This window comes from Dactylosporangium sp. NPDC049140 (assembly GCF_040648435.1).
Genome location: NZ_JBEZDS010000029.1, coordinates 1 through 54,407, shown reverse-complemented (window position 1 = coordinate 54,407; position 54,407 = coordinate 1). Strand labels below are relative to the sequence as shown.

Annotated in this window: 57 protein-coding genes (1 of these 57 running past the window's edge); 33 read left to right on the top strand and 24 right to left on the bottom strand. The window is 75.1% G+C overall.

Going from position 1 to position 54,407, the window contains the following annotated elements; translation table 11 throughout:
• The 10 genes from AB0B76_RS35890 to AB0B76_RS35845 form a co-directional block, all read left to right on the top strand.
• Positions 1 to 495, top strand: the 3' portion of a protein-coding gene (locus AB0B76_RS35890; RefSeq protein ID WP_360383889.1) for a universal stress protein. It extends 351 nt beyond the left edge of the window; the window shows 495 of its 846 coding nt (coding positions 352-846); the start codon falls outside the window, past its left edge; the stop codon is at positions 493 to 495.
• Between the two features lie 471 nt (positions 496 to 966).
• Positions 967 to 3,102, top strand: a complete 2,136-nt coding sequence (locus AB0B76_RS35885) for a hypothetical protein (RefSeq protein ID WP_360383886.1) — start codon at positions 967 to 969, stop codon at positions 3,100 to 3,102.
• Positions 3,103 to 3,113: 11 nt separating this feature from the next.
• Complete coding sequence (pelF, locus tag AB0B76_RS35880; RefSeq protein ID WP_360383883.1) at positions 3,114 to 4,565, top strand: GT4 family glycosyltransferase PelF; 1,452 nt, start codon at positions 3,114 to 3,116, stop codon at positions 4,563 to 4,565.
• Positions 4,562 to 6,010 (top strand): hypothetical protein, encoded by a 1,449-nt coding sequence (locus tag AB0B76_RS35875; RefSeq protein ID WP_360383880.1) that lies wholly within the window; start codon positions 4,562 to 4,564, stop codon positions 6,008 to 6,010. Before pelF ends, AB0B76_RS35875 begins: the two co-directional genes overlap by 4 nt.
• Positions 6,011 to 6,084: 74 nt before the next feature.
• On the top strand, positions 6,085 to 6,813 hold the full coding sequence (locus tag AB0B76_RS35870) for a sugar phosphate nucleotidyltransferase (RefSeq protein WP_360383877.1): 729 nt from the start codon (positions 6,085 to 6,087) through the stop codon (positions 6,811 to 6,813).
• A gap of 82 nt (positions 6,814 to 6,895) precedes the next feature.
• Positions 6,896 to 7,804 carry an NAD(P)-dependent oxidoreductase gene (locus tag AB0B76_RS35865; RefSeq protein WP_360383874.1) on the top strand — a complete coding sequence of 303 codons (909 nt, stop codon included), beginning with the start codon at positions 6,896 to 6,898 and terminating at the stop codon, positions 7,802 to 7,804.
• Positions 7,801 to 8,706 (top strand): endo alpha-1,4 polygalactosaminidase, encoded by a 906-nt coding sequence (locus AB0B76_RS35860; RefSeq protein WP_360383872.1) that lies wholly within the window; start codon positions 7,801 to 7,803, stop codon positions 8,704 to 8,706. Before AB0B76_RS35865 ends, AB0B76_RS35860 begins: the two co-directional genes overlap by 4 nt.
• Before the next feature lie 102 nt (positions 8,707 to 8,808).
• Positions 8,809 to 10,113 carry a nucleotide sugar dehydrogenase gene (locus AB0B76_RS35855; protein ID WP_360383869.1) on the top strand — a complete coding sequence of 435 codons (1,305 nt, stop codon included), beginning with the start codon at positions 8,809 to 8,811 and terminating at the stop codon, positions 10,111 to 10,113.
• Complete coding sequence (locus AB0B76_RS35850; RefSeq protein WP_360383867.1) at positions 10,110 to 11,063, top strand: NAD-dependent epimerase/dehydratase family protein; 954 nt, start codon at positions 10,110 to 10,112, stop codon at positions 11,061 to 11,063. Before AB0B76_RS35855 ends, AB0B76_RS35850 begins: the two co-directional genes overlap by 4 nt.
• Positions 11,060 to 11,755 (top strand): hypothetical protein, encoded by a 696-nt coding sequence (locus AB0B76_RS35845; protein ID WP_360383865.1) that lies wholly within the window; start codon positions 11,060 to 11,062, stop codon positions 11,753 to 11,755. Before AB0B76_RS35850 ends, AB0B76_RS35845 begins: the two co-directional genes overlap by 4 nt.
• Positions 11,756 to 11,779: 24 nt before the next feature.
• Here the strand turns inward: AB0B76_RS35845 and AB0B76_RS35840 are convergent, their stop codons facing one another.
• Together AB0B76_RS35840 and AB0B76_RS35835 are read right to left on the bottom strand one after the other, a co-directional pair.
• Positions 11,780 to 12,454 (bottom strand): aquaporin, encoded by a 675-nt coding sequence (locus AB0B76_RS35840; RefSeq protein WP_360383863.1) that lies wholly within the window; start codon positions 12,452 to 12,454, stop codon positions 11,780 to 11,782.
• Between the two features lie 28 nt (positions 12,455 to 12,482).
• Complete coding sequence (locus tag AB0B76_RS35835) at positions 12,483 to 12,686, bottom strand: DUF1918 domain-containing protein (RefSeq protein WP_360383860.1); 204 nt, start codon at positions 12,684 to 12,686, stop codon at positions 12,483 to 12,485.
• A 149-nt stretch (positions 12,687 to 12,835) separates the two neighbouring features.
• On the opposite strand from AB0B76_RS35835, the gene AB0B76_RS35830 reads away from it, so the two are divergent.
• On the top strand, positions 12,836 to 13,900 hold the full coding sequence (locus AB0B76_RS35830; RefSeq protein WP_360383857.1) for a hypothetical protein: 1,065 nt from the start codon (positions 12,836 to 12,838) through the stop codon (positions 13,898 to 13,900).
• On the opposite strand, the gene AB0B76_RS35825 is transcribed toward AB0B76_RS35830, so the two are convergent.
• Positions 13,887 to 14,255, bottom strand: coding sequence for a nuclear transport factor 2 family protein (locus AB0B76_RS35825; RefSeq protein ID WP_360383855.1), 369 nt, complete (start codon positions 14,253 to 14,255; stop codon positions 13,887 to 13,889). The two genes, AB0B76_RS35830 and AB0B76_RS35825, sit on opposite strands and share 14 nt — an antisense overlap.
• Before the next feature lie 38 nt (positions 14,256 to 14,293).
• Between AB0B76_RS35825 and AB0B76_RS35820 the strand changes: the two genes are divergently transcribed.
• Positions 14,294 to 15,301, top strand: a complete 1,008-nt coding sequence (locus tag AB0B76_RS35820; protein WP_360383852.1) for a zinc-binding alcohol dehydrogenase family protein — start codon at positions 14,294 to 14,296, stop codon at positions 15,299 to 15,301.
• 4 nt (positions 15,302 to 15,305) lie between these two features.
• Here the strand turns inward: AB0B76_RS35820 and AB0B76_RS35815 are convergent, their stop codons facing one another.
• The 8 genes from AB0B76_RS35815 to AB0B76_RS35780 all read right to left on the bottom strand — a co-directional run bounded on the left by AB0B76_RS35815 (position 15,306) and on the right by AB0B76_RS35780 (position 22,179).
• Positions 15,306 to 16,199 (bottom strand): universal stress protein, encoded by an 894-nt coding sequence (locus AB0B76_RS35815; protein ID WP_360383849.1) that lies wholly within the window; start codon positions 16,197 to 16,199, stop codon positions 15,306 to 15,308.
• Between the two features lie 100 nt (positions 16,200 to 16,299).
• On the bottom strand, positions 16,300 to 16,941 hold the full coding sequence (locus AB0B76_RS35810; protein WP_360383847.1) for an exonuclease domain-containing protein: 642 nt from the start codon (positions 16,939 to 16,941) through the stop codon (positions 16,300 to 16,302).
• 10 nt (positions 16,942 to 16,951) lie between these two features.
• Complete coding sequence (locus AB0B76_RS35805; protein ID WP_360383844.1) at positions 16,952 to 18,766, bottom strand: putative nucleotidyltransferase substrate binding domain-containing protein; 1,815 nt, start codon at positions 18,764 to 18,766, stop codon at positions 16,952 to 16,954.
• A 90-nt stretch (positions 18,767 to 18,856) separates the two neighbouring features.
• On the bottom strand, positions 18,857 to 19,126 hold the full coding sequence (locus AB0B76_RS35800; protein WP_360383841.1) for a DUF1876 domain-containing protein: 270 nt from the start codon (positions 19,124 to 19,126) through the stop codon (positions 18,857 to 18,859).
• 51 nt (positions 19,127 to 19,177) lie between these two features.
• Positions 19,178 to 19,381, bottom strand: coding sequence for a DUF1918 domain-containing protein (locus AB0B76_RS35795; protein ID WP_360383838.1), 204 nt, complete (start codon positions 19,379 to 19,381; stop codon positions 19,178 to 19,180).
• A gap of 92 nt (positions 19,382 to 19,473) precedes the next feature.
• Positions 19,474 to 20,301, bottom strand: coding sequence for a universal stress protein (locus AB0B76_RS35790; RefSeq protein ID WP_360383836.1), 828 nt, complete (start codon positions 20,299 to 20,301; stop codon positions 19,474 to 19,476).
• Between the two features lie 16 nt (positions 20,302 to 20,317).
• The gene (locus AB0B76_RS35785; protein WP_360383833.1) at positions 20,318 to 21,229 is read right to left on the bottom strand and encodes a universal stress protein; all 912 of its coding nucleotides are present in this window, start codon (positions 21,227 to 21,229) and stop codon (positions 20,318 to 20,320) included.
• A 101-nt stretch (positions 21,230 to 21,330) separates the two neighbouring features.
• Complete coding sequence (locus AB0B76_RS35780) at positions 21,331 to 22,179, bottom strand: universal stress protein (protein WP_360383831.1); 849 nt, start codon at positions 22,177 to 22,179, stop codon at positions 21,331 to 21,333.
• 192 nt (positions 22,180 to 22,371) lie between these two features.
• On the opposite strand from AB0B76_RS35780, the gene AB0B76_RS35775 reads away from it, so the two are divergent.
• Positions 22,372 to 22,632, top strand: coding sequence for a hypothetical protein (locus AB0B76_RS35775; protein WP_360383829.1), 261 nt, complete (start codon positions 22,372 to 22,374; stop codon positions 22,630 to 22,632).
• A 76-nt stretch (positions 22,633 to 22,708) separates the two neighbouring features.
• Complete coding sequence (locus AB0B76_RS35770) at positions 22,709 to 23,719, top strand: zinc-dependent alcohol dehydrogenase (protein ID WP_360383826.1); 1,011 nt, start codon at positions 22,709 to 22,711, stop codon at positions 23,717 to 23,719.
• Between the two features lie 42 nt (positions 23,720 to 23,761).
• Here the strand turns inward: AB0B76_RS35770 and AB0B76_RS35765 are convergent, their stop codons facing one another.
• Genes AB0B76_RS35765 through AB0B76_RS35725 form a run of 9 tightly spaced genes read right to left on the bottom strand, consistent with a single transcriptional unit; the run spans position 23,762 to position 31,482 of the window.
• Entirely contained in the window at positions 23,762 to 24,817 is a 1,056-nt protein-coding gene (locus tag AB0B76_RS35765; protein ID WP_360383823.1) for a nitroreductase, read from the bottom strand.
• 57 nt (positions 24,818 to 24,874) lie between these two features.
• A complete protein-coding gene (locus tag AB0B76_RS35760; RefSeq protein WP_360383821.1) occupies positions 24,875 to 25,483 on the bottom strand; it encodes a V-type ATP synthase subunit D in 609 nt (202 codons plus the stop codon).
• Complete coding sequence (locus AB0B76_RS35755) at positions 25,480 to 26,865, bottom strand: V-type ATP synthase subunit B (RefSeq protein ID WP_360383818.1); 1,386 nt, start codon at positions 26,863 to 26,865, stop codon at positions 25,480 to 25,482. Before AB0B76_RS35755 ends, AB0B76_RS35760 begins: the two co-directional genes overlap by 4 nt.
• Positions 26,862 to 28,595 (bottom strand): V-type ATP synthase subunit A, encoded by a 1,734-nt coding sequence (locus AB0B76_RS35750; protein WP_360383816.1) that lies wholly within the window; start codon positions 28,593 to 28,595, stop codon positions 26,862 to 26,864. Before AB0B76_RS35750 ends, AB0B76_RS35755 begins: the two co-directional genes overlap by 4 nt.
• The gene (locus tag AB0B76_RS35745) at positions 28,592 to 29,086 is read right to left on the bottom strand and encodes a hypothetical protein (RefSeq protein ID WP_360383814.1); all 495 of its coding nucleotides are present in this window, start codon (positions 29,084 to 29,086) and stop codon (positions 28,592 to 28,594) included. The genes AB0B76_RS35750 and AB0B76_RS35745 overlap by 4 nt, the downstream gene beginning before the upstream one ends.
• Positions 29,083 to 29,319 (bottom strand): hypothetical protein, encoded by a 237-nt coding sequence (locus AB0B76_RS35740; protein WP_360383812.1) that lies wholly within the window; start codon positions 29,317 to 29,319, stop codon positions 29,083 to 29,085. Before AB0B76_RS35740 ends, AB0B76_RS35745 begins: the two co-directional genes overlap by 4 nt.
• A 2-nt stretch (positions 29,320 to 29,321) precedes the next feature.
• On the bottom strand, positions 29,322 to 29,753 hold the full coding sequence (locus AB0B76_RS35735; protein WP_360383810.1) for an ATP synthase subunit C: 432 nt from the start codon (positions 29,751 to 29,753) through the stop codon (positions 29,322 to 29,324).
• Complete coding sequence (locus AB0B76_RS35730) at positions 29,750 to 31,030, bottom strand: V-type ATPase 116kDa subunit family protein (protein WP_360383808.1); 1,281 nt, start codon at positions 31,028 to 31,030, stop codon at positions 29,750 to 29,752. Before AB0B76_RS35730 ends, AB0B76_RS35735 begins: the two co-directional genes overlap by 4 nt.
• A complete protein-coding gene (locus tag AB0B76_RS35725) occupies positions 31,027 to 31,482 on the bottom strand; it encodes a hypothetical protein (RefSeq protein ID WP_360383805.1) in 456 nt (151 codons plus the stop codon). The genes AB0B76_RS35730 and AB0B76_RS35725 overlap by 4 nt, the downstream gene beginning before the upstream one ends.
• 246 nt (positions 31,483 to 31,728) lie before the next feature.
• Between AB0B76_RS35725 and AB0B76_RS35720 the strand changes: the two genes are divergently transcribed.
• From AB0B76_RS35720 to AB0B76_RS35705, 4 genes are all read left to right on the top strand, one after another.
• Positions 31,729 to 32,727, top strand: coding sequence for a hypothetical protein (locus AB0B76_RS35720; RefSeq protein ID WP_360383803.1), 999 nt, complete (start codon positions 31,729 to 31,731; stop codon positions 32,725 to 32,727).
• Entirely contained in the window at positions 32,724 to 33,185 is a 462-nt protein-coding gene (locus tag AB0B76_RS35715) for a cyclic nucleotide-binding domain-containing protein (protein ID WP_360383802.1), read from the top strand. Before AB0B76_RS35720 ends, AB0B76_RS35715 begins: the two co-directional genes overlap by 4 nt.
• Before the next feature lie 83 nt (positions 33,186 to 33,268).
• On the top strand, positions 33,269 to 34,030 hold the full coding sequence (locus AB0B76_RS35710; protein ID WP_360383800.1) for a hypothetical protein: 762 nt from the start codon (positions 33,269 to 33,271) through the stop codon (positions 34,028 to 34,030).
• 88 nt (positions 34,031 to 34,118) lie between these two features.
• Entirely contained in the window at positions 34,119 to 35,087 is a 969-nt protein-coding gene (locus tag AB0B76_RS35705) for a nitroreductase (RefSeq protein ID WP_360383798.1), read from the top strand.
• Between the two features lie 14 nt (positions 35,088 to 35,101).
• Here AB0B76_RS35705 and AB0B76_RS35700 read toward each other — a convergent pair whose 3' ends face one another.
• Positions 35,102 to 37,729 (bottom strand): GNAT family N-acetyltransferase, encoded by a 2,628-nt coding sequence (locus AB0B76_RS35700; RefSeq protein ID WP_360383795.1) that lies wholly within the window; start codon positions 37,727 to 37,729, stop codon positions 35,102 to 35,104.
• Positions 37,730 to 37,921: 192 nt separating this feature from the next.
• Here AB0B76_RS35700 and hypF point away from each other — a divergent pair, with 192 nt between their 5' ends.
• From hypF to AB0B76_RS35650, 10 genes are all read left to right on the top strand, one after another.
• Positions 37,922 to 40,282: a carbamoyltransferase HypF gene (gene hypF / locus AB0B76_RS35695; RefSeq protein ID WP_360383793.1), complete on the top strand. Its 2,361-nt coding sequence runs from the start codon at positions 37,922 to 37,924 to the stop codon at positions 40,280 to 40,282.
• A 5-nt stretch (positions 40,283 to 40,287) separates the two neighbouring features.
• Complete coding sequence (locus AB0B76_RS35690; protein WP_360383790.1) at positions 40,288 to 40,548, top strand: HypC/HybG/HupF family hydrogenase formation chaperone; 261 nt, start codon at positions 40,288 to 40,290, stop codon at positions 40,546 to 40,548.
• Positions 40,545 to 41,654, top strand: coding sequence for a hydrogenase formation protein HypD (hypD, locus tag AB0B76_RS35685; protein ID WP_360383788.1), 1,110 nt, complete (start codon positions 40,545 to 40,547; stop codon positions 41,652 to 41,654). The genes AB0B76_RS35690 and hypD overlap by 4 nt, the downstream gene beginning before the upstream one ends.
• A complete protein-coding gene (hypE, locus tag AB0B76_RS35680) occupies positions 41,651 to 42,706 on the top strand; it encodes a hydrogenase expression/formation protein HypE (protein WP_360383785.1) in 1,056 nt (351 codons plus the stop codon). The genes hypD and hypE overlap by 4 nt, the downstream gene beginning before the upstream one ends.
• Positions 42,707 to 42,802: 96 nt before the next feature.
• The gene (locus tag AB0B76_RS35675; RefSeq protein ID WP_360383783.1) at positions 42,803 to 43,924 is read left to right on the top strand and encodes a 4Fe-4S dicluster domain-containing protein; all 1,122 of its coding nucleotides are present in this window, start codon (positions 42,803 to 42,805) and stop codon (positions 43,922 to 43,924) included.
• A complete protein-coding gene (locus AB0B76_RS35670) occupies positions 43,912 to 44,727 on the top strand; it encodes an FAD/NAD(P)-binding protein (RefSeq protein WP_360383780.1) in 816 nt (271 codons plus the stop codon). The genes AB0B76_RS35675 and AB0B76_RS35670 overlap by 13 nt, the downstream gene beginning before the upstream one ends.
• Complete coding sequence (locus AB0B76_RS35665) at positions 44,727 to 45,512, top strand: oxidoreductase (protein WP_360383777.1); 786 nt, start codon at positions 44,727 to 44,729, stop codon at positions 45,510 to 45,512. The genes AB0B76_RS35670 and AB0B76_RS35665 overlap by 1 nt, the downstream gene beginning before the upstream one ends.
• Positions 45,496 to 46,803, top strand: a complete 1,308-nt coding sequence (locus AB0B76_RS35660) for a Ni/Fe hydrogenase subunit alpha (protein ID WP_360383774.1) — start codon at positions 45,496 to 45,498, stop codon at positions 46,801 to 46,803. Before AB0B76_RS35665 ends, AB0B76_RS35660 begins: the two co-directional genes overlap by 17 nt.
• The gene (locus AB0B76_RS35655; RefSeq protein ID WP_360383772.1) at positions 46,800 to 47,297 is read left to right on the top strand and encodes a hydrogenase maturation protease; all 498 of its coding nucleotides are present in this window, start codon (positions 46,800 to 46,802) and stop codon (positions 47,295 to 47,297) included. The genes AB0B76_RS35660 and AB0B76_RS35655 overlap by 4 nt, the downstream gene beginning before the upstream one ends.
• A 74-nt stretch (positions 47,298 to 47,371) precedes the next feature.
• A complete protein-coding gene (locus AB0B76_RS35650) occupies positions 47,372 to 47,950 on the top strand; it encodes a CBS domain-containing protein (RefSeq protein ID WP_360383770.1) in 579 nt (192 codons plus the stop codon).
• A 26-nt stretch (positions 47,951 to 47,976) separates the two neighbouring features.
• On the opposite strand, the gene AB0B76_RS35645 is transcribed toward AB0B76_RS35650, so the two are convergent.
• Positions 47,977 to 48,861, bottom strand: coding sequence for a universal stress protein (locus AB0B76_RS35645; RefSeq protein ID WP_360383768.1), 885 nt, complete (start codon positions 48,859 to 48,861; stop codon positions 47,977 to 47,979).
• A 158-nt stretch (positions 48,862 to 49,019) separates the two neighbouring features.
• Here AB0B76_RS35645 and AB0B76_RS35640 point away from each other — a divergent pair, with 158 nt between their 5' ends.
• Positions 49,020 to 49,901: a universal stress protein gene (locus AB0B76_RS35640; RefSeq protein WP_360383765.1), complete on the top strand. Its 882-nt coding sequence runs from the start codon at positions 49,020 to 49,022 to the stop codon at positions 49,899 to 49,901.
• Between the two features lie 170 nt (positions 49,902 to 50,071).
• On the opposite strand, the gene AB0B76_RS35635 is transcribed toward AB0B76_RS35640, so the two are convergent.
• Complete coding sequence (locus tag AB0B76_RS35635) at positions 50,072 to 50,950, bottom strand: universal stress protein (protein WP_360383762.1); 879 nt, start codon at positions 50,948 to 50,950, stop codon at positions 50,072 to 50,074.
• Between the two features lie 342 nt (positions 50,951 to 51,292).
• Between AB0B76_RS35635 and AB0B76_RS35630 the strand changes: the two genes are divergently transcribed.
• From AB0B76_RS35630 to AB0B76_RS35615, 4 genes are read left to right on the top strand one after another with little or no spacing between them, the layout of a single operon-like run.
• The gene (locus tag AB0B76_RS35630) at positions 51,293 to 52,534 is read left to right on the top strand and encodes an FAD/NAD(P)-binding oxidoreductase (protein ID WP_360383760.1); all 1,242 of its coding nucleotides are present in this window, start codon (positions 51,293 to 51,295) and stop codon (positions 52,532 to 52,534) included.
• Between the two features lie 5 nt (positions 52,535 to 52,539).
• The gene (locus AB0B76_RS35625; RefSeq protein ID WP_360383757.1) at positions 52,540 to 52,854 is read left to right on the top strand and encodes a TusE/DsrC/DsvC family sulfur relay protein; all 315 of its coding nucleotides are present in this window, start codon (positions 52,540 to 52,542) and stop codon (positions 52,852 to 52,854) included.
• Between the two features lie 13 nt (positions 52,855 to 52,867).
• Positions 52,868 to 53,380 (top strand): DsrE/DsrF/DrsH-like family protein, encoded by a 513-nt coding sequence (locus AB0B76_RS35620; RefSeq protein ID WP_360383754.1) that lies wholly within the window; start codon positions 52,868 to 52,870, stop codon positions 53,378 to 53,380.
• A gap of 20 nt (positions 53,381 to 53,400) precedes the next feature.
• Entirely contained in the window at positions 53,401 to 53,622 is a 222-nt protein-coding gene (locus tag AB0B76_RS35615; protein WP_360383752.1) for a hypothetical protein, read from the top strand.
• Positions 53,623 to 53,679: 57 nt separating this feature from the next.
• On the opposite strand, the gene AB0B76_RS35610 is transcribed toward AB0B76_RS35615, so the two are convergent.
• The gene (locus AB0B76_RS35610) at positions 53,680 to 54,150 is read right to left on the bottom strand and encodes a CoA-binding protein (protein WP_360383749.1); all 471 of its coding nucleotides are present in this window, start codon (positions 54,148 to 54,150) and stop codon (positions 53,680 to 53,682) included.
• Positions 54,151 to 54,407 lie beyond the last annotated feature (257 nt).

Genomic DNA, 54,407 nt, shown 5'->3' with positions numbered 1-54,407 from the left:
GCCGCCCACGCCGACGCTCCGGTCCTCGTCGCCCGGACCGCGCGCCGCCCCGGCGGCCCGGTGGTCCTCGGCGTCGACGGCTGGCTGCTGGCACCCGAAGCGGCGGCGTTCGCCTTCGAGGAGGCGACGATGCGCGGCGTCCCGCTGGTGGGGGTGTACGTCTGGCCCGTTGTGGCCGATGTCGCGCTGTCGGGTGTCGACCCGTTCGACTACGACATCGTCACCGCGCGTGACGAGGCCTACCGCGTGCTGGCCGAGGCGTTGGCCGGGTGGTCGGTGAAGTACCCGGACGTGCCGGTCGAGCACCGCACGGTGCTCGCCGCCCACGCCGGCGAGCAGCTCATCCAGGCGACTGCGGACGCGTCGATGCTCGTGCTCGGCGCCCGGTCGCACATCGGCGCCGGCGAGCTGATTCTGGGCTCGGTCACCCGGTTCGCCCTGCAGCTGGGGCGGTGCCCGGTCGCCGTGCTCCGACCGCAGCGGCGTCTCGCCTGATCCGGCGGGACGCGCAACGGTGCGGCGCCGTCCATACGGGTCGAGCCCGGATGGCGGCGTGCCGGGGCTGATCGGGTCGCCGCGGCGGCAGCCGTGCTGCGGAGGGCGATGGCGTCCGGTTGGCGCCACCTGCTGCCACGACGACCCCAGCCCATTGAACGCGCCCCGCACCGGCGGCCGGCATCCGTCGAGTGGCTGCATCCGGACGATCCCCGGCCTGGCCGTCCGGACGACCGCTTTCCGGTCACCCGAGGCGTGGGCGGGGCCACCCCGGGGCGCGGGCGAGCGCCACCCGCAGGGGGGCGAAGGCCACCCCCGAAGTCATGCTGTGTCCGGCTCTGCGCAGAGTTTCGCGCTCGTAACATCGGCACGTTCCACAAAACCTCGCCGCCGGCACGCCGTCGCGCTGTCCGGCCTTGGCCTCGTGCGCCCTTTTTTTCGCCCGCACGGCCAGTTCGAACCGGAGTTTCCATGGGCCTGCTCAAGTTGTTCACCGCCGCCGCCGTCAGCACCGTACTCATGCTCGGCACCGTCCAGGGGGCCGCCGCCGCACCGCCGCGCGCTCCCACCAAGGCCGGTCAAGATCACGCCGTCATCCTCGGCGACCCGGGAACCCGCAAGGCCGCGCAGCCCGGCGCGCCGCTGCCCAAGGTCAAGGGTTCGGTACCGCTGAAGCGTGACCTCTCCGTGCGCCCGAAGGCTCAGGCCACCTTGGCCGGACCGTCGACGCTCGCGGCGCCGGCGGCCGCCAAGGTCGGGCTGCGCGCGCTCGTCGTCGGCGTCGACGCGGCCGACTGGGGCATCGACACCTGGCGCTCGACCCTCGATCGCGTCGGCGCCGCGTACGACGTGCTGCTGACCAGGAACCAGCCGCTCACCGCGGCCACCCTGACCAGGCCCGACGGCGCCGGCAAGTACAACGCGATCCTGCTCACGAGCAGCATGCTGCTGTACGACAGCGGCGGCGCCTACGTCAGCGGACTCGACGGCACCGAGTGGAACACCCTGTGGGCCTACGAGCGCGACTACGCCGTGCGCCAGGCCACGCTTTACACCAGCTACGGCACCTACCCCGAGGACTACTGCCTGTCCGCGTCCAGTGAGGCCTCCATCGGCGACGCGATCCTGCCGGCGTCGCTGACCACGGCCGGCGCGGGCGTGTTCGATGCGCTCAAGTCGACCGCCAAGGTCCCGATCCTGCAGTCGTACGTGTACCGCACCCGCGTCACCGCCGGTTGCGCCGCCGACCCGGTGCTCGTCAACGGCGCCGACGTGCTCGGCGTGCGGACCACGTCCACGGACGGGCGGGAGCGCCTCGCCCTCACCTTCACCTCCAACCAGTACCTCACGCAGTCATACCTGCTCACGTACGGGATGTTCCGCTGGGCCAGCCGCGGGCTGTTCCTCGGCGAGCAGCGGCACTTCCTCGATGTCGACGTCGACGACTGGTTCAACACCGCGGACCACTACTACCCGGACGGGCACGTCGAATCCGACCCGGGCTGGGCGATGACCGGCCACGAGGCGTACAACGCCAACCAGCGCCAGGTCGCGCTGCGCGCCGCCTACCCGCTCGCCTCGGGTCTCACCCTGAACCTCGCCTACAACGGCGGCGACGCGAACCTCAACGCCGGCACGACGTGCAGCCCCAACGGCAACGCGAGCACGCTCACCGCGACGAGCCGGTGCCTGGCCACGAAGTTCCGCTGGATCAACCACACGCTGACCCACCCGGAGCTCAACACCACCGACTACGCGACCACGACCAACGAGATCGCCGGGAACCGCACCGTCGCCACCCAGCTCGGCCTGCCGCAGCCCAACACGATCCTCAAGACGGGGGAGTACTCCGGCCTCGGCGTCTACAACGACAACCCGGACGACGACGTCGACCCGCCGACCGACCACGGGCTCGCCGCCTCCAACCCGCAGTTCCTCGCCGCGGCGAAGGACCTCGGCGTGAAGTACGTGCACGGCAACATGTCGTTCCCGAGCCACGTGCCCGACTGCTTCAACTGCGCCCGGGTGCACCCGCTGGAGCCCAGCATCACCGTGGTGCCGGACTGGCCGACGAACATCGCGTACCACACCACGACCCCGGCCGAGGAGACCGCGTTCTACAACTCGTTCTACGGGCCCGCGGGGAAGTTCCCGTTCTGGCCGACGAACCTGACCTACGCGCAGCTGCTCGACGCCGAGGCCGAGGTCGCGCTGGCCCACCTCGCCACCGGATCGCTGTACACGCACACCTTCCACATCGCGAACCTGCACGACTACGGCTCGGGCAAGACGCTGCTGACCGACTGGCTCGACCGGGTACTGGCCAAGTACAGCGCCTACTACAACGTGCCGGTGCTCAGCCCGGACTGGCCGACCCTGGCCGCGTACGCGACCCAGCGCAACGCGCACTTCGCGGAGCTGCGCGGCGGCGCCGACGCCGTCTACGACCCGGCGGCGCGCACCATCACGGTCACCGCTCCGCTGGCCGGCTCGCTGACCGTGAGCGGCGCCTCGGGGACCGGCTCGACCGCGTACGGCCCGGAGGTCTCCTCGCGGCTGACGCTGGGCAGCACCGCGGTGACCGTCCCGGCGAGCCCGCGCTCATGAGGGTGGCGCTGGTGTCGGAGGGCACCTACCCGCAGGCGCTCGGCGGGGTGAGCGTCTGGTGCGACCAGCTCGTGCACGGCCTGCCCGAGCACCGGTGGGAGGCGATCGCGCTCACCATCGACGGCAACGAGACGGTGCGGTGGGAGCTGCCGGCGAACCTCGAGCGGGTGATCGCGATTCCACTGTGGAGCGCCGAGCCCCGCCGGCCCCGGGTGCGGCGCCCGGGCCGGGCCACGCGCACGATGTTCCACGCGGCGCTGGACGCGTTCCTGGCCGCGCTCGTCACGGTGCCGGAGCCGGATCCCCAGCGGGGGGCCGTCCAGCGCAGCCGGTTCCTGACGGCGCTGCGGGGGCTGTACGAGTACGCGGCCGACGGCGGCGACGTGGCGGGCGCGCTGCGCTCCAACGCGGCGCTGGGCCGGCTGCAGGACCGGTGGGGCGAGGCCGACAAGGGGCGGCTCACGCTCGCCGACGCGGCCCACGCGACCGGGCTGATCGGCAACATGCTGCGGCCGCTGAGCGTGCCGCCGCCGCGGGCCGACGTGGTGCACTGCGCGATGAACGGGCTCTCGACGCTCGTGGCGATGGCGGCGAAGTGGGAGTACGAGACGCCCATGCTCATCTCCGAGCACGGCGTCTACCTGCGGGAGCGCTACCTGGAGCAGGTCGGCGGGGAGCTGCCGCACGCCGTCGCCGCGCTGCTGCTGGCCTTCCAGCGCGGCCTGGCCGGGGCCGCGTACCAGTTCGCCGACGCCCTGGCGCCGCATTCGGCGTACAACCGGCGCTGGCAGCTGCAGAACGGCGCCGACCCCGACCGGATGTGGACGATGTACAACGGGATCTCGCCGGAGCTGTTCCCGAGCGCCCGCACCGAGCCGGACGAGCCGACGATCGTCTACGTGGGACGGATCGACCCGCTCAAGGACCTGCACACGCTGATCCGGGCCTTCGCCCGGGTCCGTGCGCGGGTGCCCGACGCACGGCTGCGCATCTACGGGGCGGCGATCGATCTGCGGTACCGCGACAGCTGCCGCGCCCTCATCGAGGGCCTGGGCCTGGCGAACTCGGCCCGGATGGAGGGCAGCGCGCCCGACGCCGTCGCGGCGTACCACAGTGGCAACGTCGTGGCGCTCACGAGCATCTCGGAGGGGTTCCCGTACTCGGTCATCGAGGCGATGGCGTGCGGCCGGACCATGGTGTGCACGAACGTCGGCGGGGTCTCGGAGGCGGTCGGCGACACCGGGTTCGTGGTCGCGCCGCGCGACCCGGCGGCTGTCGCCGACGCGTGCGTGACGCTGCTGCTGGATCCGGCGCTGCGCCGGGACATGGCGGCCCGGGCCCGGCAGCGGGTGCTCGACCGGTTCACCCTCGCGCAGTCGCTGGACGCGTACCGCAGCCTGTACGAGCGGCTGATCGTGCCGACCGCGCTGGGTGCACGGGGGCCAGCGGCGGCGCTGCGATGACGGCCGTCGGGGCGCGCCCGGGCTCGATGGCCCTGGCCGCCCGCGGCTGGGCGGCGGCGGCCACGGTCGCGCTGCCGATCGTGTCCCTCGCGCCGCGGCCGGAGCGGCCCGGGACCGGCGTGGACCCTGTCGACGCGCTCGCCGCGGAGCTGCACGACCGCGCCGTCGGCGGGTTCGTGGACGGATTACAGGTGGCCGCGCTCCTGGAGGCCCAGGGCGTCACCGACCGCGACGCCCGGGTGGGCTACGGCTACGCCGACGTGTTCGCGCTCGCCGGTGCGGTACACCGGCGGCTGTCCGGTCGTGAGGAGCCCCCGGCTCGCCGCCGGGCCCGGCGCCGCGGGTGGCGGGAGCTGCTGCACGGCGGGCTCTACCTGCTGCCGAGCGTGCTGTTCCCGGCGGTCATCACGGCCGCGCCGCGCCCACCGGTGGTCGCGATCGTCGCCGCCGGCCTGCTCGGCTGGGTGTGGTCAGGTGGCCTGACCTGGCTGGCGCACCAGCACGTCAACGCCGGCGACGAGTCCGCCGCGGGCCGGCTGCTGGCCCGCGGCAGCGTGCTCGGGGTCGCGGCGGCGGGGGCGCTCGGTGCGGCGATCACGGCGGTGAGCGGCGACCCGATCGCCGCGGTGCTCGTGCCGGCCGTGACGGTGTACCAGCTCGCCGCGACCATCCTGCTGTTCTTCCGCGACGAGGCCTGGCTGGTGACCCTGATGGCGCCGGCGGTCGTGGCCGGCGGCGGGTTCGTGCTCGCCGGGGACTGGCCGCCGGTGGCCGCGATCGTGCCCGCGGTGGTCAGCATCGCGGTCACCTTCGGCGTCGCGCTGAGCCGGGCGCTGCAGGTGCCCGGCGCGGCCGGCGCCGGCGCGTCGGGGTCCGGCCGGTTGCGCACGGTGATGCGCGGCCGGTGGGGCACCTTCGCGCTGGTCGTGCTCTCCACCGCGCTGCTGGCCACGCTGGTCCTGCTGCCCCAGGCACCGCTGCTCGCGCACCACTTCGACGTGCTGCTGGCCACGGTGCCGCTGGTGGTGTCGATGGGCTTCGTCGAGTGGCGGGCCCGCCGGTTCGGCGAGCGGGCCCGGGAGCTGCTGCACGACCCCTGGGCGCCGGCGGGCTTCCGGTGGCGGCTGTGGTGGCGGCTGGCGCTGGACCTCGGCGCGTGTGCGCTCGTCGCCGGGGCCGGCGCGGCGGTCGTGCTGGCCGCCCTGGGCGGGGCCGGGCGCCTCACCCCGGCCGTGGCGGCGATGGCCGCGGCGAGCGTGCTGCTGGCCGGCGCCGTCCTGCTCGTGTTCGTCCTGGCGGCGCACGGCGGCTACCTGCGGCTCTGTGTCGCGCTGGCCGCCGCGCTGCTGGCGCACACCGCCTTCCTCGGCAGCGTCGCGCTGCTGCTCGGGCTGCTCGTGGCGGCCCTCCTCCCGTCGCTGGGCCGCGTGCGGCAGTACCGGTGACGGCTTCCACCAAGACGACGCCTTAGGGCGGTGCCTGGGCACCGTCGGACTTCAATTCGAAAGCGGGAAACCATATGCACGCGGTCATCATGGCCGGTGGCAAGGGCGTGAGGCTGCGCCCCTTCACCACCGCCCTGCCCAAGCCCCTGATGCCGATCGGCGAGCGGCGAGCGATCCTGGACATCCTCCTGGAGCAGCTGGCGGCCCGGGGCTTCGCCTCGGTCACGCTCGCCATCAACCACCTCGGCCCGCTCATCCACGCGTTCGTCGGCGACGGCTCGCGCTGGGGCCTCGACGTCAGCTACGCCGAGGAGCGGGTGCCACTGTCCACCGCCGGTCCGCTGTTCCTCGTCAAGGACGAGCTGCCCGAGCACTTCCTGGTCATGAACGGCGACCTGCTCACCGACCTCGACTTCGCCGACCTCCTGGCCCGGCACCGCCGCGGCGGGGCGCCGCTGACGATCGCGACCGCGGCCCAGACGACCCGGATGGAGTTCGGCGTCCTCGACGTCGTCGAGGACCGGGTCGTCGGCTTCACCGAGAAGCCGTCGTACCGCCACCGCGTCTCGATGGGCATCTACGGGATGGCCCGCAAGACGCTGGAGCCGTACCCGCCGGGCCTGGCCCTCGGCTTCGACCGGCTGATCCAGGACCTGTTGCGGCAGGGGGAGTTCCCGGACAGCTACGACTTCGAGGGGGTGTGGCTCGACATCGGGCGGCCCGAGGAGTACGACGAGGCCAACCGCCGCTTCGGCGAGCTCGAGCCGGCCCTGCTTCCCGTGCGCAGCGAGGTGGCGGCGTGAGCGGTCCGGAGCGGAGTGGAGGGGCCGCTCACCAGCGGCACAGTTTGTTCGCGCCGGCGCCGGAGCTTGCGGAGGTGGCGGCGTGAAGCGACTGCGGATCCTCCTGTTCGGCGCGTCCGGCTTCGTCGGCTCCAGCGTCGCCGCCACGCTCGCCGCCGACCCGCGGGTCACGAGCCTCACCAGTCCGGGCCGCGCGCAACACGACCTCGTCACCGGCGGCATCGCCGCCCTGACCGCGCTGGTGCGCCAGGCGAGCCCCGACGTGGTCGTCAACTGCACCGGCCGGCTCGGCGGCACCGCCCTGGACCTGCTCGAGGCCAACACGGTGGCGACCGTCCGGCTCATCGACGCGGTCGCGGCCGCGGCCCCGGGCGCGCGGCTGGTCCGGCTCGGCTCGGCGGGGGAGTACGGCCCGGTCGCGCACGGCGTCAGCGTCGCCGAGGACCACCCGTGCGCGCCGGTCGGCGAGTACGGCACGACCCACCTCGCCGGCACCCGCCTGCTGCAGCTGGCCACCGCGGCCGGGCAGGTCGACGGGGTGACGCTGCGCTTGTTCAACCCGATCGGGCCCAACCTCAACCGCGACAACCTGCTCGGCCGGGCCGCGGTGCTCATCCGCGACGCGCTGGCCGGGGCGGCCGGACAGGTGCTGCTCGGGCCGCTCGGCGCGTACCGCGACTTCGTCGACGTGCGCGACGTGGCCGCGGCGGTCACGGCCGCGGCCACCGCGTCCGAGCCCGGCGCCGGCGTCGTCAACATCGGCAGCGGGCGCGCCGTGACCGCGCGCGAGGCCGTACGGCGGCTGGCGGAGACGGCCGGGTACAGCGGCGCGATCATGGAGCAGGGGGCCGGTCCGGCCCGGTCGGCCGGGGTCGACTGGATCCGCGCCGACATCACCCGGGCCGAGGCGGTGCTCGGCTGGGTGCCGACCCACACCCTCGCCGAGTCGGTGAAGCAGATCTGGGCCACGCTCGACGGCGCGGGGCGGTGAACGGCTCGCTGGCGCGCGGGGCCGCGCTCGCCGCGACCGTCGCGCTCGCCGTCCCGGGCTGCTCGGGCGGTGGTCAGGACGGCTCGCCGGTGGCCGGGGACGGTTGGGTGTACCAGCTGCAGGGCTACGACGACGACGGGCTCGCGGCGATCGCGCGGGCCCCGCAGCGCCTCGCCGTCATCGACCTGGCCCGGGACGCGGGCTCGAACTGGTTCCGGCCGGACGAGATCGCCGCGCTGCGGGCGTCGGGCAAGCGCGTCCTGGCGTACTTCGAGATCGGCAGCGTCGAGAAGTTCCGGCCGGAGTACCCGGCGCTGGCCCGCGAGGCCGGCGACCTCGTGCTCAACCGCTGGGAGGACTGGCCGGACGAGTACTTCGTGCGGTACTGGGACGAGCGGTGGTGGGACCGGGTCGTGCGGCCGCGCCTCGACCGGGCCCTGGCCGCCGGCTTCGACGGCGTGTACCTCGACACCCCGCTCGCCTACGAGGAGCTCGACCTGGGCCTGGCCCCCGGCTGGACCCGCGAGCGTCTCGCGCTGGCGATGGTCGGGCTCGTCGACCGGATCGGCCGGTACGCCCGCGAGCGGCGGCCCGGCTTCTGGGTGGTACCGCAGAACTCGCCCGAGCTGCGCCGCTACCCCGGCTACACCGACGCGATCGACGGCATCGGCATGGAGGAGCTGTTCTTCCGCGCCACCGACCGGCCCTGCACCGAGGACTACTGCGCCGAGAACCTCGCCGACGCCCGCGCCCTGCGCGACGCCGGCAAGCTGGTGCTCGCCGTCGACTACGCCCGGCGCCCCGCCGCCGTGCGCGACGCCTGCACCCGCTACCGCACCGAGGGCTTCCTGGGCACCGTCACCACCCGGGAGCTCGACCGCGTCGCCGCGCCCTGCGGCTGACCGGCAACCAGCACCGGACATACAGCACCGTACGACCAGCACCGGACGACCAGCACCGGACAACCAGCACCGGGGCAATCAACACCGAGAGGAACACCGCACATGGCACGCAGCATCGGCGTGATCGGGATGGGCTACGTCGGCCTGACCCTCACCGCCGCCCTGGCCCGCAAAGGCTTCACCGTCCACGGCGTGGACGTGCAGCCGGCCGTCGTCGACTCGCTCAACCGCGGCCATCCGCACATCTACGAGCCCGGCGTCGCCGAGGCGTTCGCCGAGCACGTCGGGCGGAACATCTTCGTCGACACGGCCCTGCCCAACGGCGCGGTCGACGCCGCCGTGATCTGCGTGTCCACGCCGGTCGACGAGCGTACCCGCCGGCCCGACCTGACCAGCCTCGCCGCCGCCGCCCGCCACGTCGCCGAGGCGTGCACGCCCGGCACGCTCGTCGTGGTGCGCAGCACCGTGCCGGTCGGCGCGAGCCGGCGCATCGTCCTGCCGCCGCTGCGCGCCGCGTGGGGCGAGGCCCGGCTCGTGATGGCGCCCGAGCGCACCATCCAGGGCCAGGCGCTGCGCGAGCTCGTGGAGCTGCCGCAGGTGGTCGGGGGCCTCGACGAGGAGAGCCTGCTCGACGGGCTCGACCTGTTCGGCGGGCTCGCCGAGCGGCTCGTGCCCGTCTCCGGCCTGGAGACCGCGGAGCTGGTGAAGCTGTCGAACAACTGCCACACCGACGTCATCTACGCGTACGGCAACGAGGTCGCGCTCATCGCCGAGCGGCACGGCCTCGACCCGCTCGAGGTGATCGGCGCGGCCAACCTCGACTATCCGCGGCCCGATCTCGCCCGGCCCGGGTACGTCGGCGGCGGCTGCCTGTCCAAGGACCCGTACATCATGCTCAGCGAGAGCGGCGACCGGCAGCCGTTCCTGATCGAGCCGGCCCGCCGGCTCAACGAGTTCATGCCGGTGCACGTGGCGCGGACCGTCGTGGAGCTCATCCGGCAGGAGTGCGGCGGCACGGAGGGCATGACGCTGGCGGTGCTGGGCTGGGCCTACAAGGGCTGGCCGGCCACCGACGACATGCGCGGCACCCCGATCGCGACGATGATGCCGGTCTTCTCCGCGGCGGGCCTCACCGTGCTCGGCCACGACCCGCTCGTCTCCGACGCGGTCATGCGGCAGTACGGCGGGGAGCCGATCAGCATCGACAAGGCCTTCAGCGAGGCCGACGCCGTGCTCTTGGTCAACGACCACCCCGACTACCGCGCGATCGAGCCCGACTCCGTGCTCGGCGTGGGGCACCCGGCCGTCGTCTTCGACTCCTGGCGCATCCTCGACGAGGAGGCGCTGCGGGCCGCCGGCGTTCGCTACGCCGGCATCGGCTACCAGCCGCAGGGGGTGCTCGCATGAGGGCGCTGCTGCTCGGCGGGGCGGGCTTCATCGGCCTGCACCTGGCCCGCCGCCTGCTCGACGACGGTTGCGAGGTGTCCATCGTGGACGACTTCTCCCGCGGCCGCAACGACCTGGACCTCGGCGAGCTGGCCCGCGGGCCGCGCCTCGGCGTCCAGCACGGCGACCTCACCGACCCGGCCACGTGGCGGGTGCTGCCGCACGGCTGGGACCAGATCTACCTGCTGGCCGCCGTCGTCGGGGTGCGCAACGTCGAGGCCGACCCGGCCCGGGTGGTGCGCGTCAACAGCCTCGCCGTGCTGCACCTGCTGGACTGGGTCGCGGCCGGGGAGCACGTCTTCTTCGCCTCGACCAGCGAGGTCTATGCGGGCGCCGTCGACGCCGGGATCGCCCCCGTGCCGACCGGCGAGTCGGTACCGGTCACCGTCGGCGACGTCACCGCCCCGCGCTACGCCTACGCGGTGAGCAAGCTGCTCGGCGAGGCGGCCGTCGTCCACGGCGCGCGGGCCAAGGGCTTCCGGGCCGTGGTGGGCCGGTTCCACAACGTGTACGGGCCCCGGATGGGCACCGACCACGCCATCCCGGAGCTCACCCTGCGCGCGCTGCGGGGCGAGCGGCCGCTGCGGGTGCCGGGGGCCGACCAGACCCGGGCCTTCTGCTACGTCGACGACGCCGTCGAGGCGATGGTCCGCCTCATGGCCAGCCCGCGGGCGGACGGCCGGATCGTGCACATCGGCGACGACACCGCCGAGACCGGCATCGCCGACCTGGCCAAGCTCGTCCTGCGGCTCACCGGCGCCGACGCCGAGATCGAGCCGGCCGCGGGCGCGCCCGGCGCGGTCACCCGGCGCTGCCCGGACCTGACGCTGCTGCGGGACCTGACCGGGTACCAGCCGACCGTGCCGCTGGAGGAAGGCGTGCGGCGCACCGTCGAGTGGTACCGCCGATGAGCGACGCGCCGCCGATCGTGTTCTACTACGGGACCGGCCGGGTCGCCGAGCTGGCCGACTACCCGCGGGCGGTCCTGCAGCCGGAGTTCTACCGGCCGCCGGAGCTGCACCGGCTGCGCGCGGCGGGCACCGAACCGCTGGCGTACCTGTCGCTGTCGGAGGACCAGGGCCCACCGGCGCCGTGGCAGCGCGCGGAGCGCAACCCGGACTGGGGCGGCGCGTTCGTGCACGTCGGGCACCCCGGCTGGCGCGAGCACGTGCTGGGCCAGGCCCGCGACGCCGTGGATGCGGGCTTCGCCGGGCTGTTCCTGGACACGCTCAACGTCGAGCTGACGTTCCCGGAGGACCTACCGGCGCTGATGGAGCTCGTCGCCGCGATCCGCGCGGTGCCCGGCTCCGGCTACGTGCTGGCCAACCGGGGCTTCGGGCTGCTGCCGGAGCTGGCCGGGCACGTCGACGGCATCCTCTTCGAGTCGTTCTCGGCCCGCTGGACCGCGGACGGGTACGCGCCGTGGCCGCCGGACATCCTCGAGGGCCACGCCCGGGTCGCCGAGGAGCTGCCGCGCTACGGCGTCGACCTGTACGCGCTGGACTACGCCGACTCGCCCGGCCTGGCCGACTTCGCCCGCCGCCGCGCCGCGCTCTTCGGCATGCAGTGCGTCATCAGCGACCGGGCGCTGTCGCTCGTGTGAACCGTTGGTCGGGGCCGTGCGCTTTCATCGCTCGGCCCCGACCGGCTCCTCGTGCACCGCGCGGGCCTCGTCCGGGTTCAGGATCAGGAAGACGCGGCCCGCGGCCACGCCGGCGAGCAGCTGGACGAGCAGGTACAGCAGCGCGAGGTACCACGGCAGCAGCCCCATCGCGGTGAGCCCCAGGGTGACCGCCGGGTTGAACGCCGCCCCGGACACGCGGCCGACCGCGATCGCGCCGGCCACGACGGTGAAGCCGATCGCGAGGCCGTAGAACGAGTTGTTCGGGTTGCTGCGGCTCGTGGCCACGTTGAGCATCACGTAGGCCAGCGCGAACGTGAACAGGAACTCGGCCAGCAGCGCCGCGGCGAGCTGCCGTCCGTCCGGGTTGAGCTGGCCCACGGCCGCGGGGTTGACGACCCAGAGCGCGAACGCCGCGCCGATGACGCCGCCGAGCACCTGGGCCGCCCAGTAGGCGATGGCGTCGGGCCGCGCCATGCGCCGCCGCACGAGCACGGCGAGGGTGAGCGACGGGTTGTAGTGCCCGCCGGACACGTGCGCGCCCGCGTAGACCATCACCATGAGCACGGCCCCGATCGCCAGCGGCGCGAGGGGCGCGTTCGACAGCACGCTCGTGCCGACGGTGAACAGCAGGAAGAAGGCTCCGACGAACTCGGTCGCATAGGCTCCATACCGATGCATGGGGCGTTTCTTCCCCGCGGCGGCCGACTTAGGCCGACCGGTGCCCGACGGTCGCGGTACCGATCCGGGCGTCCGGCCCCGGGAAGACGACGGTACGCCGGCCGTCCTCCCACTCCACCGTGTACGGCGGCGTCCCGTCGCCGTGCCCGATCTCGACGATCACACCCACGCGGCGGGCGTCGCCGACGTGGTTGCCTTCCAGCACGATCTGGTCACCGACATTTGCGTTCATGGCTACCTCGCCACCTCCAGAGACGTCACGTCCGGACTCGACTACCCGCGCCGCGCCGCCGCACACAGGACCGGCCGCGGGACTTGCCGGGATAACTCTTGCTATATAGAGTTATCCCGCGGCCCTTCAACTCGGGTTCGGAGCGTGTGATGCCGGTCTTCGTCGTGCTCGTGGTTCTCATCGTGGTCGCCGCGGTCTGGTTGCTGTCCGGCCGGGACCGCGGCGACCTGCCGGCGCGGGTCGCCGCCTTTGCGGTCCGCCGGCTGCCGTCGCACCGCCGCGAGTGGGGCCGAGCCATGCTCGCCGAGCTCGGCCACATCGACGGCCCCGGCGCCCGCCGGCGCTTCGCCGCCGGGGTGCTGTGGGTCGGGCTGTTCCCGCCGCCCGAGCGCCGCGCCCGGGTCGCCCTCGTCGCCGGGGCGGGGCTGGCCGGTGCGGCGACGGGCAGCCTGGCCGCCGCGCGGGCGGTGCCGAGCCTGTGGCTGTTCATCACCGTGCTCGGCGGGCTCCTCGGCGGGTACGCCACCCTCGCGGCCGCCCGGCATCCGCGCCCGGCCCGCACGGCGCACGAGCGGGTCGTGGCCGGCACGGCGCTGGCCGGCGTCGCCGCCGCGGTCGCCGTCGTGGTCGCCATCGCCGCGGTCCACCCGGCGGCGACGGCCGACGACGCCCACGTCCTGACGGTGATCTTCGCGCTCGTGCTGACCGCGTACCTCGTCGTCGCGCTGGCCCGGCCCCGGGGCGGCGCGGACACGCCCGCGGTGCTGTGGTGGGGGCTGGGCGGCGCCGTCGCGGCGGCCGTCGCCTGGACCGCGCCGGGCCTGACGGGCGGGGTCGCGCCGCTGGTGCCGCCCGTTGCCGCGGCCGTGGTGCTGTTCGTGGCGGTCGGCGCCGCGCTCCGTGCGGACGACCGCGCGGCGGGCGTGCGGGCCGGGTGGCTGGCCGTGGTGCTGGCCGCGCCGCTGCACTTCGCGCTCGGCGTGGGCGTCGTGCTCGGGCAGGGGCGGTTCGCGCTCGGCACCGCGTACGACGTCGCGGCGTTCCCGCACAGCGGCTACCCCGACGTCGCCAGCTACGTGCTCGGCGACGCGATCGGCGGCAACCTGATCGCCGGCCTCGTGCTCACGCCGCTGCTGCTCGGCGGCCTCGCCCTGCTCGGCGCCGCCGCGGGCCCGCGCCTGCTCCCGGCCTCCGGGGGCCTCAGGCGGGGCTGATGTGCGCGGCGACGACCCGCCAGCCGAGGTCCGCGTCGCGGGCCCAGGTGCGGGTGTAGCGCAGCCGGGCGTCGAACGGCGCGCCGTCGTAGGTGCCGGTGACGGTACCGAGGAAGAAGGTGACGCCCAGATCGCCGATCAGGAGCAGGTCGAGATCCTCCTCCACGAGACCGGTGACGACCGACGTGCCGCTGCGGTGGGCGGCCAGGTCGTCGGCCTTGGTGACCTTGCTGCCGTCGGGGCCGATGGCGATCAGCCGGTCGTCGAGCAGCGTGTCGAGCGCGGCCACGTCGCCGGCGCGCTGGGCGGCCTGGAGGCGGCGCTCGGCCTCGAACAGGGCCTGGGAGTCGGTCATGGGTGCATTATCCGCCGGGGTCCGGGCAGCATGGCACCATGATGACCGCCTGGCAGGTGCACGCGCCCGGGCCGATCGCCGGGAAGCCGCTGCGCCGCGTGGAGATCCCCGTGCCCGAGCCGGCCGCCGACGAGGTGCTCGTGCGGGTGCGGGCCTGCGCCGTCTGCCGCACCGACCTGCACCTGGCCGAGGGCGACCTGCCGCCGCGGCGCCCCGGCACCGTGCCCGGGCACGAGGTCGTCGGCACCGTCGAGCGGGTCGGCGCGGACGTGTCCGAGCCGGCGGTCGGCACCCGCGTCGGGGTGGCCTGGCTGCGGCGGACGTGCGGACGCTGCCGGTACTGCCGCCGGGGCGCGGAGAACCTGTGCCCGTACTCGCAGTACACCGGCTGGGACGCCGACGGCGGGTACGCGCAGTACTGCGTCGCGCCCGCCGCCTACGTGTACCGGCTGCCCACCGGCTACACCGACGAGGAGGTCGCGCCGCTGCTGTGCGCCGGGATCATCGGCTACCGGGCGCTGCGCCGCAGCGAGCTGCCCCCGGGCGGCCGGCTGGGCCTCTACGGCTTCGGCGCGTCCGCGCACCTGGCCATCCAGGTCGCGATCGCGGAGGGTGCGACGGTACACGTGGTGTCGCGCACGGAGGCCGCTCGCGACCTCGCCCTGTCGCTCGGCGCCGCGTCGGCCTCGGCCACCGCCCCGCCGGAGCCGCTCGACTCGGCGATCCTGTTCGCGCCCGTGGGCACGCTGGTGCCGCCGATGCTCGCGGCCCTGGACCGGGGCGGCACCCTGGCCGTCGCCGGGATCCACCTGACGGACATCCCGCCGCTGCGGTACGAGGAGCACCTGTTCCAGGAGCGCACGCTGCGCAGCGTCACCGCGAACACGCGCCGGGACGGCCGGGAGTTCCTCGAGTTCGCGCAGCGGCACCACCTTCGGGTCGCGACCACGCCCTACCCGCTGGACGCGGCCGGCGAGGCTCTCGCGGACCTGGCCGCCGACCGCGTCTCCGGGGCCGCCGTGCTCTCCTTCCCACCGGCCGGCTGACGCTTCAGTGCTGGCGGACGATGGCCACCGGGCAGCCGGCGTAGTGGATCGCGGTCTGGCTCACCGATCCGAGCAGCATCCCGGTGAACGCGCCCCGGCCGCGGGAGCCGACGACGAGCAGCTCGGCGCCCGCGGACCGGTTGTTCAGGGCCGGCCCCGGGCGGCCGCTCACGACGGCGGGCCGGAAGTCGACGTCGGGGTACTTCTCCGCCCACCCGCTCGCGGACTCGACCAGCGCGCGCTCGTGCTCCTCGCGCACCGCGTCGGCGTCGGCGGCCGGCGGCCACATGCCGCGGGCGGGGCCGGTCGACGCCGGCCACTCGTACACGAGCACGGCGGTCAGGCCCACGCCGCGGTATGACGCCTGCTCGAACGCGAAGTGCAGCGCATCGTCGCAGTCGCCCGAGCCGTCGACCCCGACGACCACCCGGCCCGCCTCGGGTCCGGCCGGCCGCTCCTCGTGGCGCACGATGACGACCGGGCACTCGGCGTGCGCGGCCAGTTCCACGCCGACCGAGCCCAGCAGCAGCCCGGCGAAGCCACCGTGGCCCCGGCTGCCGACCACGAGGACGCCGGCGTGCCGGGAGGCCTCGAGCAGCGCGGGTGCCGACGACTGCACCTGCGTGGCGGTGGTGATCCGGATGCCGGGCGCCACCGTCCGGGCCCGGGCCTCCGCGGCGGCGAGGGTCTGCTCGCCGGCCTGCCGCGCGCTTTCCTCGTGGGGGGCGCTCACCGGCATGGGCGCGGTGATCGGCGCGTACGTCGCGGGCCACAGGAACGCGTGCAGGATGTGCAGGGGCCGGGCGCGCCGCGACGCGTCGGCCGCCGCCCAGGCGACGGCGTCGAGACTCGACTCGGAACCGTCGACGCCGACGACGACGCTGTGCTCCGCAAGCATGGAGACCTCCTGGCTGTCCGGGTGTCTGTTCCCTTTCAGCGTTGCGCGGTCGCGGGTGATGCCCCGGGGGTGAGCGCGGCCGCGCTGCGGCGGTGGCGCGTCAGGCGGTCCGGTGGTGGCGGGTCACGGCGTCCAGATCGCCGACGGTGAGCGGCCGCCGGCCGTCCTCCAGCCGGGTGGCCAGGGCGAGCAGCAGCTGTGCGGTGGTGAACGCGTCGCCGAGCGCGTGGTGCGGCGTGTGCACCGGCAGGCCGAGCCGCCGCGCCGCGGACTCCAGGTTCGGCTCGCGGCCGGGGGCGGCGTCGGCGAGCCGCGCCGCGCGCAGGAGCACGGCGGTGTCGATCAGCGTCCGGTTGAGCCGCCGGCCACGCGGCCGCAGCGCGCGGTCCAGGAAGGCGCGTTCGACCCAGGCCGCGTGGGCGACCGGCACCCGGCCGGCGAGCAGGCCCGCGAGCTCGTCCACGACGTCGTCGAGCGGTGGGGCGTCGGCGAGGTCGGCGCCGCGCAGGCCGTGGACGGTCATCGCGGCGACGGAGATCGGGCGGGAGGGGCGCAGCCGGCGGTACACCGTCTCCCCGCACGGAATGCGGGCGTGCCGGACGATGACGGCGCCGAACGACACGATCTCGTCGCGGCGCAGGTCGAGGCCGGTCGCCTCGAGGTCGATGACGCAGAACTCGGCCGCGCGCCACGGTGTGTCCGGGCCGGGAGCCGGCAGCGGTACCGTGGGCCGCAGTCGCATCGCCGGGCCCTCAGCCCGGCAGCCGCTGCAGCCAGGTGCGGTCCACGCGGGCCTGGACGAGCGCGATGGCGCGGAATGTCTCACGCAGGTGCCGCCGGGTGAGCGAGTCGAGCTCCTTCGGGGCGATGAACGTCGACGCCGGCGACGCACCGGCCCCCAGCGCCCGGGTCTCGTGGCGCAGCAACAGGTCGTAGATGCTCTCGAACCCGCCCGCGAGCGTCTCCGCCTCGTCGCCGGTGAGCAGGCCGAGCGCGGCGCCGCGGCGCAGCCGCTCGACGGTCGTGCCGGTGGCGTCGCCGGCCGCGATGGCGATCCAGCGGGCCAGCGATACGACCGGGGTGAGCCCGCCGGGCTTGAGGTCGAGCCGGCCGCGGTGCTCGCCGCTGTGCTGCACCACGAAGTCACGGAAGAACCCGGTGGGCGGCCGCCAGTGCAGCGCCTCGTCGAGCAGGGCCCGCAGGAACTGGCTGGTGCGGGTGTGGGAGCGGATCGTCTCGGTCAGCGACTCGCCCAGCCGCGGGTTGGTCAGCGGCCGGCTGTCGGCGACCATCGCCGACAGCAGCAGGGCGTTCTCGAGGGTCGGGTCGTGCTGCCAGTCGCGGGCCGCGGCGATCCAGGCGGAGCGGGCGCGGCTGAACACCGGGTTGTGGGCGTTGGCGCCGTTGCCGCACAGCGTGAACCCGTACCGCTGCAGGCTCCGCAGCACGTCGCGCGCCTCGGGCCGGATCGCCGCCGCCGGGTCGGGGGTGCCCGCGGGCGGGTCGGCCCAGATCAGCGCCGTGTCCACATCGGACAGCGGTAGCGGCTCGCGGCGGGCGAGGGAGCCGAGCAGCACCCACGAGTGCCGCAGCCCGTCGAGGGCCGGGTGGGGGAGCAGCCGGATGGTCCGCCGGATCGCCGCGTCGACCACCGCCGCGTGGATGGCGCCGATCTGGGTGGCGGGCACGCCGCTCGCGCCCAGCTCGGCGAGCATCGCGGGCAGCAGCTCGCACGCGGCGGCCAGCTCCCCGGGGTCGCGGGCGTCGGCGATCGCCGAGCGGACCACGAGCGGGTCGCGCACCTCCGCCCCGGCCAGGTCCACCGCCCGCAGCACGCCCACCGGTTCGCCGCCGCGGCCGGTCACCACGAGGTGGTGCACGCCGTGCTCGAGCATCCGCAGCAGCGCGCCGGCCGGCGCCGCGTCCTCCTCGACGGTCAGCGCCGGCGTCGAGGCGAGCGCGGCCACCGGATCGTCGATGCCGACCTCACCGGTCGCCACCCGGCGGCGGAAGTCGAGGTCGGTCACGATTCCCGGGCCCGCGGCCGTGCCGGTGCGCACCAGCGCGCACGACAGCCCGGCGGCGCCGATCCGCTCGGCGGCGTCGCGAACCCGCTCCGTCGCGTCGCACCACACGATCGGGCGCATCACGCGGCCCAGCGGCTGGCCGGTCCGCGCGAGCCCGACCGTGCTGGTCCGCCGGTCCGGGCGGGCGGAGTAGCGCAGCCGATCCGGGTGGGCGAGGTAGCCGCGCGGGTCGGGGATGCGCAGGCAGAGGCTCTCCTCGTGGGCCCGCACCCGCATCGGCGGCGCCAGGCCGGACAGCAGCCACTCCTGGCCGAACGTGTCGCCGGTGCCGAGCAGATCCACGACCCGGTCCGCCTCGACGACCTCGAGGGCGCCGGTGCGGACCACCCACAGGTGGGTGAGGGGTTCGCCCTCGGTGACGACGGTCGCCCCGGCCGCGAAGTACTCGACCTCGGCGTGCGCGACGAGGCGGGCCAGGTCGTCGGTGTCCAGCGTGTCGAACGGCGCCTGTGCGCCGAGGAACTCAGCGAACTCCCGCATGCGGTCCGCCCTCCGGCCGCCTGGTGGGCCTGTGCCGGTTGTACACCACCGGCGCGGCTCGCACCAGGGACCGGACGGCGGCCGGCACGGTCACCAGGTCAGCCGCACCGGCTCCGCGGACACCGCCTCGATGTCGGCCGCGGCGGTCAGCAGCAGCCGGTGCCCCAGGTCGCTGAGCGCCCGCGCCACCGCCACCTCGTCGCCGATCTCGGGTATGTCCTCGTCGGCCGGGTGCAGCCGGGCGCTGCCGCTGCCGACCAGGTCTGTGTCGTCCTCGGTGTGCAGCCGCGCCTCCGCGGCCGTGTTGCCGTCGTGCTCACCGATGGCGATCTCGACCGTCCATTGTTTCGCTACCAGCATGATGACCTCCAACCTCTCCGGCGCGCTCTCCACATGTTCGCCTCGTGCTCGTCACCGGCCGGCCCGGCTCGCGGCCGTGTCACCGATGCGGGCGTCCGGCCCCGGGTAGACGACGGTGCGCCGGCCGTCCGCCCACTCGACGGTGTACGGCGGCGTACCGTCGCCGTGCGCCACTTCGACGATCACGCCCTCGCGGCGGGCGTCGCCGAGATGGGTGCCTTCCAGCACGATCCGGTCACCGATATTCGCGTTCATGGCTACCTCCGGACACGTCGTGTCTTCTCCATGACTACCTGCGCCGCAGCGCACCGCACAAGGCCGAAAGTCCCTGGTCGCCGCGTCCCCGATCAGCGGACGACGGCGACGGGGCAGGCCGCGTGGTGAATGGCCGCCTGGCTCACCGAGCCGAGCAGCAGACCGGTGAAGCCACCGCGCCCGCGGGAGCCCACGACGAGCAGCTCGGCACCGGCCGACCGCTCGACGAGAACCGCGGCCGCCCGGCCGGGCACGACGGCCGGGTTGATCTTGACATCCGGATACTTGGCCGCCCGGCCGGCGATCGACGCCACGAGGGCATCGCCGTCCAGGCCGTCCTCGGGCCGGCGGCAGGCGCGCACGGCCGTGAGGCCGGAGCCCCGGACGGACGCCTGCTCGAGAGCGAGCTGCAGCGCGCGCCCGGCGTCCGGCGATCCGTCGAGGCCGACGACCACCCGGCCGGCCCTCCGGTCGTCCGGGGACCGGCCGGGCCGGACGACGACGACCGGTGAGACGGCGTGCGCGGCCAGGGCCACTCCGACCGAGCCGAGCAGCAGGCCGGTGAAGCCCCCGAGCCCGCGGTTGCCGACCACCACGAGGTCGGCGTGCCGGGACGCCTCCACGAGCGCGGCGGCGGCCTGCTGCACCGGCATGTCGATCGAGACATCCAGCGACGGTGCGATGCGGGTGGCGCGGGTGACGGCCTCGCGCACGATGTCGCCGGCCATCTCGCGCATCAGCCGCTCGTAGCCGAGCGGCATCGGCAGGCCCAGCGGCGCGTGCAGCACCGGCCACAGGTACGCGTGGACGATCCGCAGCGGGCGCCGCCGGCGGGCGGCGTCCGCCGCGGCCCAGTCCACGGCGGAGGCGCTCTGCGCCGAGCCGTCGACGCCGACGACCACCGCAGGGTCCGTGTGCATGCTGGGGGCCACCTCCTCAGGTTCGGCCGGCCGCCGCGTGCTCCGGCACGATCGCCACCGCGCAGTCGGCCCGATCGGTGAACGCGTGGTTCACCGATCCGAGGCGCAGCAGCGCTGGAAGTTGGTGGCCGTGCCGGCCCAGCACCAGCAGGGCCGCGCCGGTCGCCGCGTGGCGCAGCCCGGCGGCCGGGTCGCCGCCGAACACCGCCCGCTTGACGGCGACGTGCGGATGGCGGGCGGCGACGGGCTCGATCTCGCGGGCCAGCAGCTCCAGGGCGGCCGGCTCGGCGGCGAAGTGCGTTTCGAGGCACTGCTCGTCGAACCAGTAGTCGCCGGGCCATTGGTTGTCGACGTGGACGGCCGCGACCGGCCGGTGGTGCCGCCGCGCATGGCCGAAGCCGAACCGGATCGCCGCCGCCGACCCGGGCGATCCGTCGACACCGATGACGATATGGCCGGCGAACGGTGCGTTCCCATGCACCCGCACCGGCCGGACGATGACGACCGGGCACATCGCGCCCGCGGTGACCTGGGCGATGCGGGTCCGGTGCCGGTGGCGGACGTCGCCGTCGGCGCCGAGCACCAGCTGATCGACGCGCTCGCTGAGTTCCAGCAGCGCTGCTGTCACGTCGTCGAGCGGCAGCTCGAGGGTCACGTTGTTCCCGCCGAGCATCTGGCGGCACCAACGCACGCGGCGCACCAGGTCCGGATGGGTGAGGATCAGCGTGTCGAGGTCGGGCGCCGCGGCGTGCGGGTCGCCGGGGGCGCGGGCGTGGCAGATCGTCATCCGGGCGCCGGACGCGATGGCCTCCTCGGTCGCCCAGGACAGGGCGGCCAGCCCGCCGGGGCTGAGGTCGACGCCGACGGCGATGCGGCGGCCGGCGGTGTGGCCGTGTGCCTCGTAGGTGGTCTCCGCGGTCATCGTCATGACGATCATCTCCTCGGGCGCCTCACTCCATCGTGCGCCAAGGCCCGCCCGGGCAGCCATGGCCGGCCCGGTGGGCTCGTCCTGTGCGGCCGCCGGGCCGCTCAGGAGCGGCGGGCCACGAGCACGGGCGTGCCGGCGTGCTCGAGCACCTGCAGCGCCACGGCGCCGAGCCGTACGCCGGGGAATCCGCCGTGACCGCGGGCGCCGATGACGAACATGAGCGCGTCGCGGGCGGCGTCCAGCATCGCCGGGACGGTGGGGCAGTGCTCGACGCGGGGAACGACCTCGACGGTGGGGAACTTGCCCCGCCAGGGCTCGAGGTCGGCGGTGAGCGCACGCTCGGCGGCCGCGGCCAGTCCGGCGGGGTCGGCGGAGCGGCCCCGGCGGTGCTCCGGCTCGTGCCAGGTCCGCATCGCGTGCAGGGCGACACCGCGGGACGCCGCCTCGGCGAACCCGAGGCTCAGGCCGTACTCGGCGTCGTCGGACCCGTCGGCCGCGACGACGATCGGCTCGCGCTGCGGCAGCGGCGACTCCGGGCCCGCCCACCGCTCGGCGTGGTGCACGACGAGCACCGGGCAGTGCGCGTGGGAGGCGAGGTGCACCCCGACCGACCCGACGAGCAGCGAGTGGAAGCCTCCGCTGCCGCGGCTGCCGACGACGACGAGGCTCGCGGAGCGGGACTGCTCGATGAGCACCCGCGCCGGTTCGCCGTGCCACGTGGTGGTCGTGACCTCCAGGCCGGGCTGCCAGTGGCGGATCTCGTTGGCGGCCTCGATGGCGAGGCCGTGCTCGTCGCTGACCTCTTCGTAGGGGCCGTGCACCTCCAGGGCGTGGATGATGCGCAGCGGCTGACCGAGGCGCATCGCCTCGTCGGCGGCCCAGCGCACCGCGCCGAACGCGGCGGGTGACCCGTCGACGCCGACGATCACTGGGCGGCGGCTGGCAATCATGGCGCCCTCCCGATCCAGGGACGGTTGGTTCACTTTCCACCGTGGCACGAGCGGCGCGCGAACGGCAGGGGCGATCGGCCCGCCCGCCGGGCCCCCGGACTCCTGCGCGCGGGACCTTCGGCCGGTGCGCCGCGGCGGCGGGGCGGCCACGGTGGAGCCGGAGGACAAGCAGGCGAGGCCGAGGAGGACGCCGTGGGACACTCGCCGGTGCGGGTGACCGCACATTCCGAACCCGGCCGCCGCTGGCTGTGGCTCGTCAAGTGGCTGCTGCTGGTCCCGCACTACGTGGTGCTGGCGGTGCTGTGGGTGGCGTTCGCCGTGCTGACGCTCGTCGCGTACGCCGCGATCCTGTTCACCGGCCGGCCGGGCGATCAGCGCCCGCCCGGGCCGTCCGCGGGCTCGGGCCCGCCGATGCGCACGCAATCGCCGGTCGTCGCCCCCCTCGGCGGCTGATCGGTTGTCAGCGGGCGGGCGGCCCGACGCCGGGCCGCCCGCCCGGGCCACATCCTGCGAAGGAGAAGTGATCGTCATGAAGGCGGCAGTCGTCACCGCGTTCGGCCGGCCGTTGCACATCGAGGAGCGCCCCGTGCCCGTGGCGGGACCGGGCCAGCTGATCGTCCGGATGCAGGCGTCCGGGCTGTGTCACACCGACATCCACGCCGCGCGCGGCGACTGGCCGGTCAAGCCGGTGCCGCCGTTCGTCCCCGGCCACGAGGGGGTCGGCGACGTGGAGGCGATCGGCGCCGGCGTCTCCGCCGAGTGGCTGGGCAAGCGGGTCGCGATCCCGTGGCTGGCCGCCGCGTGCGGCCACTGCCGGTACTGCCTGACCGGCTGGGAGACGCTCTGCGAGCGGCAGCTCAACAGCGGGTACTCCGTCGACGGGGCGTTCGCGGAGTTCGCCGCCGCCTACGCGCGCGGTGTGGTCGAGGTGCCCGCCGGGGTGTCCTCGCTGGACGCCGCCCCGCTGACCTGTGCCGGTGTCACGACGTACAAGGCGATCAAGGTGGCGCGGGTGCGCCCGGCCGAGCGGGTGGCCGTGTTCGGCATCGGCGGACTTGGACACCTCGCGGTGCAGTACGCGCGGATCGTCGGTGGCCTGGTCACCGCGGTGGACATCGAGCCGGCCAAGCTGGAGCTGGCCCGTCAGCTCGGCGCCGACCACCTGGTCGACGCCCGGGCCACCGATCCGGTCGCGGAGATCCACGCGATCGGCGGCGCGGACGTCGCCGTGGTGCTCGCCGCCACCGGGAAGCCGTTCGAGCAGGCGCTGCAGTCACTGTCGCGCGGCGGCCGGCTCGTCTGCGTGGGCCTGCCCGCAGGCGGCGTCATCCCGGTTCCCATCTTCGACACCGTGCTCGGCGGCAGGTCCATCATCGGCTCGATCGTCGGCACCCGGCAGGACCTCGCCGAGGTGTTCACGCTGCACGCCGCCGGGCGGACCCGCGTGATCACGCAGACCCGCAAGCTCGATGACGTCAACGCCTGCTTCGAGGAGGTACTCGCGGGCCTGGTGCCGGCCCGGCTGGTGTTCGAGTTCTGAACGCCGCGGGTGACGGCCCGCGCCACCCCACCTCGCGGGCCGTCACCCGCCGGCCGGGCCCGGTGCGGGGTTCACGATCTCGTCGGCGACCACCTCGATGACCTCGGCGGCCGGGCGGCGGGGCGCCGGGTGCGGCGGCTCGCCGGGCGCCGGAACACCGATCCGTACCGCGATCGCGGGGTAGCCGACGCCACCCAGCATCCGCCGCAGCGTGCCGCGGGCGACCTCGTGCTCCACCAGGTCGCTCATCGGCGACGCGGCCAGGTGCTCGACGCTCGCGGTGAGCAGGACCGCGGAGAGGGTGACGCCGGCGGTCAGCCAGTCATGCTGCCCGTCGCCGTCGGTGACGATGATGCCGTAGCGGGCCTGCCGGTCGGCGATGTCGACCCGGCTGGTGATGGTCGCGGCCGCGCCCGCGGCGGCGAAGTCGCGCACCGGGACCGGGCGCGCACCCAGCGGCGCGAGCGTGTCCACGGGCACGCCGTCGTGGCCCTCGCCCGGAGCCCGTATCCACGCGGCGAGCTCGGCACGGTACTCGGGATCGGCCAGCTGCGCGTCAGCCGCCTCGCCCGCGGCCAGGGCGAGATCGCCGAGATCCCGGGCCCAGACCATCTGCAGGCGCGCCTCCGTGCGCCGGGCGGCCACGCACAGCCGCTCGATCGCCGGCTCCGGAACGGGCCGGTCGGCGAACGGGCGCCGGTCGGAGCGGCGCGAGTGGATGGCCCGGCGCATGCGTTGCGCCCGGGTGGAGGGCTCGGCCGCGCCGCGGTGCCGCACCACCGCGAGCAGGTCCGGGTCGCCGCCGGTCGGCAGCGCGTCCACCTCGAAGTACACCCCGTCGGCGGCAAGTGTCACGCAGGCGTGGTGCAGCGCGGCGCCGCAGCTGAGTACCAGCAGCCGGCCGGTGGGGTCGAGGGTGCCCAGCCGCCGTCGCTGGTCGGCATACAGCAGCGCCGTGTCGTGGGTGATGCGCCAGTGCCACGGCTGGGTGTTGAGGACGGAGGGTGCGTGCAACGCGGCCGCCGCCGCGCGGGTGAGCTCCCGGCCGACCGGTCCGACCCGGTACGTCGTGGCCGGACTGGATGCGTGTGCGGACATGGCCATCTCCTCGGTGTCGTCGGGACCGGCCCACGATCTGCCCATTCCGGGCCGCAATCACCGTCGCGGGACCGCACGGATCCGTCGTACGGTGTCGGCGACCTCCAGCTCGGCCAGCTGGGACTCCGTCGCGGCGAGCCCGGCCTCGAGCCGGGGTATCCAGCGCCGTTCGAGCGCGCGCACCCGCTGCCGCGCGGCCGACAGCGCGGTCTCGACGCTGATGAGGGCGTGCATGGCGGCCGCGTGCCGCACGGCGGTCGCCGCCGCATCGCGATAGGCGGCGACCGCGGCGGCGAGCGCCGCACCGCCCGATGCCATCGGGGGTGCGCCGGCGCCGGGCAGATCCGGCGGCTCCGCGCAACGGACGCCGAGCAGGGTGATCCAGCGCGGCACGAACGTCAGCGGGGGAGCGTCCGCGGCCGCGGCGCAGAACGCGTCGGCCCCGTCCAGCGCCGCGGTCCGGCGCAGCCACGTCCGCGCGGTTGCGTCGGCCCGGACCAGCTCGAGGCCTGTCGCGTCGGCCCGTTCCCGGAGCCGCTGCCGTTGCGCGGTGAGCATGGCGACCTTGCGGCGCAGCACGTCGCTGCCGCGCCGGGCGACGGCGAGGCGCCGGCGCAGCCAGAGGGCCCCGGCCCGGCCCGGCGGAGCACCCCGGACCCCGCTCATGGCGCCGGCTCCCGGCGATGTTGCGCGACGAGCGCCGCCGGCAGCATCGTCAGATCGGTGTCGTCCAGCACGAGCAGCGCCCGCCACGCCCGGTCGAGCGTGTCGTCGAGATCGCGCCGCTCGTCGGGGCGCTGGCCGAGCAGCTCCCGCTCGACCACGGTCGCGAAGCCGAGGTGCCGGCGGTCGGCCTCGGCGAGGCCGGCGACCCCGACCAGGTCGGCCAGCTCGCGGGCCTGGGCCGCCCGGGCCAGGGCGGCCGTCAGCTGAGCGGCGACCGGCAGATGGTCGGCGCGGGTGCGGCCCGGGCCGGCGCCGTGGCGCATCAGCCGCGACAGGGACGCGAGCGGCTCGACCGGTGGATACACACCGCGGCCGTGGGCTTCGGCCGAGAGCACGACCTGGCCCTCGGTGATGTAGCCGGTGAGGTCGGGTACCGGGTGGGTGATGTCGCCGGCGGGCATCGTGAGCACCGGGATGATCGTGACCGAGCCCGGGTGCGCACGCAGCCGGCCGCAGCGCTCGTACAGCGAGGCGAGGTCGCTGTAGAGGCACCCGGGATAGGCCCGGCGGGCCGGCATCTCGCCGCGGGCCGCCGAGACCTCCCGCAGCGCCTCGGCGTAGCTGGTCATGTCGGTCATGACGACGAGCACCTCCCGGCCGCCGGTGAACGCGAGATCCTCGGCCACCGTCAGCGCGAGCCGCGGCGTGAGGATGCGCTCGATGACGGGGTCGTCGGCGGTGTTGAGCAGCATCACCAGCTCGCCCTCGCGGGCCCGCTCGGCGAGCGCGTCGCGGACGTAGCCCGCGTCAGCGTGGGTGAGGCCCATCGCGGCGAACACGACGCTGAACCGCTTCCCGGCCGTGTCGGCCTGCGCGGCGACCTGGCAGGCCAGCTCCAGGTAGGGCAGGCCGGCGACGGCGAACACCGGCAGCTTCTGGCCCCGGACCAGGGTGGTCAGCGCGTCGATCGCCGACACGCCGGTCACCACCGGGTCGGCCGGCGGCTCGCGTAGCACCGGGTTCATCGGGGCGCCGGCCACCGCCGCGGTGCGGTCGCCGACGATCGGCGGGCCCCCGTCGATCGGCTCGCCGCGGCCGTTGCACGCCCGGCCCAGCCACTGGTCGCCGACGGGGATCCGCATCGGCGTACCCGCGAAGGCCACGCCACCGCCGGCGCGGGCCATGCCGGCGGTGCCCTCCAGCACCTGGACAATCGCGAGATCCCGGTCGACCTCGAGCACGACGCCGTGCCGGCGTTCGCCGTGCGGCAGCCGGATCTCGGCCACCTCGTCGTAGCCCACACCGTCGACGTCCCCGACGACGACCAACGGGCCGTGCAGCTCGCGGATGCCGGTGTGCTCGACCGCCGGCCACGCGTTCACGGTTTCCCTCCCGTCGTGGCGGCGTCCACGGCGGCGAGGACGACGGCGAGGCGGCCGGTGACCCCGGCGGCGTCGTCCGGAGCGGTCTCCGCACCGGCGCGCAGCAGCGGGCCGAAGTCGACCTGCTCCAGCCGGGACAGATCGGCACCGTCGGCGGCCCGGTCGCGGCAGCGCTCGCCGGCGGCCAGCGCAGCGGAAAGCAACGCGGCGGCCTTGCCGGCGGTGCAGAACGCGTCGTTGTCGACGAGCGCATTCTGCTGCAGTACCGCATCCCTCACCAGCCGACCGGCCAGGAGGGTCGCGCGCTCGCCGCCCGGCAGCCCGGCCACGCCGATGAGGTCGGCGAGGGCGCCGATGCGGTCGGCCTCGGCCAGCAGCGCCAGCGCCCGCGTCCGGCGGACCGCCCAGTCGCCGTCGCCCCGGCGCGCGTGATGTGCCGCGGCCACGGTGGCGTCGCGCGAGAACGATCCCGACCAGGACACGGCGGGATAGTGCCGGGCGTAGGCGAGATCGCGGTCCAGGCTCCAGCGGCAGCGTACGAACCGCTCGGTGTTGGCCGTCACCGGCTCGGTCAGGTCGCCGCCGGGAGGCGAGACGGCGCCCAGGATGGTGACGCTGCCGGCCGCGCCGCCGAGGGTGGTGACCGCGCCGGAGCGTTCGTAGAACGCGGCGAGGGCCGAGGCGAGGTCGGCGGGGTACCCCTCCTCGGCGGGCAGCGCGCCGGTGCGCGACGCGAACTCGCGCAGCGCCTCGGCCCAGCGGGAGGTCGAGTCGGCGATCAGGACGACGTCGTAGCCCATGTCGCGGAAGTGCTCGGCGACGGTGACGCCGGTGTAGACGCCCGCCTCGCGGGCCATCATCGGCATGTTCGAGGTGTTGGCGATGACCGTGGTCCGGGCCAGCAGCCGGCCGCCGGTGCGGGGGTCGCTGAGCTGGGCCAGGTCGGCCACGACGTCGGCCATCTCGTTGCCCCGTTCGCCACACCCGACGTAGACGATGACATCGGCGTCGCACCACTTCGCGATCTGCTGCAGCAGCATGGTCTTGCCGGTACCGAAGCCGCCCGGCACGGCCGCGGTACCGCCTTTGGCCACGGGAAACAGCAGGTCGACGGCGCGCTGCCCGGTCACCAGCGGCTCGTCGGCGGGTCGTCGTTCCCGGCATGGGAGCGGCGTGCGGACGGGCCAGGTCAGGCCGATCCCGACCGGCCGGCCGGCGACCGCGGCCACCGTGGCGTCCGGTCCGTACCGGCCGGCCGGGACGATCCAGTCGAGCGGTCCGTCCGTCCCCGGCGGGACCAGCACGCGGTAGTCGACGGTCCCGGCGGTGCTCACCGTGCCCAGCACCGTGCCGGGTCCGAGCACCGTCCCGGCGGCGGCGGTCGGGGTGAACGCCCAGGTGCTCGCCGGATCCGGCGCGTCGCCGACGGCCCCGGCCGCCAGCCACGCGGGCGCCCCGGACAGCGGGCGGAGCAGCCCGTCGAAGACCCCGCCGAGCAGCCACGGGCCGAGGCGGGCGGCGAGCGGGTGGCCGAGGGGCCGGGCGGTGTCGCCGGGCCGCATGGCGCCGGTGTACTCGTACGCCTGAACCGTCACCGTCCGGCCGCTGACCCGTACCACCTCGCCGGGCAGCCCGAGCGGGCCGAGGGCGATCAGCTCGTGCATGGCCACGGTGTCCGGCCCGTCGAACTCGACGAGGGGTCCGGCGACGCGGGTGACCGTCCCGCTCATGTCCACACCTCCTCGATCTGGCCGGCCACCACCGGCATCACGTGCTCGACGAGCGCGCCCAGCGAGCAGTCGACCGTCCGGTCCGCCGCGGTGCCGACGAGTCCGCCGCCCGGCGCCGGCGCGATGTGCGCGTCCGGACCGAGTGCGCCGATGATGCCGCGGCGCAGCACCGGGTCGAGGCCGGCCCGCTGCAACAGCCGCAGCGCCCGCCGTCGCACCTCCTCGTACCGCTCGCGCCGGGCCGAAAGCACGACGGTCCGGGCCTGCCGGCTCCGGCGAGCGAGCTCCCCGCCGGCGAGAGCCTTCGCCTCGGCGGCGCCGGCGGCGCGGGCCTCGCGCACGGTCCGGTCCGCCTCGGCGCGGGCGTGGGCGAGCGTCGCCGCTGCGCGCTCCTCGGCCGCGCGCAGGCTGCGCCCGGCGTCGGCGTCCGCGGCCGCCGCGATCGACCGCCGGACAGGCTCGAGCGCGGACCCGACGGCCGGCATGCTCATGGCGGGCTCGTGTCGGGCAGTACGGCCACCATCCGGGCCGGGTCGGCCACGGCGTCCCCGAGTACGCGGGCGGCCTGGGCGGTGAGCACGACGACCGCCACGTCCGGGTCGAGGGATTGCCAGGCGGCGCGGACCGCGATCGGGTCGCCGGCGGGCAGCACGGTGACGCCGGCGACGGCGTACCCGCGGATCGCGGCTTCGGCGCCGATGGCGGCCACTGTTGCGACGGCCAACGTCAGGCCTTGCCGATCAGGATGATCGCGATGATCAGGCCGTAGATGGCGATGCCCTCGGCCAGCCCGACGATCACCATCGCCCGCCCGAAGAGCTCGGGCCGCTCGCTCAGCGCGGCCAGCGCCGCCGCACCGGTGTACGCGACCGCGATCGCGGCGCCGATCGACGAGCCGGCGACCGCGATCGCGGCACCGAGCAGCGCGGCCCAGTTCCCGCCGCCGGTCGCGCCGGGGGCGTACGCCGCGGCCGCCCCGGGCGTGAGCAGGACGACGACCAGCGCGGCCAGCGCCGCCAGGAGGAGGCCTCCGGCGGCCGCGGGCAGCCATCGGCGCAGACGGGGAGCGGCGTGCGGGCTCCGCCGCAGGCGCCAGGCGGTCAGCAGTACCCCCAGCGGCACGACGGCGGCCAGGCCGGTGATCCAGAGGGCGTTCATGTGGGCACCTCCTGCTTCGCGGGCGCGGCGATGCGCCACGGCCGGAACGGCCGGCCGGTCGCCTCGAACACCCGGGAGAACAACTCGTAGTACTCCAACCTCAGCGCCTGGACCCCGGCGACGAGCACCTCGAGCCCGAACGTGACGGCATTGCCGACGACGAACAGCACCACGGCGACCGGGACCCAGTCGCCACCCTGGTGCCAGGCGGCCGCGGTGCCGGCCCACACCACGGCCCCGAGGGCGGCGTGGGTGAGCCCGAACGCGGCCAGCCGGGCGAACGACACCACATTGGCGCCGATGCGGATCACCAGGTCGAACAGCTGCACCAGGGTCTGCGCCAGCGCCGCCCCGCCGGCACCGGCGGCGGCCCGCAGCCCGGTGGCGGCGAGCCCGAGGCCGGCGGCTGCGAGCAGAATGCCGGCGACGGCGAGCGGAAGCGAGCGCAGGTACCAACCGGTGGCGGCCACGGCCGCGCCCGCGAAGACGCCGGAGCCCGCGATGCCGGACGGGGCGTAGAGGGCCGCGGCGGGTCCGCCCTCCCGCCAGCGGTTGATCACGCCGACGGCGTAGGCGCCGGCCAGCAGGACCCCGCCGAGGACCACGCCGGTGACCAGGAGCCGCACCGGGTCGGCGAGCGGCTCGAGCCAGAACGCGGGCACCAGCCCGGTCGGGCCGAAGCACTCGCCGAGCAGCGCGCCGAACCCGGCGCTGGCCAGACCGGCGCCCGCCACGAACGGCCACACCGGGCGCAGCCGCGCGAGCCGGCGCGGCGGACGCAGGCGCAGGACGAGCGCCGCGGTGAGCAGCAGCAGGCCGTGCCCGACGTCGGCGAACATCATGCCGAACATCACCACGTAGGCGATGCCGGCCGGCAGCGTGGGATCCAGATCGTCGTACGGCACCGTGCCGTACGTCCGCACCAGCGGCGCGAATGCCCGCCGGGCCGGCCCGGCCGGGGCGAGCATGGTCGGCGGGTCGGCACCCGGCGGATTCGGCAGCGGTACGAGGGCGCCTCCCAGCGGCGCGATCCTGGCCGCCAGCGCAACCCGCGTGTTTGCGGGGCACCAGCCGGGCAGCGCTGCGCAGCCATCGCGGCCGGCCGCACCCGCCGCCATCGCGGCCGCGGTGTCCGGTGAGCGGTCCGCGGTCCGCAGCGGCTCCAGCTCGACAGCCCCGGCGGCGCCCACGACGTCCAGCACGGCGGGCAGATCCTCGTCGCGGGCGACGAGCGCGACCCGTTGCATGCGCACCGGCCACAGCCGCGATGCGGTCATGACGGCGCTCGGGCCACGTCCGGCGGGTCCGTTCCCGCGGCCCGCATCGCCGCCGCCGCGACAACGCCGGCGGCGCGGTCGAGGCCGGCCGGGTCACGGGTCCGGATCGCGTCCGCCTCGGTCTCGGCGGCGGCGACGATCGCGGCGCCGGCGCGTCGGGTGTCTTCCAGCACGGCGCTGAAGGCTTCGTCGCGACCGGTCCGGGCGGCCTCCCGCGCGGCCGCGATGATCCGGGCGGCCTCGGTCGCGGCGTCGCGGTCGAGCTGTTCGGCCGCCCGCGCGGCGGCCGCGCGGACCCCGGCCGCCTCGGCGTTCGCCCCGGCCAGCGCGGCGAAGACCCGGCCGAGCTCGGCGGCGCCGCGCCGGGCCGGGTCGTCCGGGACGGCGGCCGGGGCGGCCGCGCCGGGCGTGCCGGCGGGCCGGAATCTCCGGAACAGCTCGCGCATGTTCATGGGCACGTACCTTCCCTGCCCGGGCCGGGCGTCACGGCGGGGCGGGCACCGACGACGCTGGGCGCGTTCATGGGCACGTACCTTCCCTCTCCGGGCCGGGCGTCACGGCGGGGCCGCCACCGACGACGCTAGGCGCGCCGCGACACCGCGGGCAGGGTCGAAGGTCACCCCGCGCGGGCCGCCCGGTCCGGCCGTCCGGGGCGATCGGCACTGGCCCGGGGTGGGCCGGGACCGGATGCTGGATACGTGAGTACCGGCGGGGCCGCCAATGTCGCCGGGTCCGTCCGGGCCCAGGGACTGGCCCGGCGCCGCCTCGGCGCGGCCGCGCGCAGCGTGGCGGTGCGCCCCGGCCTCGCCCCGGCGTTGGACGCGCTCGCGAGCACCGCGTACGGCCGTGATGTGCGGCCCGGTCAGTCGCTGGTCGAGGCCCAGGACGCGGTCGCGGCCACGCTGCTGTGGCATCTGCGCGTCCTGGCCGGCTGGCTGCCGCCCGGCGGCGCCGAGCCGCTGCGCGCGGCCGCCGGCTGGTTCGAGATCGTCAACGTCGACCGGCGCCTGCGCGGGCTGGGCGGCCGCCCGGCCGGCCCCGCGTTCGAGCTGGGCGCCCTGGCCACGGCCTGGCCGCGGCTGGCGAGGATGGGCACCGCCGCGGCGCTGCGGGCCGAGCTCGCCACCGCGGGCTGGTGCCGCGGTGATCCCGGCACCGATCGCGGCGCCGCGGTGGCCATGCGGCTGTCCTGGGCCCGGCGGATGGCCGACGTGCCGGGCGCCGAAGCATGGGCGGCAGGCGGGGTCGCGCTGCTCGTCGCCCGGGAGCGTTGGCTGGCCGGGTCCGATGTGTCGCCGCCGGTACCGCTGATCGGCCCGGCGGTTGGCGCGGCGTCATTCGCCGGGTTCGTGGCGGCGCTGCCGGCCCGGGCCGCCTGGCCGTTCGCCTTCGTGCGCCGGCCGCCGGACCTCTGGCTCGGCGAGTCCGCCTGGTGGCGGAGGCTCGAGGCGGACGGGCGCGCGCTGCTGCGCCGGGGCGGGTTCGGCCCCGGCCCGGCGCTCGGGGCGGCCGCGGTGCTGGCGGCCGACGCGTGGCGGGTGCGGGCGGCGCTCGCCTGCGCGGCCGACGGCGGCGAGCCGGCGGCATTCGACCTGATCACCATGGGTGACGGGGTGAGGTCCGGCCAACCGGCCACGCCGCGATCCGGCCGGGACGACGCTGCGGAGTGGGCTTCGAACGACAGGGGACCGTCATGATCACGACCGTTGATCTGCTGGCCGCGCACCCGTTTCTCGCCGGGCTGCCGGCGGAGCAGATCGAGCAGCTCTCGCGATGGGCCCGGCGCGCGCCGTTCCGGGCCGGCACGAGGATCTTCGAGGAGAACGGCGACGCTCGGCGCTGGTGGCTGATCCGCGAAGGTACCGTCAGCCTCCGCACGCAGGTGCCCGGCCGGGGCGAGGTCGTGATCGAGACGCTCGGGCCGGGCAGCGTGCTCGGCTGGTCGTGGCTCTTCCCGCCGTACCGCTGGCACTTCGGCGCCGAGGCGGTGAGCCCGGTGCTCAGCATCGCGTTCGACGGCGCCGGCGTGCGCGCCCTGTGCGGGGCCGATCCGGTGCTCGGATACGAGCTCACCACGCGCTTCATGGCGGTGGTGGTGGAACGGATGCAGGCGACCCGGATGCGCCTGCTGGATCTCTACCGGGCACCCGGCTGACGGGACGAACGCCTCTGGCGGACCCGGTCGATGCGAGGTGCAGTCGAGGGGAGGGCATCCGTATTCGTTGATTGGAGGACGTGATGACTCCCCTTCGCAAACTGACCGTCCTCGCCACCGCCGGGCTGATCGCATTCGCACCGGCGGCGTGCGCGCGGGGCGGCGGTTCGGCGGGCCCGGCCGGTCCGGGCCGCTCCGCCGGCGCGGCCGTCTCCGTCGGTCCCGCGGTGTCACCGGCGCCGTCGCCGTCCGCGGTGGGGCCGCCGGTCGCCTCACCCACCGAGGTGACGCCGACGATGACCGGCCGTGTCGTGTCGGCGACGGTGACCTATCCGTGGCACTGGCCGAACGACGTGGGCTCACCCGCCGTCGTGCGGCACGACTACGCCGTGCCGCCGGTGCCCAGGCTCGCCGCCATCGGTGCCGCGAGCCATCCGGGTACCGGAGGCGAGCGGGCCTACGACCGGATGTCGTTCACCTTCACCACCGCGATGCCCGGCTACAGCTTCGCGTTCGCCGACCAGCTCATCGGCGACGGCACTGGGCAGCCGGTCCCTGTCAAAGGCAACGGTGTGCTGCGCGTGATGTTCCGGCAGGCGCAGGCCCACAACGCCGGCGGCACGGACTCGAGCATCCTGACGAAGCCGAGCCGGCCGCTGCACCTGACCCGGATGACCGACTACGCGCCGGCCGGCGACTTCGAGGGCGTCGTGACGTACGGCATCGGCGTCGGCTGGCCGGTCCACAGCAACCCGCAGCCCCAGGTCCGCGCCTACGAGGTCGTCCGCGTCCTTGCCGACGGTCAGATGCGGTACACGGTCGCGATCGACATCGCGGTGCGCTGAGGGCGATTCGGGACCGACGGCCCTCGCCGGTGCCCGATTCGCAGTGCATTGTGGAGTTGGCGGCCGTGCGTGCTCAGGAGGTGCGGTGATGACTACGTTGACGACGCCGGCAACCTGGAGGCCCGAGGCGTTCACTGCCGCGGTCGGTGACGCCGTCCTGGCCCCCTCCATCCACAACAGCCAGCCATGGCGCTTCCGGCATACCGGCGACGGTCTCGAGGTCCTGCTCGACGAGCGCCGCCGGCTGGCGGTCTGCGACCCGGACGGCCGTATGGCGCGCATGTCGTGCGGCGCGGCCGCGTACAACCTGAGGCTTGGCCTCGCCGTCGCAGCCGGCCTGCCGGCCCGGTTCCAGCTCGGTTCCGGGTCCACGGTGCTACGGCTGTGGCCCGCTCCGCCGCGCCCGGCGACCCCGATGGAGCGGCGGCTGCACTGGCAGATTGCCCGCCGCCACACCAATCGGGGCCCGTTCGCCGACCGTCCGGTCGATGCTGTCGCACCCGCGCGGCTGGCCGAGGCGGCCCGCAGCGAAGGTGGCTGGCTGGATTTCGTCCTCGGCGACCAGGCGCTCGTCGTAGTGGCCGAACTCATCGGTTGCGCGGACGCCCGGCTGCGGGCCGACCGGGCGTACACGGCGGAGCTGCACGCGTGGACGACCGGGGCGAACCACAGCGTCGAGGGCATCGGGCCGTACGCCGCCGGTGCCGCACCGCACCCGGCCGAGATCCTGACCCGGCGTGACTTCGGCGGCCTCGGCCATGAGGCGACGCGCGACCTGTCGTGCCGACCAGCCGTGGCGGTCCTCGGCGGGCTGGGCGACGGCCCCGACGAGGCGGTCCGCGTGGGCATGGCGCTGCAGTGCGTGCTGCTCACGGCCGCGGATCTCGGTCTGGCCACCGCGATGTATTCGCAGGCGGTCGAGGTGCCGGAGACCCGCGAGCGCCTCCGCCAAGCGGTCGGGCGGATCCACGAGCCGCAGATCGTGCTGCGCTTCGGGTACGCGCCGACGACCTGCTACACCAACCGGCGCCCGATCGCCGACGTCATCGAGGCCTGAGTCCGGCCGCCCGTTCACCGGGCGGCCGGCTCGCGCCGCAGCAACTGGCGGCCGTACGGCTCGGGCTCGCTCCCGATCGCGGCCAGCCGCAGCTTGACGTCGACTGCGGTGCAGCCGTCCGGCGCCGCGAGAACCGGGTTGAGGTCGAGCTCCGCGACTTCCGGGAAGTCCTCGGCGAGGCGGCCGAGCCGCAGCAGCAGGTCCTCCAGGGCGGTGGTGTCGGCGGGCGGCGCCCCCCGGTAGCCGGTCAGCAGCCGCGCCCCGCGCAGCCCGCGCCACATGGCCGGCGCATCGCGGTCGGTGACGGGCAGCAGACGCAGGACGCGATCGCCGAGCAAGTCGGTGTGCACCCCGCCGAGGCCGAGCATCACCAGCGAACCGAACAGCGGGTCGTGAACGACACCGGCGACCAGCTCCACACCCGGTGCGGCCATCGGTTGCACCACGACGGGCGCCGGGCGGCCGAGCGCGGCGCCGATCCTCGCGAAGGCGTCCCGGACGGCGGCCTCGTCGGCCAGCTGGAGCCGTACCGCGCCCACGTCGGTCTTGTGCACCAGGCCGGGCGCGGCCGCCTTGACGGCGACCGGGTAGCCGATGGCGGCCGCGTGGCGGACGGCCTCGTCGGCGTCGGCCGCCACCCGGGTGTCGAGGACCGCGATCCCGTAGGCGCCCAGCAGCGACCGGGCGGTCGCGGCGGGCTGCCAGCCACCGCCGGTGGTGAGCGCGTCCCGGATGACGGCGCGGGCCCGGCCGCCGTCGATCCGCGACAGCCGCGGCCGGTCGCCGAGCGGCTCGCGGCGCCAGGCCGCGTACTGCGCCGCCCGGCCGAGGGCCCGCACGGCCGGCTCGGGCAGGTCGAACACCGGTACCCGGCGCCGGCCCAGACTGCGGGGCGCGCCGTCGGCGCCGACCACGACCACGGCGGCCGGCATGTCCGGGGTGTCGTCGAGGGCGGCCGCCACCGCGTTGAGCAGTGCCGTCCAGTCGTTGGTCCGGGTGGCGACGACGGTCACGACGAGCATGTCCGCGTCGCCGCAGCGCGCCGCGGCACGGACCGCGCCGTCGAGCGCCCCGGCGCCGGCCCCGGCGCCGAGATCGGCCGGGTTCGCCGCCTGGCCGACCCGTCCGGGCAGTGTGAGCGCGGCGGCGTCCGCCGCGTCGGCGGCCAGGACGTTGAGGCCGCCCGCGTTGCCGACGACAGCGAGGCGGCGCCCGCCCGGCAGCGGCTGGTCGGTGAGCACGCGGGCGGCGTCGAGCAGCTCGCCGAGGGTGTCGGTGCGGATCACGCCCGCCTGGTCGAACAGCGCGCCGACCGCGGTGTCCGGCGCGGCCGCCGCGGCCGTGTGCGACGCGCCGGCCCGCCGGCCGCCCTCGGAGCGTCCGCTCTTCACGGCCAGGACGGGCTTGCGGCGGGCCAGGGCCCGCGCGGTCCAGGCGAACCTTCGCGGGTTGCCGAACGACTCGAGGTACAGCGCGACGGCGCGGGTGGCCGGGTCGTCGTACCAGTAGGCGAGCAGGTCGTTGCCGCTGACGTCGGCCTTGTTGCCCAGCGACAGAAAGCTGGAGATGCCGGCGCCCGAGCGGGCGGCCTCCTGGAGGATGGCCACGCCGACGGCGCCGGACTGGGTGGCGACCGCAAGTCCGCCCTGGGCCGGGGCCGCGGGGCTGAAGGCGGCGGTGAGCCGCACCGACGGATCGGTATTGATCACACCGAGGCAGTTCGGGCCGACGATCCGCATGCCGTGGGCCCGGGCGGTGCGCACCATGTCCGCCTGCTCGGCCGCCCCGATGCCGTCGGTGAGCACCACGGCGGCGCGAACGCCGGCCGCACAGCACTGGCCGATCACGCCGGGCACGGCCCCGGCCGGTACGGCGACGACCGCGAGGTCCACGCCGCCGTCGATGCGGTCCACCGACGGGTAGGCGGGGACCCGGTGCACCCGATCGGCGTGCGGGTTGACCGCGTACAGCGCTCCGGTGTAGCCGCCGTCGCGCAGCGCGGCGAGAACCTCGTGGCCGATGCCTCCGGGCCGCCGCCCGGCGCCGATGACGGCGACCGACGCCGGTGCGAGCAGGGCGCGCAGCGAGTGGTGCTCGGCGGTGCGGTCGCGGGCCGCGACGGCGGCGAGGGCCGCTTCGTCGGGCAGTGTGGGCACGCAGACGCGGACCGCGCCTTCCTCGCCGGCGAACCGCCGCGCCACGCCGGGCGCCAGGTCGCCGGAGACCTTGAGCATGGCGGCGTTCTCCGGCAGGATCTCGCCGACCAGTTCGGCTATCCCGGCGCGGCGCGCGGCGGCCGCGAGGCGCTCCAGCAGCAGCGTGCCGAGGCCCTCGCCGTGCCGTTCGTCGGCGACGACGAGCGCGAACTCGGCGCGGTCGTCGTCGGTGCGTTCGTACGACCCGACCCCCACGACGGCGCCGGAGTCCTCGACGAGCAGGCTCAGATGGTCGGGGCCGGCGGGGCGCACGAGCCGGCGCACCTCAGCGTCCAGGGCCGCGCCGGCGCTGAAGAATCGCAGGTACCGGCTGCGTGTCGAGAGGCGCTGGTGCAGGGCGAGCAGCGCCGGGCCGTCATCCGGGCCGGCCGGGCGGATCCGCACGATGCGGCCGTGCATGGTCAGGCAGTCGGTGGCGTCGTCCATCGCGGTGTACCTCCCTGTTCTCCACTGTCGGCCCTCGTCCCCGGCTCCGGTCGGGCCGAAGGTCCCCGGCCGGCTACCCGTGGGTCCCGCCCGGCGCAGGGATAAGGGGGTGAACCAGGCCGGATCCGCGCCGCCGGAACCCGGCCGGGACGAGACTCGGGCCGCAGGGATCGTCGACCGGGCGGAGGGTGCATGTCGAGCGAACCGGCGACGCCGCCGCCGCGGATGGCACGCCGCATCGAGATCACGGGCACCGTGCAGGGTGTCGGGTTCCGGCCGTTCGTCCACCGCCTGGGCCGCGCGCTCGGTCTCGACGGGTGGGTCCGCAACGACGGTGGCCTGGTCGTCGTGGAGGCGGCCGGACCGGCCGCGGCGATGGGGCAGCTGGCCGCCCGGTTGCGGGCCGATGCGCCGGCCCACGCCCGGGTCTGCGAGGTCCGCGTGGGCGAGCCGTCGGCGGCGGCTCCGGCCCCGGGCACCGGCTTCCGGATCGACCCGTCGCCGTCGCGGGCCCCGGCCCGGGACACCGGACCGCGGCCGCCCGGCCGTGTTCCGCCGGACCTCGCGACGTGTGAACCGTGCCTGGCGGAGCTGTTCGACCCGGGCGACCGCCGGTACCGGTACCCGTTCGTCAACTGCACCGACTGCGGTCCGCGCGCGACGATCGTCGACGCGCTGCCGTACGACCGGGCCCGCACCGCGATGCGCCGTTTCCCGCTGTGCGTGCGGTGCGCGTCCGAGTACGCCGACCCGCAGGACCGGCGCTTCCACGCCGAGCCCATCGCCTGCCCCGGCTGCGGACCGGTGCTGCGCTGGCGGGCGCACGGGGCCACCGGCGACCTGTACGGCGATCCGGCGCTGCGAGCCGCGGAGGATCTCGTCCGGCGCGGGGGCATCCTGGCGATCAAGGGTCTCGGCGGGTACCAGCTCGTGTGCGACGCCACCGACGACGCGGCCGTGCGACGGCTCCGCGCCCGCAAGCACCGGCCCGGCAAGCCGTTCGCCGTCATGGTCGTCGACCTTCCGGCGGCCCGCGACCTCGCCCGGCCGGGACCGGCTGAGGAGGCCCTGCTGGTGTCGCCCGCCCGTCCGGTGGTGCTGCTCCGTGTCCGTCCGGACGCCCCCACGGCGAGCGCGGTGGCCCCCGGCGTCGACCGGATCGGGCTGTTCCTTCCCGCCGCGCCCGTGCATCACCTCCTGCTGCGCGACGTCGGCCGGCCGCTGGTGGTCACCAGCGGCAACCTCGCCGGCGAGCCGATCGCGATCGACACCGCCGGGGCCGAGACCGGGCTGGCCGGGCTGGCCGACGGATTCCTGCACCACGACCGCCCGATCCGGGCCCGCTACGACGACTCCGTGGCCCGGGTGGTCGCAGGCCGCCCGTCCGTGCTACGCCGCGCCCGCGGCTACGCCCCGGAGCCGATCGAGCTGCCGGTCGCCGCCGGGGAGCCGGTGCTCGCCGTGGGAGCCCAGTTGAAGCACACCTTCGCCCTCGTGCGCGCGAACCTGGCCGTCGTCGGCCCGCACACCGGCGACCTGCAGTGTCAGGAGACGATGGCGGCGTTCACGGAAAGCCTCGCGCGTATGTCGCGGATCACCGGCATCGAGCCGCGGGTCGTCGCGCATGACCTGCACCCCGGCTACCTGTCCACGCAGTTCGCCCACTCGGTGCCGGGCGCTCGGCGGATCGGGGTCCAGCACCATCACGCCCACGTCGCGTCGTGCGCGGCCGAGCACGGGCTCACCGGGCGGTACCTCGGCGTGGCCTACGACGGTCTCGGCCTCGGCGACGACGGCACGCTCTGGGGCGGTGAGGTCCTGCTGGCCGACCTGCGCTCCTACCGGCGGGTGGCCCGCTTCGGGCGCGCCCCGCTGCCAGGCGGCGAGGCGGCGGTGCGCCGCCCGGCCCGCATGGCGCTGGGGTACCTGTTCGGGGCCGAGTCGCTGGACGACCGTGCCCGCGATCGGGCGGTGCGGCTGGCCGGACCCTTCCTCCGGCGGCTGCCGACCGGCGAGGTACGGACCGTGCGGCGGATGGTGGCCGCCGGCGTCAACTGCCCGCTGGCCTCGAGCGCCGGGCGGCTGTTCGACGCCGTCGCGGCTCTGCTCGGGCTGCGCGACGACGCGACCTACGAGGGCGAGGCGGCGGCCGTCCTCGAGTCGCACGCCGCCGGCGAGGCGGGCGCGGCGCCGCTGCCGTGGCGGTTGGTGACCCGCGACGACCTGGTCGTGTACGACCCGGTACCGACGCTGCTGGGGCTGCTGGAGGCGGCGCGCGACGGCATCCCGACCGGCCGGCTGGCGGCGGCCTTCCACGCCACCATCGTCGCGGTGACCGTCGCCGTCTGCGCGAACGCCGCCGAGGCCCACGGGACGTCGACGGTGTGCCTGTCCGGCGGTGTGATGCAGAACAGCGTGCTGCTCGAGGCGTTGGTCCGCGGGCTCTCCGCGGCCGGGTTGCGACCGCTGATCAACGAGCGGGTGCCGCCCAACGACGGCGGGATCAGCCACGGGCAGGCCGCCGTCGCCGCGGCCCGGACGGGACGGGGGTGAGCGCCGTGTGCCTGGGAGTACCGGGCCGGGTGACGGCGATCGAGCGCGACTCCGGCGTGACGATGGGCACGGTGGACTTCGACGGCGTGCGGCGCGAGGTCTGCCTGGCCTACGTGCCGGATGCCCGGGTCGGTGACTACGTCGTCGTGCACGTGGGCTTCGCGATCGGCCGGCTGGACGAGGCCGAGGCGCGGCGCACGCTCGACGTGCTGCGGGAGATGGGCGACGCGCTGGAGCGGGAGCTCACGCCGGAGGTGGAGCGGTGAAATATCTCAGCGAGTACCGCGACCCTGCCCTCGCCCGGCGCCTGCTCGAACAGATCGCCGCGGCGGTCACCCGCCCCTGGGCCCTGATGGAGGTGTGCGGCGGGCAGACCCACACGGTCGTCCGCCAGGGCATCGACGAGCTGCTGCCCGACGGGCTGCGGATGATCCACGGCCCCGGCTGTCCCGTGTGTGTCACGCCGCTGGAGATGATCGACCGGGCGTTGGAGATCGCGGCGCGCGACGACGTCGTCTTCACCTCGTACGGGGACATGCTGCGGGTGCCCGGCAGCGGGAGCCACCTGCTGCAGCTGCGGGCGCGGGGGGCCGACGTCCGGGTCGTCTACTCACCGCTGGACGCCGTGCGCATCGCCGCCGAGCGGCCCGACCGGCAGGTGGTGTTCTTCGCGGTCGGCTTCGAGACGACGGCACCGGCCAACGCCATGGCGGTCCTGCACGCGCACCGGCTCGGGCTGGCCAACTTCAGCCTGCTCGTCAGCCACGTCCTGGTCCCGCCGGCGATGACCGCCATCCTCGACGCGCCCGACTGCCAGGTCCAGGGCTTCCTGGCCGCCGGGCATGTGTGCGCGGTGATGGGCTGGACGGAGTACGAACCGATCGCATCCCGCTACCGAGTGCCCATCGTGGTGACCGGCTTCGAGCCGCTGGACCTGCTGGAGGGGGTGCTCATGGCCGTGCGGCAACTGGAGAACGGCCGGGCGGAGGTGCAGAACCAGTACGTGCGGGCCGTGCACCGCGCCGGCAACGGGGCGGCCCAGGACGCCATCCGCCGGGTCTTCCGCGTCGGCGACCGGGCCTGGCGGGGGATCGGCACGATCCCGGCCAGCGGCCTGATGCTGGCCGCGGAGTTCGCCGGCTACGATGCCGAGCTGCGCTTCCCGGCCACCGGCCCGTCCGGGCGGGAGCACCCCGAATGCATCGCCGGCGACATCCTGCGCGGCACCCGTGTGCCGACGGACTGTGCCGCGTACGGCATCGGCTGCACGCCGCGCACGCCGCTCGGTGCGCCAATGGTGTCGGCCGAGGGCACCTGCGCAGCGTTCTACGGCGCCGGTCGGCTCGCGGCGGTCGACGGGAGGCCGCGATGAGCGTCGCCGACCCGGCCCGGGTGTCGTGCCCGGCCCCGCCCGCCGCGGGCGACGCAGTGCTCCTGGGCCACGGCAGCGGCGGCCGGCTCTCCGCCGAGCTGCTGCGCGAGGTGGTGCTGCCCGCGTTCGGCTCGGCGGAGGCGGTGGCCGAGGACGGCGCGGTGCTGGCCGTCGGCGGAGCCGAGCTCGTCCTGAGCACCGACGCGTTCGTCGTCGATCCGCTGTTCTTCCCCGGGGGCGACATCGGCACGCTCGCGGTGCACGGGACCGTCAACGACCTGGCGATGATGGGAGCGGCGCCAGCCGCGCTGGCGCTGGCGTTCGTCATCGAGGAGGGCTTCCCGATCGAGGACCTGCGCCGCATCTGCGCCGCCGCCGGTGCCGCCGCGGCGGCCGCCGATGTCCGCGTCGTGACCGGCGACACGAAGGTCGTCGGGCGGGGGGCGGCGGACGGCCTGTTCGTCACCACCACCGGCATCGGCCAGCGGCGGCCCGGGGTGACCGTGTCCGCCGCGGCCGCCCGGCCCGGCGACGCCGTGCTGCTGTCGGGCCCGATCGGCGCGCACGGGATCACCGTCCTCGGCGCCCGGGCGGCGCTCGGCTTCGAGTCCGAGATCGCCTCGGACACGCGGCCGCTGCACCGCCTGGTCGCCGCGATGCTCGACGCGGCCGGCCCGGCGTTGCACGCGATGCGCGACCCGACCCGCGGCGGCCTCGCGTCGGCGCTCAACGAGATCGCGGGCGCCTCCCGCGTCGGTATCGAGATCGACGAGGGGGCGGTGCCGGTCGTCCCGTCCGTTGCGGCCGCCTGCGACCTGCTCGGCCTCGACCCGCTGCACGTGGCGAGCGAGGGCTGTCTGGTCGCGCTCGCCGCGGCCGAGACCGCGGAGCCGCTGGTGGCCGCGATGCGCTCGACCGGGGAGGGGCAGGGTGCCGTACGGCTGGGCCGGGTCGTCGCCGAGCACCCCGGGCGCGTGGTGATGCGCACGCTCACGGGCGGCCGCCGCATCGTCGACATGCTTGTCGGCGAGCAGCTGCCGCGGATCTGCTGACCGGCCGTCCGGCCCGGGATCGGGGGGCCGGACGGCCCTGTCGTTCGCCCGCCGCCGGCGGTGCGATGGAACCAGGCTCCTTCGAAGGGGACCGCGATGACCGGCACCGACGCGGTACTGCTGCCGAACCTGCATGCGCTGTTCACCGTGCTGCGGGAGGACGGCCGGGCGATCGTCGGCCCGGCGGTGCGCAACGGGGCGATCGAGCTCGTCGAGCTCGACGACGCGGCGCAGTTGCCGTACGGCCGGCGTACCGAGGTCGAGGCCGGGACGTACCGGCTGCGGCCCGGCGACCCGCGGCTCGCGTTCACCCACACCGCCGGGCCGCAGTCCTGGAAGCAGGTACTGCACCCGCCCCGCGAGCGGCTCTGGTCGGCCTCCCGGGCCGGCGACGACGTCGGCGTGACAGACGACGAGCCGGCCCCGCGCCGGCTTGCGCTGCTCGGCGTCCGCCCCTGCGACCTGCGCGCGATCGGCGTCCTCGACCACGTGCTCGGCAACGGGCGGCGATATGCCACGCGCCGCGCCGGGCTGCTGGTCATCGCGGTCAACTGCACCGAGCCGGGCGGCACCTGCTTCTGCGTGGCCGCCGGCGGCGGACCCGGCGCGGAGACGGGCCACGACATCGTCCTCGACGAGCGGGCCGACGGCACCTACCTGGCCACACCGGGCACCGCGGAGGGCGCGGCATTGCTCGGCCGGCTGTCGGCCGAGCCCGCCGCCCCGGACGACGTCGAGGCCGCGACCGGCGCGGTGCGCGCGGCGGCGACGCGGATGGGCCGGACGCTGCCGGAGACCGACCTGCGGACCCTGCTGGCCGCGCGCCGCGACGACCGGCAGTGGAGCGACGTGGCCGAGCGGTGCCTGGCCTGCGGCAACTGCACGATGGTCTGCCCCACCTGTTTCTGCACGTCGGTCACGGACACCACCGATCTCAGCGGGGACCACGCCGAGCGCTGGCAGACCTGGGAGTCCTGTTTCGACCTGGACTTCAGCCACCTGCACGGCGGGCCGGTCCGCGTCTCCCGCGACTCGCGGTACCGGCAATGGCTCAGCCACAAGTTCGGCACCTGGCACGACCAGTTCGGCGAGTCCGGCTGCGTGGGCTGCGGCCGCTGCATCGCGTGGTGCCCGGTCGGCATCGACGTCACCGCGGAGCTGCACGCCCTGCACGAGCACGCGTCGGCGGGACCGGAGGAGGCCGCATGCACACCATGACCCCGGCCCGCTACCGGGTCGCCGACCGCGTCGACGAGACCGCGGACACCGCCACCCTGGCCCTGGAGCCGGTCGAGCGGCCACTGCCGGTCTTCCGGCCCGGGCAGTTCGCGATGCTGTACGCGTTCGGCGTGGGCGAGGTGCCGATCTCCGTCTCCGGGCGGTACGGCGTCGGCGGCCTGCTGCACACCGTGCGGGCGGTCGGCGCCACCAGCGCGGCCCTGTACCGGGCCGAGCCCGGCCGGACGCTGGGGGTGCGCGGGCCGTTCGGCCGGGGCTGGGAGCTGCCGGCGCCGGCCGGGGCCGATCTGGTCGTCGTCGCGGGCGGTCTGGGGCTGGCGCCGCTGCGCCCGATGGTGCGCCACGCCGCCGCGGAGCGCGATCGTTACGGCCGGGTGGCGGTGCTCATCGGCGCCCGAACCCCGGAGGACCTGCTGTACAACGACGAGTACGACGCCTGGCGGGCCGCGGGCATCGACGTGCTGACCACCGTCGACCGGGCGGGCTCGGACTGGACCGGGCGGGTCGGCGTCGTGACGGCGCTGTACCCGCTGCTGCGCGGCGATCCCGCGCAAACCTTCGCGTACGTCTGCGGGCCCGAGGTGATGATGCGCTTCGCCGTGCGCGGCCTCAAGGGCCTGGGTGTCGCCGAGCACCGGGTGTGGCTGTCGCTGGAGCGCAACATGCACTGCGGGATCGGCCACTGCGGCCATTGCCAGCTGGGTCCGCTGCTGCTGTGCCGGGACGGTCCGGTGGTTCCGGGCGATGTCGCGGTACCGCTGCTGTCGGTGAAGGAGTTGTGATGGCCAGGCCGAAGCTCGCCGTGTGGAAGTTCGCATCCTGCGACGGATGCCAGCTGACCCTGCTCGACTGCGAGGACGAGCTGCTGCCTCTCGCCGGGCGTTTCGAGATCGCGCACTTCCTGGAGGCCTCCTCGGCACAGGTGGCCGGCCCGTACGACGTGTCGCTGGTGGAGGGCTCCGTCACCACCGAGGACGACGTGGCCCGCATCCACGACATCCGCGACCGCTCCCGCATGCTGGTGACGATCGGGGCGTGCGCCAACGCCGGCGGCATCCAGGCGCTGCGCAACTTCGCCGACGTCGAGGAGTTCCGGGCCCTCGTCTACGCCCGGCCCGAGTACATCTCCACGCTCGCCCGGTCCACGCCCATCGCCGCCCACGTGCCGGTCGACCTGGAGCTGCCGGGGTGTCCGATCGACCGCCGCCAGCTCCTCGACGTGCTGACCTCGGTTCTGACCGCTCGCCGTCCCGCGTTGCCGGTGCACAGCGTCTGCCAGGAGTGCAAGGTGCGCGGTACGACCTGCGTCACCGTCGCGAACGGCACGCCCTGCCTCGGCCCGGTGACCCGCGCCGGATGCGGCGCGCTGTGCCCCGCCTACGGCCGCGGCTGCTATGGCTGCTTCGGGCCGATGGCGCAGCCGAACACGGACGCTATGGTCGCGTCGCTCCGCGCGAACGGCATGCCCGCGGACGGGGTGGCCCGGGTGTTCCGCACCTTCCATGCCGCCCGGCCCGAGTTCCGGGCCGGGGCCGAGAAGGGCAACGACGATGACGCACCGGCATGATCGCGCACTGCATGTCGGCGCGCTCGCCCGGGTCGAGGGCGAGGGCGCGATGCACGTGCGGATCGACGGCGGGGCCGTGACCGATGTGCGGCTGCAGATCTACGAGCCGCCGCGGTTCTTCGAGGCGTTCCTGCGCGGGCGCGGGCACACCGAGCCCCCCGACATCACCGCGCGGATCTGCGGCATCTGCCCGGTGGCGTACCAGATGAGCGCCTGCCTGGCCATCGAGGACGCGTGCGGGGTCGCGGTCGGGGCGCCGATCGCCGAGCTGCGCCGGCTGCTGTACTGCGGTGAGTGGATCTCCAGCCACGCGCTGCACGTGTACCTGCTGCACGCGCCGGACTTCCTGGGGTACCCCGGCGTCGTGGAGATGGCCCGCGACCACCGCGGCGCCGTCGAGCGCGGACTGGCCCTGAAGCAGGCCGGCAACGCGGTGCTCGAACTCGTCGGCGGCCGCGCCATCCATCCCGTCAACGTACGGGTCGGCGGCTTCTACCGGGCCCCGGCCCCGGAGGATCTGCGGGCGCTGGCCCGTGACACGCTGCGCCCGGCGCTCGATCACGCCCTGGCCACCGTCGAATGGGTCGCCGGCTTCGACTTCCCCGACTTCACGACCGGTCGTGAGCTGCTGGCCCTCACCGATACCGGGCGCTACCCGATCGATCGGGGCGAGCCCCGCACGTCGACCGGGCGGGCGTTCCGGGTGCAGGACTTCGAGCGGAACATCGTGGAGACCCAGGCGGAGCACTCCACCGCCCTGCACGCGTCGCTCACCGGGGGCGGGGCCGGCGCCTATCTGACCGGCCCGGTCGCCCGCTACGCGCTCAACCACGCCGTGCTGTCCCCGCTGGCCAAGGAGGCGGCCGCGGCGGCCGGCCTCGGCCCCCGCTGCGACAACCCGTTCCGCAGCATCCTCGTCCGCGCGGTGGAGCTCGTCTATGCGGTGGACGAGGTGCTGCGCCTCATCGAGGCCTACCGTCCCCCGGAGCCGCCCCACGTGCCGGTGCCGCCGCGGGCCGCCACCGGCTACGGAGCCACCGAGGCGCCGCGCGGCACGCTGTTCCATCGCTACGAGCTCGACGGCGCCGGCACGATCCGCGGCGCCCGGATCGTGCCACCCACGTCGCAGAACCAGCCGGCGATCGAGGACGACCTGCGCCGCTTCGTGCAGGACCGGCTCGACCTCGGCGACGCCCGGCTCACCGCCGCGTGTGAGCAGGCCATCCGCAACTACGACCCGTGCATCTCCTGCGCCACGCACTTTCTCGACCTGACGGTGGAGCGGACATGAGGCCCGACGCGGTGGTCATCGGGGTCGGCAACCCGTACCGGCGCGACGACGGGGTCGGGCCGGCGGTCGTCGCGCGGCTGCGGGCCGCCGGGCTGCCGGGCGTTACGCTGGCCGAGAGCGACGGCGAGGCGTGCGCGCTCATCCTGCTGTGGCAACAACGCCGCCTGGCCGTGCTCGTCGACGCCGTCCGGATCCGGCCGCCGCACCCGGGACAGGTCCACCGTCTCGTCACCGCCTGGCCGGTGCCCGGGCCGCTCGAGCCGGACCGCGGCTCGTCCAGCACGCACACAGTGGCCCTGGGCGACGCCGTTCGGCTGGCCGGGGAGCTGGGGCGGCTGCCGGCCCGCATGCTGGTGTTCGCGATCGAGGCCGCCGACCTCGGATACGGCGCCGGGTTGTCGCCCGCTGTGGAACGGGCGGCCGACAAGGTGGCGGCGGAGGTCGCCGCGGAAGTCCGGACCTGGGCCACGGCGACTGCGGACCAAGGTCCCTGAACGATCGGCACGCGGCCGAAGACGATGAAGGTGTACGGAGAATCCGCAAGCACGGGAAGCGAGGTGCGACGAAGATGCGCGCCAAGGACATCATGAGTACCCCGGTGCACACCGTCCGCGCCGATGCACCGGTCGCGGACGCGGTGGCGCTGCTGGAACGGTATTCGATCACCGCGGTCCCCGTCGTCGACGAAGGGGGCACGCTGGTCGGCATGGTCGGCGAGCGCGACGTGCTGCGGCAGGCGGCGTCGGTGAGCAGGCGGGACGGCGAGCCGTCGTTCGTGCGTGACGTGATGGGGGGTCTGCCGGTGACGGCCTGGCCCGAGGCCGACGTCGCGGATCTGGCCGCCGTCATGGTTCAGCGCGACGCCCACACGGTGCCGGTCGTCAACGAGGAGCACGTCGTCGGGGTGGTCAGCCGCTGTGACGTACTGCGCACGCTGGTGCCGTGCGACGCCGCCGCCGAGCAGGAGGCCCAGCGGCGTCTGGACAACTACGCGGGCGGCCGGCGGCGCTGGCCGGTCGCCGTGCAGGACGGCGTCGCGACCGTCGACGGGCGCTTCGACGACGACAAGGAGCTGGCGGTGGCCGAGGCGCTGGTCCGCACGACGGCCGGCATCGCCGGTGTCCATGTCTCGGCAGGAACCGCCTGAGCCCTGGCCGGCGGCCGGTCGGGGCTTCAGGCCGCGTGCATCACCCGTGGCGCGGAGGCCCCGGCGGGTCCGTGGGCGACGAGCACCGGGCAGGCGGCGTGCTGCAGTACACGCCCGGCGACCGACGGACTGCCCGGCTGTACCCGGTCGGCCGGACAGCGGGTTCCCACGACCATCAGCCCGGCCCACTGCGAGGCCACCGCCAGCGCTCGGACGGCGTCGCCCGGCTCGCTGCGTACCTCGACGTCGACCAGGGGGAACTCGGCGTGCCAGCGCGCGGTGGCCTCGCACAGTGCCTCGTGGACGACCCGTTCGTGGGCGCTGAGGTCGCAGCCGCGCACCGAACCCGGCCGCCACAGGTCCGGATGGGCCCACGCCTGCACGACGACGAGCCGCAGGCCGCGCGCCGCGGCCTCCTCGAAGGCCAGCCGCAGCGCCCGGTGTCCGGAGTCGGAACCGTCGAACCCCGTGACGACGGGAGCCGCCAGCGGCAGCTTCGCTTCTGGCCCGGCCCAGCGGTCGGCTGCGTGCACGACGAGTACCGGTGCGTCCGCCCGGGCGGCCAGCGCCCGGCTGACCGAGCCCGTCGGCCGGTCCTCGGCGGCGTTGGCGCCCTGCCCGCCGACCACGACCAGCCGGGCGTCCTGGGCGAGCTCGCGCAGCACGTCCGTCGGCGAGCCGTGGCGGATCTCGGCGATCGCCGCGACGCCGACCCGCCAGCGCCGTGCCTCTTCGGCCGCCCGCTGCGCGATGTCCCGGGCGGGGGTTTCGCCGGCCTCTTCGGGCAGCACCGTGACGAGCTGCAGCGTCCGGGTGCACCGGCACGCCTCGTCGGCGGCCCACCGCAGCGCGCCCAGGCTGTGGGCCGAGCCGTCGAACCCGGCGACGACCGGACCGTATCTGTATGTCATCGGAGTCCTCCTCGTCGGTCCTGAAGCTCCTCCAACCTCATGCTGCCTCCGCGAGGGGTGAGAGTGACAAGGCCGAAAGTCACGCGAATGCGGCCGCGGGCGCATGATCGGCGTTCGCGGGGGCACGTCGGCCCGCGGCGACGATGGAGGTGGATCACATGGTCGACGAGGGTGTCGTGGTCGGCGTCGACGGCGGAGAGCCATCGCTGGCGGCGCTGCGATGGGCGGCCACCACCGCCGCCCTGCGCGGTACGCCCCTGCGTGTACTGCTGGCGTACCACTGGCGGATGCCGGCGGCCCTCGCACCGCGCGGCGGCCCGGCCGAGACCGCCCGGCGGCTGGCGGACATGTTCGTGGCCGACGTGGCCGGGGAGGCGCGCGCCGCCGCCCCCGGCGTGGACGTCCGGGCCGAGGCGGTACCGGGTCACCCGGCCGACGTGCTGTTGCGTGCGGCGGCCGGCGCGGACCTTCTGGTCGTCGGCACGCGGGGCCGGCATCGGGCGGCGGGCGCGGTGCTGGGCTCGGTCAGCCAGCAGGTCGCGATGCACTCGGCATGCCCCGTCGCCGTCGTCCGGGGCCGGCCGGACCCCGACGGCGGCGTCCTGGTCGGCGTCGACGACTCGGCGTCGGCGGTCGCGGCGCTCCGGCTGGCCTTCGCCGAGGCCGGGCGGCGCGGGGCCGACCTGGTCGCGGTGCGCGCGATCGAGACACCGCTCGCGCCGCCGGCGCTCGGCCTGCCGCCGTTGCTGTACGACATCGCCGAGGCCGGTCGGGCCATGTCGGCGGAGGCCGCCACGCGCGTCGGCGAAGAGGCCCGGCGGCACCACGGCGTGCCGTGGGAGTTCCACGGTGTCGCCGGGGACGCCGGCGAGATGCTGTGCGAACGGTCGGCGCGGGCCCGGCTCGTCGTGGTGGGCAGCCGCGGTCACGGCGGCGTTGCCGGCCTGCTGCTCGGCTCGGTGGGCCTGCGGCTGCTGCAGCACTCGGACTGCCCGGTGCTCGTCACGCACGCCACGACCGGACCCGGGGCGGAACCGTGACCGCCGCGACGTCGCCGAGGTGCGCACGTGGTCAGCTCGAGATGTCGACCCCGGCGATGAAACGGATCTGTACGGCGATGATCGGGCCGTCCTCGAACATCGTGCTCCTCCAACAACTGCGTGGGGCGACGACGAGCGCCGGGCAGCGCGTAGGGGTCGCGAGCCCGGCGCTATCGGACCACGGCCACCGGGCAGGCGGCGTGGTGGATGACGGTCTGGCTCACCGAACCGAGCAGCAGCCCGGCGAACCCGCCCCGCCCACGGGAGCCCACGACGATCAGTTCGGCGCCCGCCGACCGTTCGGTGAGCACGGGGGCCGATCGGCCGCTCACGACGGCCAGCCGGAAATCGACGTTCGGGTACTTCTCCGCCCACCCGCTCGTCGACTCGGCCAGCGCGCGCCGCTCCTCCTCGCGCAGCGCGCCGGTGTCGTAGGGCAGCGGCAGCAGGTCGGCGGGCCCGGTGGAGGCCGGCCACAGGTACGCCAGCACGGCGGTGAGGCCGACGCCGCGGTACGACGCCTGCTCGAACGCGAAGTGCAGCGCATGGTCGGCGTCGCCCGAGCCGTCGACCCCGACGACCACCCGGCCGGCCTCGGGCCCGGCGGGCCCCTCGTCGTGGCGCACGATGACGACCGGGCAGGCGGCGTGCGCGGCGAGCTGCACGCCGACCGAGCCCAGCAGCAGCCCGGCGAAGCCGCCGAGGCCCCGGTGGCCGACCACGACGACGTCGGCGTGCTGGGAGGCCTCGAGCAGCGCGGGCACCGGCGACTGCACCGGCATGGCGGTGGCGAGCCGGATGCCGGGGACGACGGAACGGGCCCGGTTCTCCGCCGCGGCGAGGGTCTGCTCGCCCACCTCGCGCAGGCCCTGCTCGTAGGGGGCGAGAGCCGGCGCGGCCAGCGGTGCGTAGACGGCCGGCCAGACATATGCGTGCAGGATGTGCAGCGGCCGGCCGCGCCGTGACGCGTCGGCCGCCGCCCAGGCGACCGCGTCCAGACTCGGCCGGGAACCGTCGACCCCGACGACGACACTGTGTTCCGGAACCATGACGACCTCCCGTGTGTGGGGGTGGCGGGTCAGTTTCAGCGTTGCGCGGCCGGGCCGCCCGCACCCTCACCGGCCCTCGCGGCGGTGGGTGATATCCGGGGGTGAACGGCCGCCCGCCGGACTGCGACGTCGCGGAACCGTCACGAGTGTCGCAATGTAGCGGCCGAGGGCCGGCCGGGAACACGGGCGAAGGACCCTTACCGGGCGTTTCCTGGCCGCACCCGTCGGTGCCGGTGTCGCCCGCCGGTCCGAGGTCCCGGCCCGGCGGGACTTTCTTCCCTGGGTCCGCCCGGCCCGCCGACCTACGGTCCGGGTGTGGGCGATGCTCCAGGAGGTGGCGTGATGCGACGGTTGCTCGTACTCGGCGCCGGTACCGCGGGCACGATGGTGGTGAACAAGCTGCACCGCCGGCTGTCGCGCACAGAGTGGCGCATCACCGTGGTGGAGACCGCCGAGCGCCACTTCTACCAGCCCGGGTACCTGTTCCTGCCCTTCGGGATGTACACGCCGGACCAGGTGGTGCGGCCGGTCCGGTCGCTCATCGCCGACGGGGTCGAGCTCGTCCGCGGGGAGGTAGCCCGGGTCGCGACCGCGGAGCATCAGGTCTGGCTGACCGACGGCCGTTCACTGCTGTACGACTATCTGATCGTCGCGACCGGGGTGACGCCGCGCCCGGATCAGACGCCGGGCCTGCTCGACGGCGGCGAGTGGCGGAGACGGATCTTCGACTTCTACACCTACGACGGCGCCCTCGCGCTCGCCCGCGCCCTGCGGGCGTTCGACGGGGGCCGGCTCGTCGTGCACATCACCGACATGCCGATCAAGTGCCCGGTCGCGCCGCTGGAGTTCATCCTCCTCGCCGACGACTTCCTTCGCCGCCGTGGCCTGCGGGACCGGGTCGAGCTCGTCTACGCGACGCCCCTGCCGGGCGCGTTCACCAAGCCCATCGCCGCCGCCCGGCTGGGCACGATGCTCGGCGAGCGCGGGATTGCGGTCGAGTCGGACTTCCTCGTGGAACGCGTCGACGGCACCTCGCTCGTCTCGTACGACGAGCGCGAGATCCCGTTCGACCTGCTGGTCACCGTCCCGCTGAACATGGGTGCGCAGTACGTAGCGCGCTCGGGGCTGGGCGACGAGCTGAACCTGGTACCGGTGGACCGGCGCACGCTGCTGGCCAAGACCGACGACGCCGTCTTCGCCCTCGGCGACGCCAACGACATTCCGGCCTCCAAGGCCGGCTCCGTGGCGCACTTCGCCGTCGAGGTGTTCGTGGACAACTTCGTGCAGTACGCCGCGGGCCGGCCGATGACCGGATCGTTCGACGGCCACGCGAACTGCTTCGTCGAGTCCGGCGGCGGCAAGGCGATGCTCATCGACTTCAACTACGAAACGGAGCCGCTGCCCGGCTCGTATCCGCTGCCGGGCCTCGGCCCGTTCCGGCTCCTGCGGGAGACCGGTGCCAACCATTGGGGCAAGCTCGCGTTCCGCTGGATGTACTGGAACGTCCTGTTGCCGGGCCGCCCCGTCCCGCTGCCGGCGCACATGTCGATGGCCGGCAAACACCGCCCCACCATCGAGGAGTGACCGTCATGCCTGTCACCACCGTCGCCGGGCGCAGCGTCCACGTCGACCCCGAGGGGTTCCTGACCGTCTTCGACGAATGGGACTCCGAGCTGGCCGAGCGGCTCGCGTCGCAGATCGGCATCAACCTGACCGAGGCGCACTGGAAGGCGATCAGCTTCCTGCGCGAGGACTACGCCGTCCAGGGTGAGACCGCCACGCTGCGCCGGATCTCCACCGTCGGCGGCATCCCGATCAAGGAACTCTTCCGGCTGTTCCCGAAGAAGCCGGCCAAGAAGCTGGCGTACATCGCCGGCCTGCCCAAGCCGCACGGCTGCGTGTGACGGGAGCTGCGCCATGAACACGGAAACCGCACCGGCGATCGTGCCCAACTTCGACGACGGGGCCGGCGCCGGGCGCAAGCTCGCCATCATCTGCTCCAAGGGCAACCTCGACATGGCCTACCCCGGGCTGGTCCTGGCCGGCGCCGCGCTCGGCGAGGGCGTGGAGACGCATCTGTTCTTCACGTTCTGGGGCTTCGACATCATCACCAAGTCCCGGATGGGCCACCTGCAGTTCACGCCGCTGGGCAACACCGCCACCCACGTGCCCCAGGCCCTGGGGGCGCTGCCCGGCATGACCACGATGGCCACCCGCATGATGCACCGGCAGATCGCCGACGTGGGCGTACCCGGGGTGCCGGAGCTTCTCGAGCAGATCGTCGCGTCCGGCGGGCACCTGTGGGCGTGCCGGATGTCCGCGGACATGATGCACCTGACCGGGGACGACCTGTACGACGCGGTCGAGGGGATCATCAACGCCGCCGACTTCATCGAGAAGTCCGCCGGCGCCCAGCTGCTGTTCATCTGAGACCGGAGGAGGCGGGAGACATGGTGACTGCGCCGAACGCGCAGGAGCGACGGTGGCGCAACTCGGGCCGCGGCCGGGGCGGGGGCGGGGGCGACGCGGTCTACGGAATCGGGTTGATCGGCGCACTGGTGTACTACATCCAGCAGGCCGACGGGTTCTGGGTGGGCGTGCTCGGCGTCCTGAAGGCCCTTGCGTGGCCGGCGTTCCTCGTCTACGACGTGCTCAAGTCGCTCGCCGGCTGAGCCGCATCCCGAGCCGGCGGCTCGCCCCGCCTCCGGCTCGGGATGCTCCCGTTTCGTTCACACGTGCTTCGGCACGGACCCGGCCAGCAGGCAGCGCATCACCTTGTGCCCGGTGTCGGCGGTGGGGCCGTACATCAGCGGGCAGCCTCCGTCGATGACCGTGACGCCGTGCGCGCGGCCGTACTCCGTGGCGGCCGCCGAAACACTGCCGGCGCCGAAGCCGCGGTGCATCCAGACGTCACCGATGCCCAGTGTCACGCACTCACGCATGGTCGCCTCGGCCGTCTCCGGGCGCGTGCCGATGACGACCGCCTCGACGGCGCCGGGCACGGATGCGAGGTCGGGGTAGCAGACGTCGCCCTCGACCCGCTCGGCGTTCGGATTGATCGCGTACACCTGGTAGCCGCGGTCCCGCAGCCGCCGGTACACGACGTTCGCGCCGTGGTCGCGCGGGTTGCGCGAGACCCCGGTCACCGCGATCCGCCGGTGGGCCAGGAACTGCGTCGCCGCTGCTCGCATCGTGGGCATGACCGCCTCCTGTGACAGTACGTCGATGAGCTCGCACCACCTCACCGTCCGCCCGGCGGCGAGCGCCGGGTAGGGCCGATGGTCCCGTGCCCGGGCCGGCTGGACGCCGGCGACACGGTCGAGGCCCGGGACACGGTCCCGGGCCTCGCTTGCGGTCGGAGTTCAGATGAGCCAGCGGTTGCGCTGGATGAAGGGGAGCTTGGCCCAGAGGCGGCCGAGGCCCCAGGTGTGGCCGGCGTAGGCGGCGGCGAGGGCGA

Excerpts from the sequence above, each read along its gene's own strand:
- AB0B76_RS35730 (WP_360383808.1), bottom strand. The coding sequence starts at position 31,030 with ATGACCGCATCGCGGCTGTGGCCGGTGCGCATGCAACGGGTCGCGCTC.
- AB0B76_RS35750 (WP_360383816.1), bottom strand. The coding sequence starts at position 28,595 with ATGAGCGGGACGGTCACCCGCGTCGCCGGACCCCTCGTCGAGTTCGAC.
- AB0B76_RS35830 (WP_360383857.1), top strand. The coding sequence starts at position 12,836 with ATGCCGGTCTTCGTCGTGCTCGTGGTTCTCATCGTGGTCGCCGCGGTC.
- AB0B76_RS35770 (WP_360383826.1), top strand. The coding sequence starts at position 22,709 with ATGAAGGCGGCAGTCGTCACCGCGTTCGGCCGGCCGTTGCACATCGAG.
- AB0B76_RS35645 (WP_360383768.1), bottom strand. The coding sequence starts at position 48,861 with ATGACATACAGATACGGTCCGGTCGTCGCCGGGTTCGACGGCTCGGCC.
- AB0B76_RS35855 (WP_360383869.1), top strand. The coding sequence starts at position 8,809 with ATGGCACGCAGCATCGGCGTGATCGGGATGGGCTACGTCGGCCTGACC.
- AB0B76_RS35825 (WP_360383855.1), bottom strand. The coding sequence starts at position 14,255 with ATGACCGACTCCCAGGCCCTGTTCGAGGCCGAGCGCCGCCTCCAGGCC.
- AB0B76_RS35885 (WP_360383886.1), top strand. The coding sequence starts at position 967 with ATGGGCCTGCTCAAGTTGTTCACCGCCGCCGCCGTCAGCACCGTACTC.
- AB0B76_RS35715 (WP_360383802.1), top strand. The coding sequence starts at position 32,724 with ATGATCACGACCGTTGATCTGCTGGCCGCGCACCCGTTTCTCGCCGGG.
- AB0B76_RS35790 (WP_360383836.1), bottom strand. The coding sequence starts at position 20,301 with ATGCACACGGACCCTGCGGTGGTCGTCGGCGTCGACGGCTCGGCGCAG.
- AB0B76_RS35675 (WP_360383783.1), top strand. The coding sequence starts at position 42,803 with ATGACCGGCACCGACGCGGTACTGCTGCCGAACCTGCATGCGCTGTTC.
- AB0B76_RS35820 (WP_360383852.1), top strand. The coding sequence starts at position 14,294 with ATGATGACCGCCTGGCAGGTGCACGCGCCCGGGCCGATCGCCGGGAAG.
- AB0B76_RS35840 (WP_360383863.1), bottom strand. The coding sequence starts at position 12,454 with ATGCATCGGTATGGAGCCTATGCGACCGAGTTCGTCGGAGCCTTCTTC.
- AB0B76_RS35615 (WP_360383752.1), top strand. The coding sequence starts at position 53,401 with ATGGTGACTGCGCCGAACGCGCAGGAGCGACGGTGGCGCAACTCGGGC.
- AB0B76_RS35760 (WP_360383821.1), bottom strand. The coding sequence starts at position 25,483 with ATGAGCGGGGTCCGGGGTGCTCCGCCGGGCCGGGCCGGGGCCCTCTGG.
- AB0B76_RS35735 (WP_360383810.1), bottom strand. The coding sequence starts at position 29,753 with ATGAACGCCCTCTGGATCACCGGCCTGGCCGCCGTCGTGCCGCTGGGG.
- AB0B76_RS35795 (WP_360383838.1), bottom strand. The coding sequence starts at position 19,381 with ATGAACGCGAATATCGGTGACCGGATCGTGCTGGAAGGCACCCATCTC.
- AB0B76_RS35635 (WP_360383762.1), bottom strand. The coding sequence starts at position 50,950 with ATGGTTCCGGAACACAGTGTCGTCGTCGGGGTCGACGGTTCCCGGCCG.
- AB0B76_RS35670 (WP_360383780.1), top strand. The coding sequence starts at position 43,912 with ATGCACACCATGACCCCGGCCCGCTACCGGGTCGCCGACCGCGTCGAC.
- AB0B76_RS35845 (WP_360383865.1), top strand. The coding sequence starts at position 11,060 with ATGAGCGACGCGCCGCCGATCGTGTTCTACTACGGGACCGGCCGGGTC.
- AB0B76_RS35850 (WP_360383867.1), top strand. The coding sequence starts at position 10,110 with ATGAGGGCGCTGCTGCTCGGCGGGGCGGGCTTCATCGGCCTGCACCTG.
- AB0B76_RS35660 (WP_360383774.1), top strand. The coding sequence starts at position 45,496 with ATGACGCACCGGCATGATCGCGCACTGCATGTCGGCGCGCTCGCCCGG.
- AB0B76_RS35745 (WP_360383814.1), bottom strand. The coding sequence starts at position 29,086 with ATGAGCATGCCGGCCGTCGGGTCCGCGCTCGAGCCTGTCCGGCGGTCG.
- AB0B76_RS35870 (WP_360383877.1), top strand. The coding sequence starts at position 6,085 with ATGCACGCGGTCATCATGGCCGGTGGCAAGGGCGTGAGGCTGCGCCCC.
- AB0B76_RS35700 (WP_360383795.1), bottom strand. The coding sequence starts at position 37,729 with ATGGACGACGCCACCGACTGCCTGACCATGCACGGCCGCATCGTGCGG.
- AB0B76_RS35875 (WP_360383880.1), top strand. The coding sequence starts at position 4,562 with ATGACGGCCGTCGGGGCGCGCCCGGGCTCGATGGCCCTGGCCGCCCGC.
- hypE (WP_360383785.1), top strand. The coding sequence starts at position 41,651 with ATGAGCGTCGCCGACCCGGCCCGGGTGTCGTGCCCGGCCCCGCCCGCC.
- AB0B76_RS35650 (WP_360383770.1), top strand. The coding sequence starts at position 47,372 with ATGCGCGCCAAGGACATCATGAGTACCCCGGTGCACACCGTCCGCGCC.
- AB0B76_RS35710 (WP_360383800.1), top strand. The coding sequence starts at position 33,269 with ATGACTCCCCTTCGCAAACTGACCGTCCTCGCCACCGCCGGGCTGATC.
- AB0B76_RS35725 (WP_360383805.1), bottom strand. The coding sequence starts at position 31,482 with ATGAACATGCGCGAGCTGTTCCGGAGATTCCGGCCCGCCGGCACGCCC.
- AB0B76_RS35665 (WP_360383777.1), top strand. The coding sequence starts at position 44,727 with ATGGCCAGGCCGAAGCTCGCCGTGTGGAAGTTCGCATCCTGCGACGGA.
- AB0B76_RS35765 (WP_360383823.1), bottom strand. The coding sequence starts at position 24,817 with ATGTCCGCACACGCATCCAGTCCGGCCACGACGTACCGGGTCGGACCG.
- AB0B76_RS35655 (WP_360383772.1), top strand. The coding sequence starts at position 46,800 with ATGAGGCCCGACGCGGTGGTCATCGGGGTCGGCAACCCGTACCGGCGC.
- AB0B76_RS35780 (WP_360383831.1), bottom strand. The coding sequence starts at position 22,179 with ATGATTGCCAGCCGCCGCCCAGTGATCGTCGGCGTCGACGGGTCACCC.
- AB0B76_RS35805 (WP_360383844.1), bottom strand. The coding sequence starts at position 18,766 with ATGCGGGAGTTCGCTGAGTTCCTCGGCGCACAGGCGCCGTTCGACACG.
- AB0B76_RS35640 (WP_360383765.1), top strand. The coding sequence starts at position 49,020 with ATGGTCGACGAGGGTGTCGTGGTCGGCGTCGACGGCGGAGAGCCATCG.
- AB0B76_RS35610 (WP_360383749.1), bottom strand. The coding sequence starts at position 54,150 with ATGCCCACGATGCGAGCAGCGGCGACGCAGTTCCTGGCCCACCGGCGG.
- hypF (WP_360383793.1), top strand. The coding sequence starts at position 37,922 with ATGTCGAGCGAACCGGCGACGCCGCCGCCGCGGATGGCACGCCGCATC.
- AB0B76_RS35625 (WP_360383757.1), top strand. The coding sequence starts at position 52,540 with ATGCCTGTCACCACCGTCGCCGGGCGCAGCGTCCACGTCGACCCCGAG.
- AB0B76_RS35810 (WP_360383847.1), bottom strand. The coding sequence starts at position 16,941 with ATGCGACTGCGGCCCACGGTACCGCTGCCGGCTCCCGGCCCGGACACA.
- AB0B76_RS35620 (WP_360383754.1), top strand. The coding sequence starts at position 52,868 with ATGAACACGGAAACCGCACCGGCGATCGTGCCCAACTTCGACGACGGG.
- AB0B76_RS35835 (WP_360383860.1), bottom strand. The coding sequence starts at position 12,686 with ATGAACGCAAATGTCGGTGACCAGATCGTGCTGGAAGGCAACCACGTC.
- AB0B76_RS35815 (WP_360383849.1), bottom strand. The coding sequence starts at position 16,199 with ATGCTTGCGGAGCACAGCGTCGTCGTCGGCGTCGACGGTTCCGAGTCG.
- AB0B76_RS35630 (WP_360383760.1), top strand. The coding sequence starts at position 51,293 with ATGCGACGGTTGCTCGTACTCGGCGCCGGTACCGCGGGCACGATGGTG.
- AB0B76_RS35705 (WP_360383798.1), top strand. The coding sequence starts at position 34,119 with ATGACTACGTTGACGACGCCGGCAACCTGGAGGCCCGAGGCGTTCACT.
- AB0B76_RS35785 (WP_360383833.1), bottom strand. The coding sequence starts at position 21,229 with ATGACGATGACCGCGGAGACCACCTACGAGGCACACGGCCACACCGCC.
- AB0B76_RS35800 (WP_360383841.1), bottom strand. The coding sequence starts at position 19,126 with ATGCTGGTAGCGAAACAATGGACGGTCGAGATCGCCATCGGTGAGCAC.